This is a genomic window from Methylomonas sp. MK1, assembly GCF_000365425.1.
GTDB lineage: Bacteria > Pseudomonadota > Gammaproteobacteria > Methylococcales > Methylomonadaceae > Methylomonas.
Genome location: NZ_AQOV01000001.1, coordinates 2,072,768 through 2,130,438, shown reverse-complemented (window position 1 = coordinate 2,130,438; position 57,671 = coordinate 2,072,768). Strand labels below are relative to the sequence as shown.

Annotated in this window: 47 protein-coding genes (2 of these 47 running past the window's edge); 31 read left to right on the top strand and 16 right to left on the bottom strand. The window is 53.6% G+C overall.

Features of this window, described 5'->3' with window-relative positions:
• The 4 genes in view from G006_RS0110015 to G006_RS27715 are tightly spaced (at most 55 nt apart) and all read left to right on the top strand, a layout consistent with a single transcriptional unit that may run on beyond the window.
• On the top strand, positions 1–833 hold the 3' portion of the coding sequence (locus tag G006_RS0110015; protein ID WP_020483053.1) for a hypothetical protein. It extends 652 nt beyond the left edge of the window; the window shows 833 of its 1,485 coding nt (coding positions 653–1,485); its start codon lies beyond the left edge, outside the window; the stop codon is at positions 831–833.
• A gap of 15 nt (positions 834–848) precedes the next feature.
• Entirely contained in the window at positions 849–1,226 is a 378-nt protein-coding gene (locus tag G006_RS0110010; RefSeq protein WP_020483052.1) for a hypothetical protein, read from the top strand.
• A gap of 55 nt (positions 1,227–1,281) precedes the next feature.
• The gene (locus G006_RS0110005; RefSeq protein WP_020483051.1) at positions 1,282–2,856 is read left to right on the top strand and encodes a LodA/GoxA family CTQ-dependent oxidase; all 1,575 of its coding nucleotides are present in this window, start codon (positions 1,282–1,284) and stop codon (positions 2,854–2,856) included.
• Positions 2,853–3,947, top strand: coding sequence for an FAD-dependent monooxygenase (locus G006_RS27715; RefSeq protein WP_081607917.1), 1,095 nt, complete (start codon positions 2,853–2,855; stop codon positions 3,945–3,947). The genes G006_RS0110005 and G006_RS27715 overlap by 4 nt, the downstream gene beginning before the upstream one ends.
• A gap of 253 nt (positions 3,948–4,200) precedes the next feature.
• On the opposite strand, the gene G006_RS0109990 is transcribed toward G006_RS27715, so the two are convergent.
• Complete coding sequence (locus G006_RS0109990) at positions 4,201–4,587, bottom strand: type II toxin-antitoxin system VapC family toxin (protein WP_020483048.1); 387 nt, start codon at positions 4,585–4,587, stop codon at positions 4,201–4,203.
• Positions 4,577–4,837 (bottom strand): hypothetical protein, encoded by a 261-nt coding sequence (locus tag G006_RS27710; protein ID WP_081607916.1) that lies wholly within the window; start codon positions 4,835–4,837, stop codon positions 4,577–4,579. The genes G006_RS0109990 and G006_RS27710 overlap by 11 nt, the downstream gene beginning before the upstream one ends.
• A gap of 404 nt (positions 4,838–5,241) precedes the next feature.
• On the opposite strand from G006_RS27710, the gene G006_RS28620 reads away from it, so the two are divergent.
• The 6 genes from G006_RS28620 to G006_RS0109970 all read left to right on the top strand — a co-directional run bounded on the left by G006_RS28620 (position 5,242) and on the right by G006_RS0109970 (position 10,610).
• Positions 5,242–5,475, top strand: a complete 234-nt coding sequence (locus G006_RS28620) for a hypothetical protein (protein WP_160167672.1) — start codon at positions 5,242–5,244, stop codon at positions 5,473–5,475.
• Positions 5,435–6,790, top strand: coding sequence for an IS21 family transposase (istA, locus tag G006_RS26630; protein WP_235048848.1), 1,356 nt, complete (start codon positions 5,435–5,437; stop codon positions 6,788–6,790). Before G006_RS28620 ends, istA (G006_RS26630) begins: the two co-directional genes overlap by 41 nt.
• Positions 6,733–6,969: a hypothetical protein gene (locus G006_RS29095; protein ID WP_235048847.1), complete on the top strand. Its 237-nt coding sequence runs from the start codon at positions 6,733–6,735 to the stop codon at positions 6,967–6,969. The genes istA (G006_RS26630) and G006_RS29095 overlap by 58 nt, the downstream gene beginning before the upstream one ends.
• On the top strand, positions 6,959–7,708 hold the full coding sequence (gene istB / locus G006_RS0109980; RefSeq protein WP_020483047.1) for an IS21-like element helper ATPase IstB: 750 nt from the start codon (positions 6,959–6,961) through the stop codon (positions 7,706–7,708). The genes G006_RS29095 and istB (G006_RS0109980) overlap by 11 nt, the downstream gene beginning before the upstream one ends.
• Positions 7,709–8,150: 442 nt before the next feature.
• The gene (locus G006_RS25360) at positions 8,151–9,005 is read left to right on the top strand and encodes a cytochrome P450 (protein WP_020483046.1); all 855 of its coding nucleotides are present in this window, start codon (positions 8,151–8,153) and stop codon (positions 9,003–9,005) included.
• Between the two features lie 312 nt (positions 9,006–9,317).
• On the top strand, positions 9,318–10,610 hold the full coding sequence (locus G006_RS0109970; RefSeq protein ID WP_020483045.1) for an MFS transporter: 1,293 nt from the start codon (positions 9,318–9,320) through the stop codon (positions 10,608–10,610).
• 45 nt (positions 10,611–10,655) lie between these two features.
• Here the strand turns inward: G006_RS0109970 and G006_RS0109965 are convergent, their stop codons facing one another.
• Together G006_RS0109965 and G006_RS0109960 are read right to left on the bottom strand one after the other, a co-directional pair.
• Positions 10,656–11,657: a response regulator gene (locus G006_RS0109965; RefSeq protein ID WP_020483044.1), complete on the bottom strand. Its 1,002-nt coding sequence runs from the start codon at positions 11,655–11,657 to the stop codon at positions 10,656–10,658.
• An 8-nt stretch (positions 11,658–11,665) separates the two neighbouring features.
• Positions 11,666–12,664 (bottom strand): response regulator, encoded by a 999-nt coding sequence (locus G006_RS0109960; protein WP_020483043.1) that lies wholly within the window; start codon positions 12,662–12,664, stop codon positions 11,666–11,668.
• Between the two features lie 88 nt (positions 12,665–12,752).
• Between G006_RS0109960 and istA (G006_RS0109955) the strand changes: the two genes are divergently transcribed.
• The 3 genes from istA (G006_RS0109955) to G006_RS28310 are packed head-to-tail and all read left to right on the top strand — an operon-like array spanning position 12,753 to position 15,592.
• Entirely contained in the window at positions 12,753–14,288 is a 1,536-nt protein-coding gene (gene istA / locus G006_RS0109955) for an IS21 family transposase (protein ID WP_020483042.1), read from the top strand.
• The gene (istB, locus tag G006_RS0109950; protein ID WP_020483041.1) at positions 14,281–15,123 is read left to right on the top strand and encodes an IS21-like element helper ATPase IstB; all 843 of its coding nucleotides are present in this window, start codon (positions 14,281–14,283) and stop codon (positions 15,121–15,123) included. The genes istA (G006_RS0109955) and istB (G006_RS0109950) overlap by 8 nt, the downstream gene beginning before the upstream one ends.
• Positions 15,110–15,592 (top strand): hypothetical protein, encoded by a 483-nt coding sequence (locus tag G006_RS28310; protein WP_152428842.1) that lies wholly within the window; start codon positions 15,110–15,112, stop codon positions 15,590–15,592. The genes istB (G006_RS0109950) and G006_RS28310 overlap by 14 nt, the downstream gene beginning before the upstream one ends.
• 30 nt (positions 15,593–15,622) lie before the next feature.
• On the opposite strand, the gene G006_RS0109940 is transcribed toward G006_RS28310, so the two are convergent.
• Together G006_RS0109940 and G006_RS0109935 are read right to left on the bottom strand one after the other, a co-directional pair.
• Entirely contained in the window at positions 15,623–16,840 is a 1,218-nt protein-coding gene (locus G006_RS0109940) for an MFS transporter (protein WP_020483039.1), read from the bottom strand.
• A 93-nt stretch (positions 16,841–16,933) separates the two neighbouring features.
• Positions 16,934–18,046, bottom strand: a complete 1,113-nt coding sequence (locus tag G006_RS0109935) for an NADH:flavin oxidoreductase/NADH oxidase (RefSeq protein WP_020483038.1) — start codon at positions 18,044–18,046, stop codon at positions 16,934–16,936.
• Positions 18,047–18,293: 247 nt separating this feature from the next.
• Between G006_RS0109935 and G006_RS0109930 the strand changes: the two genes are divergently transcribed.
• The 5 genes from G006_RS0109930 (at position 18,294) to G006_RS0109910 (ending at position 22,487) form a co-directional block, all read left to right on the top strand.
• The gene (locus tag G006_RS0109930) at positions 18,294–19,532 is read left to right on the top strand and encodes a glutamate-5-semialdehyde dehydrogenase (protein WP_020483037.1); all 1,239 of its coding nucleotides are present in this window, start codon (positions 18,294–18,296) and stop codon (positions 19,530–19,532) included.
• On the top strand, positions 19,532–20,173 hold the full coding sequence (gene nadD, locus G006_RS0109925; protein ID WP_020483036.1) for a nicotinate-nucleotide adenylyltransferase: 642 nt from the start codon (positions 19,532–19,534) through the stop codon (positions 20,171–20,173). Before G006_RS0109930 ends, nadD begins: the two co-directional genes overlap by 1 nt.
• Complete coding sequence (gene rsfS, locus G006_RS0109920; protein WP_020483035.1) at positions 20,174–20,515, top strand: ribosome silencing factor; 342 nt, start codon at positions 20,174–20,176, stop codon at positions 20,513–20,515.
• Between the two features lie 114 nt (positions 20,516–20,629).
• Complete coding sequence (locus tag G006_RS0109915) at positions 20,630–21,316, top strand: hypothetical protein (protein WP_020483034.1); 687 nt, start codon at positions 20,630–20,632, stop codon at positions 21,314–21,316.
• Complete coding sequence (locus tag G006_RS0109910; protein WP_020483033.1) at positions 21,306–22,487, top strand: flagella assembly protein FlgT middle domain-containing protein; 1,182 nt, start codon at positions 21,306–21,308, stop codon at positions 22,485–22,487. Before G006_RS0109915 ends, G006_RS0109910 begins: the two co-directional genes overlap by 11 nt.
• On the opposite strand, the gene G006_RS0109905 is transcribed toward G006_RS0109910, so the two are convergent.
• The 4 genes from G006_RS0109905 to G006_RS0109875 form a co-directional block, all read right to left on the bottom strand.
• Positions 22,477–22,983: a glutathione peroxidase gene (locus tag G006_RS0109905; protein ID WP_020483032.1), complete on the bottom strand. Its 507-nt coding sequence runs from the start codon at positions 22,981–22,983 to the stop codon at positions 22,477–22,479. The genes G006_RS0109910 and G006_RS0109905 overlap by 11 nt on opposite strands.
• A gap of 320 nt (positions 22,984–23,303) precedes the next feature.
• Positions 23,304–23,978: a hypothetical protein gene (locus G006_RS0109900; RefSeq protein WP_020483031.1), complete on the bottom strand. Its 675-nt coding sequence runs from the start codon at positions 23,976–23,978 to the stop codon at positions 23,304–23,306.
• 313 nt (positions 23,979–24,291) lie between these two features.
• Positions 24,292–26,184: a hypothetical protein gene (locus tag G006_RS28305; protein WP_152428840.1), complete on the bottom strand. Its 1,893-nt coding sequence runs from the start codon at positions 26,182–26,184 to the stop codon at positions 24,292–24,294.
• Positions 26,185–26,304: 120 nt separating this feature from the next.
• Positions 26,305–26,949, bottom strand: coding sequence for a hypothetical protein (locus G006_RS0109875; protein WP_020483026.1), 645 nt, complete (start codon positions 26,947–26,949; stop codon positions 26,305–26,307).
• Positions 26,950–27,296: 347 nt separating this feature from the next.
• On the opposite strand from G006_RS0109875, the gene G006_RS0109870 reads away from it, so the two are divergent.
• The 3 genes from G006_RS0109870 to G006_RS0109860 all read left to right on the top strand — a co-directional run bounded on the left by G006_RS0109870 (position 27,297) and on the right by G006_RS0109860 (position 30,297).
• Entirely contained in the window at positions 27,297–28,616 is a 1,320-nt protein-coding gene (locus G006_RS0109870; RefSeq protein WP_081607913.1) for a LytS/YhcK type 5TM receptor domain-containing protein, read from the top strand.
• Positions 28,610–29,407, top strand: coding sequence for a LytR/AlgR family response regulator transcription factor (locus G006_RS27055; RefSeq protein ID WP_020483024.1), 798 nt, complete (start codon positions 28,610–28,612; stop codon positions 29,405–29,407). Before G006_RS0109870 ends, G006_RS27055 begins: the two co-directional genes overlap by 7 nt.
• A gap of 134 nt (positions 29,408–29,541) precedes the next feature.
• The gene (locus tag G006_RS0109860; RefSeq protein ID WP_020483023.1) at positions 29,542–30,297 is read left to right on the top strand and encodes an HAD family hydrolase; all 756 of its coding nucleotides are present in this window, start codon (positions 29,542–29,544) and stop codon (positions 30,295–30,297) included.
• A 25-nt stretch (positions 30,298–30,322) separates the two neighbouring features.
• On the opposite strand, the gene G006_RS0109855 is transcribed toward G006_RS0109860, so the two are convergent.
• The 6 genes from G006_RS0109855 to G006_RS0109830 all read right to left on the bottom strand — a co-directional run bounded on the left by G006_RS0109855 (position 30,323) and on the right by G006_RS0109830 (position 45,741).
• The gene (locus G006_RS0109855; protein WP_020483022.1) at positions 30,323–31,504 is read right to left on the bottom strand and encodes a molybdenum ABC transporter ATP-binding protein; all 1,182 of its coding nucleotides are present in this window, start codon (positions 31,502–31,504) and stop codon (positions 30,323–30,325) included.
• Between the two features lie 56 nt (positions 31,505–31,560).
• A complete protein-coding gene (locus tag G006_RS0109850; protein WP_020483021.1) occupies positions 31,561–31,989 on the bottom strand; it encodes a TOBE domain-containing protein in 429 nt (142 codons plus the stop codon).
• A 56-nt stretch (positions 31,990–32,045) separates the two neighbouring features.
• Entirely contained in the window at positions 32,046–32,813 is a 768-nt protein-coding gene (gene modA, locus G006_RS0109845) for a molybdate ABC transporter substrate-binding protein (protein ID WP_020483020.1), read from the bottom strand.
• 36 nt (positions 32,814–32,849) lie between these two features.
• Positions 32,850–34,349, bottom strand: a complete 1,500-nt coding sequence (locus G006_RS0109840; RefSeq protein ID WP_020483019.1) for an alginate export family protein — start codon at positions 34,347–34,349, stop codon at positions 32,850–32,852.
• A gap of 191 nt (positions 34,350–34,540) precedes the next feature.
• Entirely contained in the window at positions 34,541–35,356 is an 816-nt protein-coding gene (locus tag G006_RS0109835; protein WP_020483018.1) for a sulfite exporter TauE/SafE family protein, read from the bottom strand.
• Positions 35,357–35,370: 14 nt separating this feature from the next.
• The gene (locus G006_RS0109830) at positions 35,371–45,741 is read right to left on the bottom strand and encodes a filamentous haemagglutinin family protein (protein ID WP_020483017.1); all 10,371 of its coding nucleotides are present in this window, start codon (positions 45,739–45,741) and stop codon (positions 35,371–35,373) included.
• Positions 45,742–46,101: 360 nt separating this feature from the next.
• On the opposite strand from G006_RS0109830, the gene G006_RS0109825 reads away from it, so the two are divergent.
• The 10 genes from G006_RS0109825 to G006_RS0109780 all read left to right on the top strand — a co-directional run.
• Positions 46,102–46,959 carry a hypothetical protein gene (locus G006_RS0109825; protein WP_020483016.1) on the top strand — a complete coding sequence of 286 codons (858 nt, stop codon included), beginning with the start codon at positions 46,102–46,104 and terminating at the stop codon, positions 46,957–46,959.
• A gap of 33 nt (positions 46,960–46,992) precedes the next feature.
• Positions 46,993–48,618, top strand: coding sequence for a hypothetical protein (locus G006_RS0109820; protein WP_020483015.1), 1,626 nt, complete (start codon positions 46,993–46,995; stop codon positions 48,616–48,618).
• Between the two features lie 243 nt (positions 48,619–48,861).
• Positions 48,862–49,914 carry a hypothetical protein gene (locus tag G006_RS27050; RefSeq protein ID WP_020483014.1) on the top strand — a complete coding sequence of 351 codons (1,053 nt, stop codon included), beginning with the start codon at positions 48,862–48,864 and terminating at the stop codon, positions 49,912–49,914.
• A gap of 19 nt (positions 49,915–49,933) precedes the next feature.
• The gene (locus G006_RS0109810) at positions 49,934–50,458 is read left to right on the top strand and encodes a hypothetical protein (protein WP_020483013.1); all 525 of its coding nucleotides are present in this window, start codon (positions 49,934–49,936) and stop codon (positions 50,456–50,458) included.
• A 39-nt stretch (positions 50,459–50,497) separates the two neighbouring features.
• On the top strand, positions 50,498–52,282 hold the full coding sequence (locus G006_RS0109805; protein WP_020483012.1) for a DUF2341 domain-containing protein: 1,785 nt from the start codon (positions 50,498–50,500) through the stop codon (positions 52,280–52,282).
• Positions 52,283–52,285: 3 nt separating this feature from the next.
• Positions 52,286–52,690, top strand: a complete 405-nt coding sequence (locus G006_RS0109800; RefSeq protein ID WP_020483011.1) for an ExbD/TolR family protein — start codon at positions 52,286–52,288, stop codon at positions 52,688–52,690.
• 59 nt (positions 52,691–52,749) lie between these two features.
• Positions 52,750–53,427 carry a TonB C-terminal domain-containing protein gene (locus tag G006_RS0109795; RefSeq protein ID WP_020483010.1) on the top strand — a complete coding sequence of 226 codons (678 nt, stop codon included), beginning with the start codon at positions 52,750–52,752 and terminating at the stop codon, positions 53,425–53,427.
• A gap of 81 nt (positions 53,428–53,508) precedes the next feature.
• Positions 53,509–55,368, top strand: coding sequence for a putative porin (locus G006_RS0109790; RefSeq protein ID WP_020483009.1), 1,860 nt, complete (start codon positions 53,509–53,511; stop codon positions 55,366–55,368).
• Positions 55,369–55,379: 11 nt separating this feature from the next.
• Positions 55,380–56,174 carry a hypothetical protein gene (locus G006_RS25345; RefSeq protein ID WP_020483008.1) on the top strand — a complete coding sequence of 265 codons (795 nt, stop codon included), beginning with the start codon at positions 55,380–55,382 and terminating at the stop codon, positions 56,172–56,174.
• Positions 56,171–57,671, top strand: partial view of a ShlB/FhaC/HecB family hemolysin secretion/activation protein gene (locus G006_RS0109780; protein ID WP_020483007.1) — the 5' portion only. Its footprint extends 155 nt past the window's final position; the window shows 1,501 of its 1,656 coding nt (coding positions 1–1,501); it begins with the start codon at positions 56,171–56,173; its stop codon lies beyond the right edge, outside the window. Before G006_RS25345 ends, G006_RS0109780 begins: the two co-directional genes overlap by 4 nt.

Genomic DNA, 57,671 nt, shown 5'->3' with positions numbered 1-57,671 from the left:
TGCCACGCCTGAAAAAGGCTAGCGGTGCTGACCCTGATGTGGTTATCGATACGGGTTCACCTCCACTCGACGTAAGAGTAGCATTGGTAGCAATTCACGTCGTGTTTGTGCTTGGCAATCATAGCGAATTTATATGGTCAACCTTCGAACATACCGATGAAGACGGAAATCCCGATAGTGCACCAAATGGGCCGATTCCAAACAGTAATCCACCGCCGTTGCAGACCTCTGAAATAAATGCGGATGACCACTTTCTCTTCTTCCATCAGCACACAACAGTCGGTGGAGGAAATAAGGCTTCATCCCCCGCAGAGCGAATCGCCTCGTTCGACGAAGCAACCCAAAGATTCATAGGAAAGACGGACAAGATACCCTCATCGATTTACAGGCTTTATCCTTTCTCGAAGGTCAATGGCAAAGATGATGCGACTAAAAAGGTGATACCAGCAAACAAACTTGATGGTCAAATCGTCGCAGTAAATAAGGGGATGGGAGATCTTTTCAAGACGGAAGTTGCAAACGGTACTGCCGACAAGCGTCGCTATTACCGTTTGGTAGGAGCCGTGTGGCTTGACAAACCGAGCGAAACATTTAAGCCTAATAAACCATTTAAGAATGGTCTAACCGAGACGTCGGATGACGGGATAGTCGCTGGCGAAGACGCCCTCTCTAGTACGGCCATGGAATCCTTTACCCAGAAGAGCGATAAGAACTGCTTTGCCTGTCATGACACTCAGGACATCCCAATTGATAAAGACTTCACAATTGGGGGAAAGCTGATCAATGTCAGCCACATTATCTCCAAATACTTAATAGACGCTCCTAAACCGTAGCCAAAGATTAACAATATGCCTATCACCTACAGCAGAGTAATCGCTTATCTCGATGCAATCGCCGATAAAGGAATCAACAAAACCGAAGACGCACCGCATGACCGCTTCTGGAAGGATCTGTCTCGAGAACAATTCGTTAACGGCACTGTTCCAAACGTGCATTGCCATGGAGCAGACATCCCGATAATTGATCACGAAAATCCAGCTAATTCCTCATTCTTCTTAGTGCTGAAAGCCAACGCGGCCTTTTGCAACAAGGCACAGATGCCGAGAGGTGGACCGTGGATTACTGATGAGGGCTACGCAATTACTCTGGTGGATGGGTCGCAAGTTTCTGGACAGCAGATTCAGGACGATATTATTGACTGGTTGCTAAACGGATTCCCTGAGTAAACAGGAATGCTGATGGCTGCAACCTAGTGTTAACAATTGAAAGAGGTTTTGATCAATGATCGAATCAATTAAGATTTTCCCGCCAATCGGTATAGCCCGGTTAGGTAAGAGTCCAGATAGCTATTTCATCGGTCCAGAGCAGCCGATACCACCGACTATCCCAAACGGAGGCTACCGAGATGCCTTCGGACTCATCAAGCGTCAGGCTGCTCGATTTCGCCTTTTCGCATTTGACGAAAATAACAAACTTGTTGAAGAAGTCACGCTCGATAATGCACAGAGCATTGAATGGACTGTCAAACTCGCAAATACCAAAGCTGCTGCGAATCGATTCTTCGGTAAATTCGATAAAGACGATACAGCTCACGGGCTACGCAATGCCGATTTTCAAAATCGCGACCAACTCAAGCTGACACCTTCACCAGTTTCTGTCAGTGGTAGGAATGAGAACTTCAGCGATCTTGCGGCTTCCAGGCTTGCAGGTTTGGCGAAGGAATTTACAGTTGATCAGCAATTCATCGGCCACCACATCCAACTCAGCCTTGGCACTGCGACAACTGACGATATCGGACGATTGCTTATACTCGGCGGTTATGGCGAATCAAAATCACCGACGGGATCCTCGCTTCACGAGCCTGGATCCAATTTTGCCAACCATGATGGCTGGTATGATGACGTCTCTGATGGGTTGGTAACCGCCAGAGTAACTCTTCCGGACGGATCTCAGCCGGTTGTTGTAAGCGCTTGGGTAGTCGTCGCACCACCGAAATACGCACCAGGCATTCAGCCGATAGTGACACTTTACGATACTTTGCTTCAGGCGGCCGTGGATCGTAACTTGATGCCAAGTCCGTTTGCTAATCCAGAATTCAAACCCTCGATTGAGAGAGACATCATACCAATCCTTACGCGTGCGGCCCAAGTGCGTTGGGTTTATTCAGCAGGCCATCAACAATTTCGCCCCCTAGGATTTCACCACACTTTCAATAATATCCCACCTGCTGCAGCGGAAAATGTGTTCAATAGGCTATCCACGCCTTCAGCCAACCCGGGCGAACCAGGTTCTGGCAACGGCGACATGCCCAAAATGTGGTCGGATGACTATCCAGACGGTTCGAACGGCACACTTACTCGAATTCAATATACTATGGTGAAGATGTGGACGGAAGGAGAGACTGAGGCGGGGTCTCCGCCATCTCCCGACGACCCCATTACTCCAGCAGGCCTCACGCGCGCCGCCCTTGAACCCTGTGTCGGAGCCGCATTCTTCCCTGGGATCGAGGTAAGTTGGAAAACCCGCGACTTATTCGCATTTATAGAGCCATTTCGTCTCGACCCTACCCAAGTGCATCCGGGTGATTTAACCAGTCAGATGTCCCTCCCATGGCAGTCTGACTTCCTCGACTGCGCTGTTGAATCTGGTAATGGGCCAGACGATCTTGTTTGGTGGCCAGCACAGCGCCCGGTTGACGTTTTGAAGCCAGGTTCAAATACATATATACCGTGGGCTCGGGTGAGCGATGTTAACTCGGTAGCGATGTCGGTCGAAGAAATGATTGATGGTTGGAACCATCTAGCCTTTGTAGTTGAAGGGGGTGACGGTCGCTTCGAAGAACTGCCACGTCCGTGAATCGATCGCTGATTCGATATGATGCAGCTATCATCGGGGGAGGTCCCGCAGGATGTTTTGCCGCATTACTTCTAGCTCGTGCAGGATGCTCGGTTGCGGTGTTCGATCATACACGCCCTAACCAAATGCTGATCGGTGAAACCTTACCTCCGGCAGCAACACGTATTTTCGCAGAAGCAGATCTGCTAGAGTGGTTTCAGAAACAAAGTCACCGTCCTTCACCAGGGATAGTATCAGTTTGGGGCAGCGAAGAACCTTTGGCCACAGATTACCTTTTTTCACCGCACGGAGATGGTTGGCATATTGATAGATCGCGTTTTAATACGCAATTTCGCGATGTAGCCTCTGAAGCAGGGGCACAGTTCTTTCATGCTACAACGCTAAATAGCTGGAAACGATCCAAAAATGCAACTGGCTGGGTACTTAGTACGAACACGGGCGGCGAGTTAGTGTGTACTGTGCTGGTCGATGCTTCCGGACGTCATCCTTCAAAACGATTACCATATCCTTTCCGGATCACGCATGATAGGTTGATAGCAATCGCAGGATTTCTGGAGGTAGGTCCCAATAGTCAAGCCTCATCGGACTATACAATGATCGAGGCAGTGCGGGACGGATGGTTTTACTCTGCTCGTCTCCCTGCTTCAAAACTCGTGATAGCGTTCATGACTGATCCTGATATATATGCGCAGGGAATACAGTGTTCTGCAACCTACTTAGAAGAACTGATAGTAGAGACAAACTTAACAAAAAATCGTGTAAGTTTGTTTCCTGCACGAAGAAGAGCGTTCTCTGCCCTGTCAATGCAAAGAATGGTATCGGCGCAGCCAAACTGGATCGCCATTGGCGACGCTGTCCAAAGCTATGACCCGCTTACCGGACTCGGATTGGTGAATGCTATGAATTCGGCGAAAAACGCCGCCCCAGTTATTTTAGAAATGCTAGCAGGTCATCAGAGTGCTGGAGAGCTATATCAAAACTTACAGCGCCAGACTTTCTCAAAGTATCTCGAAAATCGGACATACTATTACTCTCTTGAACGTCGCTGGCCAGAATCTAAGTTTTGGCAGCGTCGCAGCCAGTCCTTATGATGTCCGCTGATAAAACTTAGTGATATACATCATTTGTGAGTACTTCTCATGCAATTGCGCCAAAACATCAAGCACATCGAAGTCTTAATCGACCATCCTGAGATTAGTAATATTGTCGCTAAATTTGCTCAAGCGAATATACGTGAATTGATCCATCCACCGGCCTTCTCCAGTTTCAAGTTGACGAATTAACCTCGACAAGTTGTTTTTTTCCTTCAGCAATCGTGCTTCTTTCTATACTAGACATTTCTAATCAGTTTTCATCGGGTTGATAATGGTCAAGTACCAGGCCATTGATTTGCGAGAAGTGCTTAATGTTGCCAGTACATAACAATTCATTGTGTGCCATAGCCGTTGCGGCAATTAAAGCATCGCCCATTTCCATGCTATGGCTTAGTGCAAATTGTCGAACCAATTGCCGAGCATGGTAAGAAATTCCATGATCAATCTCATGGATGGTGAACTGTAGAACCTGAAGCATTTTTTCAAACGTTGCCAATTCCTTTTTATTTCGACAAAACGGCACGTACTCCATGTAGGTCACTGCGGAGACTGATCGTTGTTGCGTGTTCATGATCAATTCTTTAGCCGAAGCTACACCACGATCAGCATAGATCAATATATTGGTATCAAAGATCACTCAACTGGCTCCGACGACCTTTACGGATACTCCGCAATTCAGCTTCAACATTGGAAGCTCCCAAATCACGGTGCATGCCGAAGAACTCATTCATTGCGGATTCTTGCTCTTGTGAATTGACAGTTGGCGTAGCAGGGTGAACGACTCCAAGCGTTTGACCGTGATAGGTGATTTCAACAGTCTCACCGCGCTTAAGGGCATCTATTAGAGTCTTATGTTTTGACTGAAGTTGTGATGCTGTAAGTTGCATACCGAACACAAATAAATAATTATAAATATATAATTTATCATATTTTTTGTGATTGGTACGAACACAACAATGGGTTGCAGTGTTCGGAAGCCCAAAATCTTACGCGAGATTTACGCGACTTAGTTATGCTCAGTTGTGATTCGTCGTGTCGCGTAGACAGACTAGACAGGGTTAAATATGTAATTAAAACAATAAGTTACAGATAGTAAATTGCGCTTTTAATGCGATGGTCGTGCGTTCGAATCGCACACGACCCACCATCTTAACTCTTTGATAGGCAAAGAGAAATTCAACTAAATGCCATCGGTTGAAGACGCTTTAAACTCCAGCAGTGCACAACAAAATGCACAAATCGTGCATCGAAAATTTGCGCACTGTCAGTTTAACGTTTTTGGACCGACAACATGGCAACAATTCGCAAGCTACCAAACGGCAGATTTCGTGCCGACATCCGTAAGAACTACACTTTTATCCAAGCTAAGACTGCAAAACGGCGTGCAAAACTTTCCAGGTTCCTGGGGAAAAGAGCGTTGAAAAGTTTCCACCCCAGGTTGTTCAATGACCGGCTTTTTGCCGGAGAAACCTGGAGTGATAAAAATGGAAGTCATAACCGAAATCAGGCGATTGCATTTTGTTGAGAATGTCACCGTCAGCGCCTTGGCGAAATTGTTCAAGCTGTCCCGTCCCACTATTCGTAAGCACCTCAATACACTCGAAGAGCCGGTTTATCCAATCCGAAAGGAGCAACCTCACCCGAAGCTAGGCGACTATCTCAAGCTGCTAGATGACTGGCTAGCAAAAGACGCTTGCTTACCTCGCAAGCAGAGACGTACCGCTCAAAGGCTATTCGAGTGTTTGCAGGTTGAAGGTTATATCGGTGGGTACACGGCGGTGCAGCGTCGTGTCAAAGACTGGAAGCTAAATCACTCTGGCAAACCCATCGCCAAACAGGCCTTCGTGCCTTTATGCTTCCCACCTGGTGAAACGTGCCAGTTCGACTGGAGTCATGAAACGGCCGTGCTTGGCGGCGTGGAACAAATCGTCAAGGTGGCGCATTTCCGTTTGACCTACAGTCGGCAAATGTTTGTCATTGCTTATCCGCGTGAAACCCAAGAAATGGTATTGGACGCCCATAATCAGGCATTCGCGTTCTTCGGCGGCGTACCCAAACGCATGGTGTACGACAATCTGAAAACCGTGGTGGATGCGATCTTTGTTGGCAAGGAGCGGCGCTTTAATCGCCGTTTCCTCACCTTAGCCAATCACTATTTGTTTGAGCCTATAGCCTGTACGCCGGAAGCGGGCTGGGAGAAGGGGCAGGTCGAAAATCAGGTCGGCAATATTCGCGAATGGTTATTCACGCCACTGCCGCATTGTGCCAACTTTGCCGAGTTGAATGCTTGGCTGGCAAGACGTTGCCAGGAGCTGTCGGCACGACCGCATCCCGAACAGACTAGCCGCTCAACAGCGGAATGCTTCGCGGAAGAGCGGCCAGTGCTACTGCCCATCAAGGCGCCCTTCGAGGGTTATGTGGAATCGATGCGCCGAGTATCCAGCCAGTGCCTGATCTGTATTGATCGCAATCGGTATAGTGTCCCGGCAGCCTGGGCCAATCGCGTGGTATCGGTAAGACTCACGGCTCATCGCGTCTGTATGGTGGCGAATGGTAAAGTGCTTGCCGACCATGAACGTCGCTTTGGGCGAGATCAGTTAATCTGTGATCCTTGGCACTATTTGCCGGTATTGGAGAAAAAGCCCGGTGCATTACGCCATGGCGCACCGTTTGTGACCTGGGATTTGCCGGTATCGATCAAGGTGGTGCGTGATCGTATCCTTAAACAAGATAGGGGCGATAGAGCCTTTGTCGATCTGCTGTTAATACCCACAGGGCACAAGTGGCGAGAGACCTGGGGGAAACCGGTCTGGATACGCTGGATGTGGCCTGTGATCTGACCTTGCAAACCGGCGTGATTAGCGCGGCCATCGTACTCAATGAAATGCGACGCCTAACGGAAGCTGCTCAGCCAAAACCGTTGACGAATACACCGGCATCGACACCCACACTCACGCTCGAACCCGTCGCCGATTGCAGTCGCTACGACACCTTACGGAGCGCACGCCATGTCCATTGATCGCGCTGCGCAACTGAAAACCCTGCATCTGTTCGGTATGGCCGCTGCCTGGAACGAATGGCAAGCCGAATATGGACTTCAACAAAAACCCATTATGCCGGAAGTCTGGTTGGATCGCTTGATTGCCACGGAGCAAGCGGATCGCCAGGCGCGCAGTTTAAATTATCAACTCAAAGCGGCGCGCTTTCCCATCCATCGTGACTTGATGAATTTTGACTGGGTAGAAACACCGCTGCCCAAAGCCAGAATCGAACAGCTCGCGACCGCTGGCTTCATGGATCAAGCCTACAACCTCATTTTAGTCGGCGGTACTGGCACCGGTAAAACCCATCTCGCAACGGCCTTGGGCGTGGCGGCCATTCACCAAGGCAAACGGTTACGCTTCTACAACGCCGTCGATCTCGTCAACCAATTGGATAAAGAAAAACAGCAGGGCAAAGCCGGTAATCTCGCGAAGCAACTGACCACCATGGATGCTGTCATCCTAGATGAATTGGGTTATCTACCTTTTCCCGCATCCGGTGGCGCCTTGCTATTCCACCTGATCAGCCAACTCTATGAAAAAACATCCTTGATCATCACCACCAATCTCAATTTCGGCGAATGGGTTCAGGTATTCGGCGATGCCAAGATGACCACGGCGCTTTTAGATCGTATTACCCACCACTGCGATATTTTGGAAACCGGCAATGATTCCTATCGATTCAAGCAACGAAAAAAGGCGGTGGAAAACCAATAACCCGTCGCTGTAACTGCAAACTTTTCGACGATCTTTCCTGGATACTTTTGGAAAGTTTTCTAAGCCGTTTGACACATATGATGGACAATTCATCAAGAAACCCCAAAAAGGAACTGGTCGTGGACAATCATCAAACACAATGGAATCGGCTTTTGAGGAAACAAAGCCATACGTATTAACTGAACTTGGCTCGCAGTTTGTTCACTACACTATGAATGCAGTTGTTACTCGAATTACAAATAGCTAACAGTTTTATGCCTAACGAATCGATAAACAAATTTACCAAACCACCGGAAACGTTAGATGTCCTCGATAGCCAAGTTTTCTCAGCTCTAACTCAAATCGCCTTAAACATCAAAAGCGGTCATCGATAGCCTACGCTGATGAATAAAATTTGGCCTAGTTTTCCAGTTGTCGTTAATAAGTATAATTTCCAGAATACATGTCGCATAAAAAACGCGTTCCTCAAGCTAAAGGTGATTTTCTACTGGGCAACTTTCGCCAACTTAAAGCGGATTCATTTCGCACCCTTTGTGCATGGCAACGGGATTATGGAGATTTAGTAGGTTTTAAGATCGGGGCCCAACAATTCTATCTGTTTAGCCACCCGAAACTGATCGAAGAAGCCCTGATCAAACAGTCGGATGTCTTCGTCAAGATGTACGACCCTAAAAAACCAAAAGGCTTGGAGTTAGTGCTAGGGCAAGGCTTGGTGACAAGCAAAGGCGAGTTGTGGCAAAAGCAACGCGGCTTGATGCAACCGGTATTTCAGCGTAAAAATTTGAGTGCTTTGCTGCCGCAATTTGCTACGGCAGGTGAACAAATGCTGGAGCGTTGGCGGCAACTTGGTGCTCGTGCCGAAAGCAACCTGGCTGACGAAATGATGCGATTGACCTTAGAGGTGATTACGCAGACCATGTTCGGAACCAGCGTGTTGGAAAAGATCGAACGAATTGCGCCTGCGTTGGACACAGTGCTTCGCTTCGCCGCCAAGTCGTTAATGAGTCCTGTGGCGCTTCCCTTATCGATACCGACGCCATCGAATGTTGCGTTCAAAAAAGCCATGGCATTCTTAGACGACATCATTTATGGGATTATTGATGAGCGCCGTGGTGAATCGTCCGGCAATGGCGATTTATTAGATATGTTGCTGGCTGCGCGTGATGAGTTAACCGGCGAACCCATGAGCCGACAACAAATGCGCGATGAAGTGATCACCATTTTTAGCGCCGGTCATGAAACGACTTCGAATCTGTTGACCTGGACATCGTACTTACTCGCTAAGCACCCTACTTGATGCTCCCGCACCATGCGAATCGCTCGTTCTCGAATTTCCGATGAATAATGCTTGGTAGTTTTCTCTTTCATTGCTCCATTCTCTCAAAGGTTGGAGCCTCCGAGAAAACCGGGGCGATTCACAAATCATTTTCTTACAGTTGTTCGCGTTCAAGCGCGTTGTTGAGCCGGGGTGTGCGTCGTTTCGAAACCGAATTCCTGCGACGTCCGTTGCCGCTGTCGTATGGCTCGGCCCTGTTACGCACCATCGAAATTGGTGTGGTTCACGGGGGGCGTAAGTTAAGATGGTCAAAAATTCATCGGCTTAAGCGATATGTCTCATTCCAATGACCCGCACTCTGAAACAAGGCGGCTGTTCAATATCTTTAGTGGCTCGGTTGGCAACCTGGTGGAATATTTTGATTGGGCCATTTACGCCGCGTTTGCCTTGTACTTTGCCCCGGCTTTTTTTCCGGAAACCGATCAAACCGCCCAGTTGCTGAACAATGCCGCGATATTTGCGGTGGGCTTTATTTTTCGGCCTTTGGGCGGATGGTTGCTCGGCAGTCTGGCGGACCGCAAAGGCCGCAAAAGTGCTTTGTTGTTTTCGGTCAGTTTGATGTGTTTAGGGTCGTTAATCATCGCTTGCACACCGGGCTATGCGGTAATCGGTATGTGGGCGCCGGCCTTGTTGCTGTTCGCCCGCATGCTGCAGGGCTTTAGTATAGGCGGCGAATACGGCAGTTCCGCTACCTATCTTAGTGAGATGGCGGCACCGCACCGGCGTGGCTATTACTCCAGTTTTCAATACGTCACAATCGTCTTGGGGCAAATTTTGGCCTTGGGGTTATTGATGATCTTACAAAAATGCCTATTGAGCAGCGAGCAACTGCACGCTTGGGGTTGGCGTATCGGCTTTATCGTCGGCGGTTTGCTGGCTGTGGTGGCGATGGGCCTGCGCGGCAACATGGCCGAAACCAAGGCCTTCATCGAGCAGCATACATATCCGGCCCGGCACCCCAAACTACGTGAGCTGCTGAACTATCCCAAACCGGTAATGACCGTGGTGGCTTTGACCGCCGGCGGGACCTTGTCGTACTACACCTTCACCGTCTACATGCAAAAGTATCTGGTCAACACCACGGGCTTCAGCAAGGACGACGCGACTACGATTTGCACGCTGGCTTTGATCGTCTTCATGTTGATTCAGCCACTGTTCGGTTTGATTTCGGACTACGTCGGTCGGCGCACGATGCTGATTGCCTTCGGCGTCGGCGCGACCCTGTTTACTGCGCCATTGCTTGATTTATTAGGCCACGCGCAAACGATGCAATCCGCGTTGGGATGGTATGTCTGCGCATTGCTGATTGTCTCCGGTTACTCATCGGTGAATGCCATCGTTAAAGCCGAACTGTTTCCGGTGCATATTCGGGCGTTGGGGGTGGGCTTTCCCTATGCACTGACCGTGGCGATATTCGGCGGCACCGCCGAGTATCTGGCTCTTTGGCTGAAAAGTCTGGGTCACGCGGAATGGTTTGCATACTACGTCAGCGCGTGTGCGGCCGTGTCGATGCTGGTGGCGTTGACAATGAAAGAGCCGATGAAGGTGTCGCGGCTGGATTTGTGATTTATCGTAGCGAGTGAACCAGTTAGCTGTTTATCTAAAGCGCAGTTATGAGGCAGCGGACGTCGCTTCGCGTTCGGCCCATTTTGCTTGAATCGCTAAGATCTCGGGCAGGATGGAGACAAAGACCTCGATCATCGCCGGCTGAAAATGACTACCACTTTCCGCCTGGATGGTGGCCATCGCCTGCTCGACTGGCCAAGCCTCTTTGTAAGGTCGTTTCATCGTCAGAGCGTCGAACACATCGACCAAAGCCGCGATACGCGCCGACTCCGGAATTGATTCGCCAACCAAGCCTTCGGGATAGCCGCTCCCGTCCCAATGCTCGTGATGGTGTAGTGCAATTTCGGCGGCTATCTGAAACACCGGCGCGTCGCTTTTGCTGAGGATGTCATAGCCAATTCTGGGGTGGGTTTTCATGATTACCCAGTCCGCCGCATCCAATGCGCCGGGTTTCTTCAAAATTGCATCCGGAATGCCGATCTTGCCGGTGTCATGCATCGGTGCCGCCAATTCGATGAGGCGACATTGTTCCTCGTGCCAGCCCAGGGCTTGTGCCAAGGCTCCCGCATAATCCGCCATTCGCCAGAAATGTACCCCCGTATCGTTGTCATTGTAATGGCCGGCTTCACCGAGCATATAGATGGCGTCACGATGGCTTTTTTCCAGATGGATCGCGCGTACCAAGGACAGGTGAGTTTGCACGCGCGCCCTGACGGTTGGTGATGAAACCGGTTTAACGATGTAGTCCACCGCGCCGGCCTCAAAACCAGTGACTTCATCATCGGCATCCGCCAAGCTCGTGATAAAGATTACCGGAATGCTTTCGGTAAGCGGATTGGCTTTTAGCTGCCGACATACTGCATAACCGTCCATGTCCGGCAATTGAATATCCAATAAAATTAGAGACGGTCGAAATTTATGCGTGGCCGCCAGCGCCTCTTCGCCATTGCGAGCAAATATCAACTTATATTTGCCTGATAAGATTTGCTCCAAAACCCGTAGATTTTGGGGTTCGTCGTCAACGATTAGGATAGGACCGTTAGGCATGACAATGCTCACAGTGTAATAAAATGTTCGGCTGCAAGTGTTTTGACTTCAGCTTCCGCAGTACGAAAATCGTAGTTCTCGATGGCCCGATTCAACGGTTCAAGGCTAGCAGATCCGACAGTCTTTTCGAGTTCGACCAACAACGGCCTGAATTCCACCATGTCATCGTTTGCCAGCATAGTCAGCATCTGCGCGAGTAGCATCGCTAGTTGTTGGCGGTCTATCGTTTCAGCTTGGGTGTTTTCTGCAGCATGGCTGTCGGGCGCATATTGAGTGATCGAATTGAGTGCTGTTTCCAAAGCAGACTTTAGATTTCGCAACGGTCCAGTCATATCCGCGCCCCTTGTTAGTTGCTGTTCGGCTTCTGCCGCTTGTTTGCCAAGCTCTACTAGGGCCAGCGTGGTCGCAACGCCCTTTAATTTATGCAGAAACGCCAGTGCTTCAGCGGTATCAGCCGACTTGATAGTCTGCACGCTGTCGGCGTAATCGCGGGCGAACTTGCGTAAATATTGCCGATAGGCTGCTACATCCGGCAAAATTTTTAGCCCGCGAGCTACGTCTAAACCCGGTAGCTCTGGGTCTGCACTGCTTGGGTGGATGGGCGACTGTGGTGTATCCACTGGCGCAATCCGACGCGCTCCGTCGGTCAACTTGATGATCAATGCGATAGCCGCGTCCACATCAAAAGGTTTGGCAATAAAACTGGTCATGCCGGCTTCTTGTGCTAATTCCTGCTGTTCCATGAAGGCGCCGGCGGTCAGCGCCACGACAGGTAGCTCAGCCAATGCTGGTAAGCGGCGAATATGCCGCGTGGCCTCATAACCGTTCATGATCGGCATTTGCACATCCATCAGAACAATATCTACCTGATTCAAATGGGTTTCCAGCCATTCCACTGCTTGTCCGCCATGATTAGCGAGCACGACATGCGCGCCTTCACCCTCTAAAATGCGTTGCGCCACTTCGCGGTTAATGTCGCTTGTTGACGCCGGTTGAAAATTGACCAAGTAAACCGGTAAATTCCGGCTGAAGATTGACCAGGGTTATTAACCTGTCCTGTCCAGAAATTAGACAGGAACCTAAAGGGTGATAACCATGATCCTATACGCCAAAATCCGGCGGATGTATTTCCGCGATAAGTTGTCCATTAATGAGATTGCCAGACGCACCAGTCTGTCTCGCAATACCGTCAAAAAATGGCTGAGAATGCCTAATGGCAGCGAACCTGCTTATCAACGTCGCTCGGTACCCACCAAGCTGACGCCTTACGAAGAGCAGCTCAAGCAAGCCCTGATAGCCGATAGCTATCGTCCCAAGCGCGACAGACGTACCGCATTGAGGTTGTTGGAAGAGTTGCGGAAAGCCGGCTATGACGGTGGCTATACGCAGTTGACCGATTACATTCGGGCGTGGCGCAAGGCCGGTACCAGCGACGCCGGCAAACACGCGTTCGTGCCGTTGAAATTCCGTTGGGGTGAGGCCTTTCAATTCGATTGGAGTGAAGAGTCCTTGGTGGTCGGCGGTATTTACCGGCGCTTACAAGTCGCTCATACCAAACTCTGCGCCAGTCGGGCTTTTTTGCTGGTGGCCTATCCCAGCCAAAGCCACGAAATGCTGTTCGATGCCCATAGCCGTGCCTTTCGGGTACTGGGTGGCGTACCGTTGCGCGGCATCTACGACAACATGAAAACGGCGGTCGATAAAGTGCAGAGCGGCAAGGAGCGCATTGTCAACGCGCGCTTTGCGGCGCTGACGGCTTATTACCTGTTTGATCCGGACTTTTGCAATGTGGCGTCCGGCTGGGAGAAAGGTATCGTCGAGAAAAATGTGCAGGATAGTCGGCGCCGTATCTGGCAGGATGCAGGGCAACAATGCTTTGGTAGCTTTGCAGAGTTGAACGTGTGGTTGGAAAGTCGCTGCCGGGCATTATGGGCTGAAATTCCTTGCCCGGATGCCAGCGGCATGACCGTGCAAGAGGCCGTGGAGATCGAGCAACCCCATCTGATGCCAATGCCCGGAATGTTTGACGGCTACATCGAGGTGGTGGCTCGCGTATCCAGTACTTGCCTGGTGACCGTGAAGCGCAATCGTTATTCAGTACCGTGTCGCTGGGCCAATCGTCGGGTCAGTGTCAGGCTATATCCGGAAAGGCTCGATCTGTATGCCGACGATGCCCTGATTGCCAGTCATGCACGGTTGTTCGACCGCGACCAGGTCAGCTATGACTGGCAACACTATATCCTGTTGTTAGAGCGCAAGCCGGGCGCGTTACGCAACGGTGCGCCGTTTGCCGAGATGCCGTCGCCATTGTTGTCTTTGCAGCGTGCATTGCGTAAGCGCCCCGGCGGCGACCGGGTGATGGCCGAGGTGTTGGCGTGCGTACCGGTTCACGGCCTGGACGTTGTCATCGCCGCTGTCAATCGATGCCTGGAATCCGGGCATACCAGCGTTGAACAGGTACGCCATCTGTTAACTCGCCTGCCAGAAAATCATGAGCCAGAGCCAGCCACCATCACCACACCGGATGCCTTAAAGCTAAACGAAGCCCCTATTGCCGATACCGGGCGTTATGATTTGTTGAGCGAAAACCTCAGCCCCATCCGTTTAGCTGAGGAGAGCGAAGATGCTTGATATTGAAGCCGAATTGAAATCGCTCAAACTCTATGGCATGGCCGCAGGCTATGCCGAGGTCGCCAGTCAAGCCGGCACTAGCCTGCACACGTCGGAATGGCTGCTCCGACACTTGTTACAAGCCGAGACAGAGGATCGGCATATCCGCTCCATTCGTTATCAGCTACAAACCGCGCGGTTCCCCGTGCATCGTGATTTAGCGGGCTTTGACTTTGAATCCGCCAACGTTGACCGCTCGCTGATCGATCAGCTTGCCAGAACCCAATTCACCGATGCTGCCCATAACGTGGTTTTGGTTGGCGGTACTGGCACAGGTAAAACACATCTGGCTACGGCTCTCGGTGTCAAAGCCATTACCGACTACGGCAAGCGAGTACGATTTTACTCGACGATTGATTTGGTCACCCAACTTGAACGAGAAAAAGCGACCGGCAATCAGGGCAAGTTGGCGTACAGACTGATGCAAGTGGACTTAGTCATTCTGGATGAACTGGGCTATCTGCCGTTCTCTCAGGTCGGCGGCGCCTTGTTGTTTCACCTGCTGTCGAAACTGTACGAGCGCACCAGTGTGGTGATTACCACCAATCTAACCTTTGCCGAATGGTCCAGCGTGTTCGGCGATGCCAAGATGACCACGGCGTTGCTGGACAGGTTGACTCACCATTGTCATATCATCGAAACCGGCAATGAGTCCTACCGCTTTCGGCACAGCACCGAGCAAGCCAAGGTAAGAATACAGGCCCGAGAGCAAGCTAAGCGAGGCGGTAGTAAAAATCCATCGAATGAGGCAGTGTCAGAGGTGAATAACGTCTATATAATCCATGGAAGCGGATAATGAAACTTCCTTCCCATTATCCGTTTCCGTTACACTTATCCACGGCCGGCCATTCAAAAAACCGGCTCCATCCCCTAGTCAAATTTCAACCGGTACGGGTGATCAAATTTCTCCCGGCGCCAACAACATAGCCTTTGATTGGGTACGGTATTCGACCGAAGTCGTTCGGAAACGGTACGGGGCTCGGTTCGATCATGATCGGAACCAGTGCAAGCACTTGCAGTGCTTACAAAATTGGACAACCCAGATTTCCAAGGTAGATTTTCAAACCTTACCAGCCGTTTCGGCTGCGAGTGGGCTAACAATTGATAATGTGGGAGGAAATATGGGGCCGTATTACAGAGGTACGTCGCAAAGCACCGGAGCGTTTTTCGACATGTTTTATCAGCATCCGATCTTAATGTTGGTTTTGGTGGCCGCGACTATCGGCGCGGGTTTTTTCTTGATGCGCGGAAAAAAATCCGAATAAAACCGCTGTTTTTGGTTTGTGAAACGAAGATTACTGGAGCTGATCAAGCTCCAGCCTGCGTAATTTAGGCGCCCATTTAGCCGTAATCGCCACTACCAACAGGGTCATGCCGCCGCCAAAAACTACTGACGGCACCAAGCCCAGCAGCCGCGCGGCAACCCCTGATTCGAATGCGCCCAGTTCGTTAGACGAGCCTATGAATATGCCGTTGATCGCCGCTACTCTGCCACGCATGGTATCCGGGGTGGCCAATTGCATGATGGTCGTACGCATCACCACCGATACCCCGTCGCAGACGCCGGATAACAGTAAGGCCAGGCCAGCCACCCAAAAATTCGTCGAAAGCGCAAAGCCGATCATGCACAGGCCAAAGCCCGCGACCGCAACCAATAACCAACGTCCGGCGTGCTTATTAAGCGGATACCTGGCCAAGAATAAGCCGGTCATGACTGCGCCGACGGCGGGTGCGGCGCGTAAAATCCCCAGACCTTCCGGGCCATAATGAAATATGTCGTGAATGAACGCCGGCAACATGGCTACCGCACCGCCGAATAACACTGCAAACATATCCAGCGACTGTGCGCTCAGGATGATCTGGTTATTGAATACAAAGCGCAGGCCTTCGGCGATACTGGTAAAAATCGGCGCGCTTTCCGCCGCTGGCGGTTCCTTGATGCGTAAGGACAGCAAAGCCAGCGCGGCCAGTACGCATAAACCACCGGATGTGCCGTAAGCGACAGTCTTACCGGCCCAGCCGACCAGAACGCCACCCAGTGCCGGGCCGGCTACCAGAGCAAACTGAAACACCGAGCTCCCCAGCCCAGCTGCCCGCGCATAGTGTTCGCGGTGCAAAACCAGGGCGAACAGTGCGCTGTAAGATGGGCCGATAAAGGCGCGCGCCACGCCGGTGACGGCTATGGAGCCATACATCAATGCTAACGGGTTGTCGGGGATCCATTGCGCCGCGATGGCGGTCAAGGTCAGGGCATTCAGACATAACAGCATACACGCCGAAATCGCAAACCAGCGCCGGGAGTAATGATCGACGGCGTAACCGGCGAATAGTGCGCTGCAAAAATACGGGATCACTTCGGCCAGACCGATCAGGCCTAGTGCCAGTGGATCGTGCGTCAGTTCGTAGATATGCCAACCCACCACAATCGCCACGATTTGATAGGCCAGCACGATGAGCACGCGAAACGTTAAAAGTTTTAGAAAAGCAGGGTTTGAAGTGCCTAAAAAACGCATGAATGTCCAGTTTTGAAATACAGCCGGCTCCAACTGTATGGTCGAATTTAGTAAGTGGCTGATTGATACCGGCCTAATAGTCTGTGACAGAGCTTAGCGCTGGCGAAAGCGAATATCGCCAAATAGAGTCTTTTGCTCGCGCGGTTGGCAGCGCCAGTATTGCGGCGGCGCGTCCACTTGCCCGCCAAGTTTGGCGGCGGCGTGCCAGGGCCAACGCGGATCGTAGAGTATACCGCGCGCCAAACCAACCATATCTGCCTTGCCGTCGGCGACGATGGCTTCAGCCTCTTCGGCTTCGGTGATCAGGCCGACGGCGATGGTGGGCAGGCCGGTTTCAGCGCGGATGCTTGTCGCCAGTGGTACTTGATAATTGGGGCCGACCGGGATTTTTTGCAGTGGCGACAGGCCGCCGCTGGAGACATGGATAAATGCGCAGCCGCGCGCTTGCAAGGCTTTAGCAAAGGCCACACTTTGCTCTAGGTCCCAGCCGCCATCCACCCAGTCTGTAGCCGAAATACGGACCCCGATTGGCAACTCCGCCGGCACTGCGGCGCGCATCGCCTCGAATACCGCCAACGGGAAACGCATGCGGTTTTCCAGCGAGCCGCCGTATTCGTCGTCGCGCTGATTCGATAAGGGCGAGAGAAATTCATGCAGCAAATAGCCGTGGGCGGCGTGAATTTCGATAGCGTCGAGACCCAGCTTATACGCGCGCTGTGCCGCAGACACAAAAGCCTGCAAGATGCGTTGCAAACCGTCCGCATCAAGCTCGGTCGGAGCGGGGTCGTCCGGCATAAACGCCAAAGTCGATGGGGCAACAGTAGGCCAGCCACCGTGATCGGCATCGACCAGACCACCGCCATCCCAGGGGGCTGCGGTGGAAGCCTTGCGGCCGGCGTGAGCCAGTTGAATCGCGATGGGCATTGCCGAATATTGACGTATCGCGTTCAAAACTCGGGCTAGCGCTGCTTCAGTGGCATCGGACCAGAGGCCGAGATCGGCCGGTGAGATGCGGCCTTCCGGTTCTACGGCGGTGGCTTCGATAATCAACAAGCCGGCGCCGGACATCGCCAAATTGCCTAGATGCATCAAGTGCCAATCGCTGGCTTCGCCGTTGACCGCCGAGTACTGGCACATCGGCGCAATGATGATACGGTTGGGCAGCGTAACTGAGCCGATGGAATATGGCGAAAAAAGCTGACTCATGGCGGTGTACCTTTGAATAAAGATTGGCGTAAAACTGTCGAGTAGTCTATTAGCTCGGTTCTGGCGTGGCAATGGGAATATCTATCGCTGCAACGGTATTTAAGCCGGTCCAGAAGGTCGAATTTATTCCGCCTTCTGGACCGGGAAGGCTGCTGAATTTGCCGTATTCGTTGTAAGGTGGCCCGGCTTGCTATAATGCCGGCTTTTCCAATTCATCGGGTCGATAATTGTGGACGTTAAACAATACATGCAGCAATTGGGGCAACAGGCCAGAGCGGCCGGCCGTGAGATCAGCAAGGCCGAGAGCGGGCGGAAAAATAATGCTTTGTTGAAAATCGCCGAGGCTATTGCCGCCGGCAGTGCCGAGATCACCAGCGAAAATCGCAAAGATTTGGAAGCCGGTAAACAAAACGGCATGGATCCAGCGTCGTTGGACCGACTGGAACTGACGCCTGCTCGTATTCAGGCGATGATAGAAGGTCTGAAACAAGTGGCTGCGCTACCCGATCCGGTCGGAGAAATTACTAACCTTAACTATCAGCCCAGCGGCATCCAGGTTGGACAGATGCGGGTGCCCTTGGGCGTGATCGGCATCATCTATGAGTCGCGGCCTAACGTCACTATCGATGCGGCGGCTTTGTGCTTGAAATCCGGGAATGCCTGTATTTTGCGTGGCGGTTCCGAGTCGATTCATTCCAATCGGGCGATTGCGGTGTGCATCGCCAGCGGTTTGGCCGCTGCCGGTTTGCCGCAACAAGCGGTGCAAGTGGTGGAAACCACAGACAGAGCCGCAGTCGGTGAATTGATCACGATGAAGGATTATGTTGATGTGATCGTGCCGCGCGGCGGCAAAAGTCTAATCGAACGTATCAGTGGCGAAGCGACCATCCCGGTCATCAAGCATCTGGACGGCATTTGCCATGTCTACATCGATGGCAAAGCCGACTTGGATAAAGCGGTGGCGATTGCGATGAACGCGAAAACCCATCGCTACGGTGTCTGTAATGCGATGGAAACCTTGCTGGTGGCCGAGAGCATTGCCGCGACGGTGTTGCCGATTTTGGCAGAACAATACGCGGCAAAAAACGTGGAACTGCGCGGTTGTTTGAAAACCTGTTCCTTGGTCAAAACTGCCGTGCGCGCTACCGAGGAAGACTGGCATACCGAATATTTGGCGCCGATTTTGTCTATCAAAATCGTTGCCGACATCGACGAAGCGATAGCGCATATCAACACCTACAGCTCCGCGCATACCGAGGCCATCGTCACCGAGGATTACACCTTGGCGCGGCGCTTTTTGCGCGAGGTGGATTCCAGCTCGGTGATGGTTAATGCTTCTACGCGCTTTGCCGACGGCTTTGAGTATGGTTTGGGCGCGGAGATTGGCATCAGCACCGATAAGCTGCACGCGCGCGGTCCGGTCGGGTTACATGGTTTAACCTCATTGAAATTCATCGTGTTGGGCGACGGGCATATCCGCCAGTAATGATCGGAGTTTATGGCGGCACGTTTAATCCGGTCCATTACGGCCATCTGCGCACCGCCCTGGAAGTGAAAGAGCTGTTCGAGTTGGAGCAGCTACGTTTGATTCCTTGTCGGGTGCCGGCACATCGCGACGAGCCCGACGTACCGGCCGACCTACGTTTGCAAATGCTGGAAGCCGCCGTCGCCGATACTCACGGCTTTAGCGTGGATAGACGCGAGCTGGATAGGGCGGGGCCATCGTATATGGTGGATACGCTGCATTCCTTGCGTAATGAAATAGGTAATACGCCTTTGTTGCTGTTTATCGGTGCCGATGCATTTGCCGGTTTGGAGCGCTGGCACCAATGGCAGCGCTTATTCGATTATGCGCACATCGTGGTCATGACCCGGCCCGGCTATGCAGGACTGGCGTTGTCGGCGTTTTTACAGCAGCGAATCGCCGAGGACCGGACGCAATTAAATCGGCAGGCAGCCGGGCTTTTAACTTTCCAAGAAGTCACCGCGCTGGCGATTTCCGCCACCGCCATCCGCGAGCTGGTGGTTACCGGACGCGATCCACAATTTTTACTGCCGGACCGGGTCATCGAATTGATTCGGCGGCATCGTTTATATCAACCCCCCATTCATCACACAGGAAATTGAATGCAAACAGAAGTATTACTCAAGCTGGTCGAAACCGAGCTCGACGACCGCAAAGGCCTTAACATCAAGACTATCGATGTGCGCGGCAAAACCAGTATTACCGATTACATGGTCATTGCCACCGGTACCTCGTCCCGCCACGCCAAGTCGCTGTGCGATTATGTGATGGAAAAGGTCAAGGAGCAGGGGCAGCAACCTCTGGGGTTGGAAGGAGACCAAAGTTCAGACTGGATCTTGTTGGACTTGGGCGATGTAATCGTGCATGTGATGACCGGTCAAGCCCGCGAACTGTATCAGCTGGAAAAACTGTGGTCAGTGGCAGGCGACAAGACGCATAGTTAGTTTTCTCCGCGAATTGCCGAAAGAAATTTCCAGCGGCCCAAGGGCAGAATTTGTCATCCGCCCTCAAGAAAAAGTCCAAGTAGTCGATGACTTAGGCGAGTAGGAGGAGGGGTCATGAAAGCGTTCAAAACAATTTGCTGGGTGTTGATGGCGTTAGCCTTAAACGGTTGTGCTGCGGTGGGCGATAAACATGCTGAGGTGCCGTCCGCCGGTAAAACCCTGCGTGCTACCGGTTATAGCCGTTTTGACGATAGCGGGAAGCTGGCGGTTAATCAGCGCTGGTTACAGGCGCAACAAGCCGCCAAACTGGACGCCTATCGCGGCTTGGCGGATTTGTTGTATCAAGAAAGATTGGGCAATCAAACTACCGTCGGTGCTCAGGTGATGCGCGACGAGGTCTACCGGGTTTATCTGGATAGTTACTTACGCGAAGCGCGTGCTGCGGACTATCGGACTGTCAGAGACAGTTTAAAAACGACTCTTGAATTACGTCTTAGCCCGCGTTTTTATCAATGTATGTCTGGCGATACTGCTTTTGCCGGTCAGTGTTTGCAGGAAGATAATAAGCTGGCGTTTACGCGGCTGGGTTATAAAGCCGCGACGGTGACCTCTGCTAACCTGGCCTGTGGTGCTCGGGATTGTAGCGATCAATATTATGTGGCAGGCTTTTCCAAAAAGGCCAATGTCGTGGATGATACCTTGCTGGAAGCCGGCCTTTACGATGTGGAATGGATTGCCAATACCGGTTTGCGAACGATATTTCAGTATTTGTTGATCAACGGATTTTATAGTGCCTTATAGAAACTTGCTAACAGTGGTACTGATCGCCTTGCTGGCTGCATGCAGCAGCGGCAATAGTAAGCGGCGCGGTGATGAGAATGGCGTTGCTGCGTCCGGTCAACAGGTTAGCGTGCAAGGTAGTGCAGCTATCGTCGGCGGAGGTATCGAAGCAGCTCGCCGAGCGGCTATCGACGACGCAGTGAGTAACGCGTCCTTACAATTAAAACGTAACAATAATTCGGCGCTGCTGGTCAGTGACATTAAGGTGGTGGATGAATGGCAGGATGCCGATCTCTACCATGTGCAAGTGCTGGCCGTGTTATCCGATAAACAGCGTTGCGGTTCGCCGTATCGGAAGAAAATCGTCGCCACCGGCTTTCCGGTCATGAATGCCGATCAAATCAGCGGCACCGAAAGCCAGGATTTATACAGCGGCATCCCCAGGGAAATTAATAATCAGTTGATGGAAACCGGCGATTTTATCGGCCGTAATCTGACCAACACCTCTTTATACAGCCGGCCCGATATGGCGCCGGAGATTCGCTTTGCCGAGGGTACAGCCGAATCGGTAATTCTGAATATCGCCAAGCAGCAGAATGCGCAGTTTGTATTGTCCGGCGTGATTCGCGACTTTCGCGTGGAGTCCACCGAATATGTGCGCGGTAGCGGCCCACTGGCGGATCTAAAATCCATGGTCAGGGATTTCGTGGCTCGCCGCAGTGTCGGGATTGACGTATATGTTTACGATGGTTTTAGCGGTGCCTTGCTGTTTCAACATCGTTATACCGATTCCATACTTGGCGACGTCTCGCTGCCGAGCGGCTACACGGTAGGTAGTGACCGCTTCAACTCGACATCCGCCGGTCACGCCATCAGCGAGATTATTCAGGAAGCCAGCGAAGACATTCATAAATTATTTGGCTGTTATCCTTTTACCACCCGGGTAATACAGGCCGGTAATAATCGGATTGTGATTGCGGCCGGCGCTCAGGATAAAATCAAAATCGGCGACAGGCTGATGATATATTCCGCGTCCGCCGGCGGTGTGGCGGGAGCCGGTTTGGGGGAATCGCAGGGTATTTTGACGATAACCGACGTTAGTGCGACGACTGCGGCGGGTACTCTTGATTCAACGGCAGTTGCCGGTGCAGTCAGGCCAGGCGACTGGGTGAAAAGTTTCGCTACGCCTTGACGGGCGCGTCGCTCAAGCCTAGTAAGCGCTCGATGTCCTTGCTCATGCCTGCCGGTGTGTCTATCGGCGCATAGCGTTTAAAAACCTTGCCATCTCGGCCCACCAGAAATTTGCTGAAATTCCATTTAATGGCATTGAAACCCAAAATGCCCGGGGCGGCGTTTTTCAAATACGCGAACAGCGGATGCGCGTTGTTACCGTTGACATCGATTTTTTCGAACATCGGGAAACTCACGCCATAGTTGAGTTCGCAAAAGCTGGCGATTTCTTGGCTGTCACCTGGTTCTTGCTGACCGAATTGATTGCACGGAAATCCCAGTATCACCAAGCCCCGGCTTTTATAGGTCTGATATAACGCCTCCAATCCCCGGAATTGCGGCGTAAAGCCGCATTGACTGGCGGTGTTGACGATTAGTAGCACTTTGCCGCGGAAATCTTCTAAAGAAACAGTTTCGCCGTTAATGTTAGTGGCCGAGAATTGGTATATGTCATTCATGCTGATACTGGTCCGTTATGGAATTACTTGCGCTTGTCTTGCATCCCGCTGTCCATCGAGTTGCAATGGCTAAAGCCCCTCTTAGGTCCATGCATCCCGATCAAGATCCATAGACAAATATTCACGGAGCTTACCGTTGTTCATCGGATTGTCAAAAATCTATAGCGTGACAATACCCTTTTTTGCGTGGGGGTTGTCGGAAGGAACTTCAGTATAGTATTGGAAATACGGGGCCTCGGTCATTCTCTCGCGGGAGGACAGGGCCCATAGTTGCCTGGCTGTATGGGCGGCTGTTGAAACCTTCGGCGATTGCCCAGTGCTTATTGTCCTGATAGTCGTTGTTGCAGCTTGGTTTGCAGCAAACTGTCATAGTGGCGTTTCAAAACCGAATCGGTGGGCGGTGCCGGCAATTCCGCTGCAATCTCGCGGCGTAATTGGTCAAGGTCATGCGTCGGTACTGAAGATTTTTCAGTAAGATCTGTTTCTGTAACGGTGACTGGTTGCTGAGTTGGTTCCGATACGTCTGCCGTTTCTGAGGGCTGAGGCGATGCGATTTTGTGCAGAGTTTCGTAGTGACGGCGCAGCACGGAATCGGTGGGATAGGGATTGCTAAGGGCCTCTTTCTCCGCTTGCAATGCAGCCAGATAATGGCGTTTTAATATCGAATCTTCGGGAAATTTGATTGCCGGCGCTTCTGCCGCCGGCGTTATCGGTTCTTCGGCAACTGCTGCTACGATTGACGCTTGCGGTGCTGGTTCGGCAATCGGCTCAGGGGCTTGGATGGGGGCCGCTACCGGTGTCTCGGGTTGTTGCGCTATTGGAGCAGTTGGCGATGGCGCATGGGTTGGCGAAGGGGGATTCGCGGCGCTGGAAGTTGCTTGTTGCTGAGGCGCCGGCTGTTTGTTTTCTGGCGTCTTGCCGATTGGTTTGAGTTTGCCTTTCCAGACTAGCCAGCCTACTACTGCCAAGCCTACGATTATTAGAAGTTCTATCATGACTTTGTCCCCCTCAATATTGTTATTCGTCCAAATGCTTTATGCCCGCGGCACTAGCGATTGGCTTTTTGGTGTAGTTTTCCTTTACCGGCATTCTTTCGAATGCGGATAGCGATGCAAATAAATCGCAGCGCTTTATACCATAGATAATTGAAATAGCTGATGCTTTGCTGGTTACGTTGACGTAGTCATGTCGTACCGATCAGGCATGGAATACGAATTGAAAGGGGGATGAGTTCAGTCAAACAAGGCCCCCGCATGGGTAGGGACTGGCACTGGGGGCCTTGATTAAATACTTATCGATTGTCGGCGTTTAGGGGCTTGTAGCTGGCGCGACTATAGTTGGAGCGACGGGTGGTTCTGGAATTGGAGTCGGACTTGGGGCAGTGACGGGTGCAGGGGCAGGAGCCACGGTTGGGCTGGGACTGCTGCTAGTAGAAACGTCGTTGGAGGATGACGATGCCGATGAACTGGAAGCCGCTGAAAAGCTGGAGTTGGATATGGAAATTGGAGCAGGTCCCGAAGCACTACTGGAGCTCGTATTGCCCAACGACGGACTGTCGTTGGCTGATGGAGAAGAAACAGGCACTGATGAATAGCTCGGGTTTGGCGTAGAGGCGGGCGCTGGCTCTGAAATCGGGCCGGAAGAAGTATTGCTGTGGGCTGAAGAACCGCTAAACGACGTAGATGTTGAGCTCGAGCTGGAATCGGTGCTGGGTAAACTGTCAATCGTTGGCGTGGATGACGTAGAGGGAGAACGGTCAGGCGAACTGACGGGCCGCGGAGCACTGATCGGCGGTTCTACCGCTGTCGTTACCGATGGCGAAATAGAATTGGATGAGTCCGAATTACCATGGCTTGGCGCGGGTGCCGCGGCCTTGTTTTCATTTGAAGGGTCAGATTGAACAGACGCCGAAGGGACAAATTGGCGGTTCTTGTCTACCGGAGTCGTATCGGTCGAAGGGCTTGTATTGTCCTTGTTTGATGCGCCACCCCTGCTTATTTTTGCATCGCTAGCTTCCGGAGAGTAAGGGGCTGGCTCGGGGATAGATTCGCTCGATGGGCTTGATGCCGAATTCGCATTAGGATCGATGCCGGATCCAGGCAATTTTTCCGTGCCGGTTTCAGTTTTTGGTGTTTTCGATGAGGATTCGCTTGCCGGCGGGATCGATTCGGGTTTGTCTGTCGCGCCGTCACGAGTACCACCATTCTGATCCTGCTTGGATACAGCTTCGCTATTCAAGGTTTGCGACTGCGTGTTACTGTCCGACATTTTCGAGCGATCTTTGTTTGGTCGGCGACCGTTTTCGCTGTCTGGAACAGTGTCTTGATGAATATTCACCTCGAAACTATTGGGCGATGCGCCCTCCTGTTTGTCTATATCTGTTTCCCCTGGATGTTTGTGCTTGCCGGGTTTGCGGGGATGATTCCCCAAACCATCGCTTTTGTCGGTGGCTGTATCGCGTTGGTCGTGCGGGCGGAATGGTCTATCTTCGTGCTTATGCGGAATACTGGGCAATTCTAAAAGCGAATGCGGATGCTCAATATGCGGACGAGGATGAGGGTGGCTATCCGGTCCACGGTCCCGGCCTTCATGGACATGGCGTTTATCGTCCCGCTCGACATGCGTACCGGGGACTGATGGCTTTGGGCCTCCGGTTTTTATAGAACAATCGCTGGTGACCGTATCCGTGCGGTATTCGTCGTGTGAGCGATCCGGTGTCCAATGGCAGGAGTTCCACTGATCGGACTGGAGTGCGTTGCTGTCGCGTAAACTTAATCTGATTTCGCCTTCGGCGGGATTGGTCACGGCCAGCTCATAGCGGTTACCGGCTAACGCGCTAAAGGCCAAGGAGCATTTGTGTTCCCGCTCGGTAAATTTGAATAAGCCTTTACATGTTGTCGTTCTCGTACAGCTTTCACTGCGATCTTCGTTAACGAATTTACTATCCGAGGATGTACAGGTTTTGCTGCCGATCAATTCCGCATAGCTTACAGCATATTGCGCGGATGCATGGTGCAGTCCCGGCAACAAGTAAATGGAATTGAAGCGGTTTAACGTCTGCTGGTCGACGTCGATTTTGTAATCCACCGTGTTTTTCCAATTCTCGTCAAGCCTGGGTAACAAATTGAGCGGGAAAACCCAGAATGGCGGTAGCCAAGCTATGGAAGGCGCGGCTAGGGAAACTTTCGCGATTTGTTCCACTGGCAGTTGTGGGCCGGAATAGCCTTGTGTGGCGCAAGCCGTCAAGCCGGTGCTACAGGAGACAAGTATGGCGCGGTATAAAATTGCAGACATGGTAAATCTCCGCTGAGATAGTGATGGTTAGGAATGTCGAGCTATTGGCGTTGAGTCCACCGTTTGCATAAGTGAAATGTGTCGACGCGGTTTGACGGTCCGATAAGGTGCGGAGACTTTTAGCTTGTGCGGTTTGCGTGCGGGTTCTCGTTGCGTTGGTAGCAACATACAAACCCTCGGATTTCTCGGTAATAACCGGACGACAATGTCGTCGCCTATTTGCAAGTTGCCATAGGGTTGCTGTTTGACCGGATGCTGGCCTATCCAGATGCAGTCCTGATACTCGAAGCGATAGGCGACGAATAAACCTTGCTCGATGTCCGCATCGGGTTGCCAAATATCAACGATCAGACCGTTCTCCAGTACGCCATCGTTTGCCAGTTCGGCGGCGTTTACGACCAATTGTTGTGCGTAAGCGATCAACTTTCTCGATAGCAAACCCCAAAACAAGCCAATACCCAATACAACGGCCAATCCGGCGTCTATTAGCGTCCGGGGGCTTTCCAATTCCTCGGTTTGATTGAATTGGTTAAAAAGTAGGCAGAGATAAAGTCCCCAGAGCCCCCCAAGGATAAGGACTATGCCAAGGTGCTCCTCTCTGGCATAGGTCAAGGACATCGCCGCCGGCTGGCAGAGTCTGAACTGGGTGTGTGTATCGCCGATGTTTTGCATGACAACCTCGCGTGCTTAAGTTCGATTTTCTTATCCGGACTCCCAATGACTGGGGAGTGACGCGCGGTTTCTCGCGTTTAGATAAAGTATTTTCGGAAGCGTTAAGTGCTGTCAGCTGATTGGCGGCAGTCGCGGGTTTTCGGTGACGAATTACCGGAATTTTAAGATGAAACGCTCGGCGGCGGCGTGCCGCTCAAGAAGGCTAAGTTGTAAAAACAATCGGCCCCGAGAATTAATCCCGGCTTAAGAAATCTTTGATTAATTTCGTATGGGCCGAGCCGTTTTGGGCGAGAAGCCACACGGATCGAATCACACTGCCGCGTCTAAAACATTTCGAGGTTGTCAGCATGCATTACTCCACAGACATGATGTTCCATTGGTTGGATAACACCGCCCAATTGTCGCAGCGGGTTTGCGTGGTGTTGATCGCGGCTCACGTTTTCATTCGGATGAAATGGCTCAGACAAGCTTTGCGCGGCGATCCGCAGCAGTGGCGTAATCGATTGGTCTGTGCCACATTTTTTGGCGTGTTTGCGATTATCGGCACGCACAGCGGGTTTTTATTGGATGTGCATCAACTGGGTAAGCGTATTGCCTGGCCCGCCGATTTGTCCGATGCATTAAAGCATTCGCAAGCAGTGATCGGCTTCCGGGATTTGATGGTGTTGGCGGCCGGGTTGAGCGGTGGTCCATGGATAGGCCTGGGTGCTGGGTTGCTGGCGGGTTGGGAACGCGCTCTGCTCGGTGGGTTTGCCGGATTCGCCAGCGCTTTCGCTACAGTGATGCAAGGCTTGTGGGCCGGTTGGGCGTTTCAGTGGCGGCCGCATTGGGCCACCAGTATGCGTGGCGCCTGCTTTATCGCCTTGACCGGTACCTTGCTGCAGAAACTGATTCTACTGGTTGGGGTGCAACCTTATGCCGATGCGCAAACGCTGGTGTTGGAAACCGCGATGCCGGTAGCGGTGGTGAATACCTTGGGCGTACTGCTGTTTTTATTTGTGATGCAGGATCTGGAGCGGGACAGATTAAGGAATCAAGCTCAGCAGGCCGAGCTTAGAGCTTTGAACGCGCAGATAGAACCGCATTTTATGAATAACACCTTGAATGCCATCAAAGCCTTAATCCGTCGTGACCCGGACGCTGCCTCGCAATATGTGGTGAAGCTGGCGCGTTTTCTGGACGATACTCGCCGCTGCGTCAGCGCCAATTCCATTTCCTTGCAGCAGGAATTGGCTCAAGTGGAACGTTATCTGGATTTCCAGACCCTGCGCTTTCCGGAAGCGTTGCAGTTTCAACGCAATATTTCTCCGCAACTTTTAAATTGCCAATTGCCTCCACGCTGTTTGCAAACCTTGGTGGAGAATGCTCTGTTGCACGGCATGCCCGGCCGGTCTAAGCCACTAAAGATCGATATTGTTGGCATCGATCATGGGCAAAGCTTTATTTTGCGGGTTAGCGATAACGGTAATGGCATACCAGCGCCGCGTTTGGCGGAACTGGGCAAGCGCCCGGTCGATTCGAGCAATGGTAACGGCAGCGCACTTTTTCATTTACGCCAAAGTTTCAAACTGGCCTTTCCGCGTCAATCGACGCTGGCGATCAATAGCTGGGAAGGTCACGGCACCGAAGTTATTTTGACCATACCGAAAAGGAGCACACCATGGTAGGTAAACGTTCTGTGATGATAGTCGACGACGAATATTTGGCCCGCGACGAATTAAAAAGCCTGCTCAAACGCCGGCATCCGGATTTTGAGGTGGTGGCGGAAGCAGCTAGTGCGGCAGATGCCTGGGTTTTGCTGAAACAGCATCCGCGTATAGACGGCGTGTTTTTGGATATTCATATTCAAACCGAGAACGAACGCGCGGGCCTTGATCTGGCTTATGTAATCAATCGCTTGACCAACGCGCCTTGGATCGTCTTTATCACCGGCCGACCGCAAACTGCCGTGGAAGCGCATCGCCTGCATCCCGCGCATTTTCTACTCAAACCGTTGGAAGACAGTAGAATTGACGAAGCCCTCGAATGGATACGCCAAAAGCAAGCGTTACCGGTTGTACCGGTATTCTCACCGCCCAAACGCATCATGATCAAGCATCGCATCGACTCCCGTTTCGACGAGTACGAGTGGCATACCGAATGCGTCGATCCGGGCGAAATCGTGTTTATAGCCAAGAATAAGTCGGTGAATAACCTGAAAATCCAGTTATCTAACGGCAATATGTTGGATCGGGTCAACGGCACGATTAAGGACTGGGAAAACAGATATGCCGTATTGGGTTTTGTGCAAATTCACAGAAGTCATTTGATCAATTTAAGCCACTTAAGGAGCCTGAAGCCTCGCGGCAGCGAGGGAGAGGATTACAAGGTGGCCCTAAAAAACTGTCCGAGCGAATTGGCTGTTGGGCCGGAGTATTTGGAGGTGTTTCGGGAAAAACTGCATAAAGGCCAGTTTTAATCAGTGATGTCCATCATTGAAGTTAGTTGTTTTAAGACACGGTAACGGCAAGGTTTTGCGACCTAATCAAGATTATCCGCCGTTTCATCCGGTACAATCATTCCATTTACCGTGAACCTTTATTACTACTACCAATGAACGATTCGATTATATATGCGCTGGATTTTGATGGCGTTGTCTGCGACAGTGCGATTGAAACCGCGATCACCGGCTGGAAAGCCGGTACTACTATATGGAAAGACATGCCTGACGCGGTACCTCAGGCTATCGTTGAGCAGTTTCGCGAAGTGCGGCCGATTATCGAGACGGGGTACGAAGCGATTCTGATTATCCGCCTCATGTATTTGGGCAAGAGTACTGCCGCTATTTACGCCAACTACGCCGCTAAAGTACAAAGGATGCTCGACGAAATCCATTTAAGCATCGACGATTTGAAAAAGCTGTTCGGCGAAACCCGCGATAATTGGATTGCCAGTGATCGTGCCGATTGGATAGCCAAGAATCCCTTGTATCCCGGTGTTGCAGAGAAACTGCGTGACTTGGGACAACGGCATTTTTGGTGCGTGATTACCACCAAACAAGAACGCTTCGTGAAGGAAATCCTTAGTGCCAACCACATTGAATTGGCCGATGAACGAATTTTCGGGATGGACCGCAAACTCGGCAAACCGGAAATCCTGAAAGGTTTAAAAGCCCAGCATCCGGGCCAGCCGATTTATTTTACCGAGGATCGCCTGCCTGCTCTGGAAGGTGTAAAAAAACACCCGGAGTTGGCCCATGTGAAATTATTCTTTGCACTATGGGGTTATAATCTTGCCGCCGACCACGCCGTTGCAGCCGCGCAAGCAATCGTACTACAGCAGTTAGACACTTTTCTCAGCGGCAGTTAGATCGCCTTATAAGCGGATACCGAGTTCAATAGCGGTATTCCAAAACACTGTTGGTGTCGGCGCCGGCATTATTCAAATAGTAGTAGCCGTCGCCGTGGCTGACGATGCGTTGGTAGGGTAGGGTGTCCAGTTCGGCCAGATAGACGATGGCGTGAGTTTTAATCAGGCAATACACCACGTCGCCTTCCCGCAACGCCATGCTCTGGCAGGCCCCCGGCGTAATTTCCACCAACAAGGTACCACCGCAATCAACCTGCACGATCAGACTTTCGCCGCTAGGGATGATCGCGCAGATCCGGCCTTTTAGCTGATTCTGAATGGAAATGCCGTCGATGTAGGCCCGCGACAGCGCAATATCGTTGGCGCGGATCGATACCTGGCTCTGGCTGCCGATTGCAAACTGCGGGCGTAGCGGCAATGCCAGCGGCAGACCGAAACTATCCGCCATACTGCAACCCGCCTGGACATCGTGATTGCGAATACTGATCGGCAGGAAGTTGTCGATTTGGCGGATACCCAGATAGCGCAAGATACCTTGTTGTTTAGCCACTTCGCGCAAAGAGCCGCTGCGCAGCACCTGGCCGTGTTCCAGCACAATCAACTGGTCGGTCAATTCCAGAATTTCGCCCAGCGACTGGCTGGCATAAAGTGCCGGCAAACCGAATTCGTCTTGCAGGCGTTTCAAAATCGGTAGTAGTTGCGAACGGTAACCGTGGCCGATGGCGGCGAAGGTTTCGTCCAACAGTAATAGTTTTGGCGATTTCAGCAGAGAACGGGCTAGCGCCACCCGTTGGCGTTCGCCAACCGAGAGCCTTTCGATAGGCTGATCCAGATTGGTGCCCAGCTCCAGTAAATTGATTAGATAATCCGGTTTGAACAGTCGGCGCTGTTTGAGGGTGCGGTAATAGGCGGCGGTTAAATTGTCGCGCACGGTTTCCGTGGCGTCGGCGCAATCGCTCTGCAATACCGCGCCTATCGGCCGTTGTTCGCGCGGCATCACGATACCTTTACGGCTATCGAACAAGATTTTGCCGTCCAGCGCAATATGTCCGCTTTGCGGCTGAATGGTACCGGCGATCAAGCCTAGTAAGGTACTTTTACCGGCACCGGATTGTCCGAACAGACCGACGCTGATGTCGCCGACCGATAACTGCGTGCTGAGGTCGAAATGACCGCGACGCAGTTTGACATTCATTTCCAGCAGCATGACCACCTCCGGTGGTTAAAGTCGACCCGGCCTGGTTGGCCGGGCCGATCACGATATTAACCCTGCACGCCGAGAATCACCGCGCCGGCTTTGAATACCGCGGTGGCAGTTTGGCCTTTGCGTAGCCCCAAGGTTTCCACGCTATCGTTGGTGACAGTAGCGGCGATTTTGTCGCCGCCGGGCAGGGCAATATCCACTTCGGTGTTCACAACGCCCGCCTTAACGTCAGTGACCGTACCTTCCAATTGGTTACGCGCCGAAATCCGATAACCGCCGAAATCGGTGACGACGATGACTTGCGGCGCTTTTACCAACACGATGACTTTCTTGCCGGTTTCTATCGCCAAGGTTTCGACGGAGTCTTTGGTAATCGAGGCGACGATGGTTTCGCCACCTTTCAAACCGACATGCACTTCGGCGTTGACTGCGCCGATGGTGACTTCCGTGACGGTGCCGGAAAATTGGTTACGTGCGCTTGCTTTCATGATAATTCCTCTTGATTGGATGGGCGCGCCCTTAACATAAAGGGTTTGAATAAACGTTAATTTGCTGCGGGTAAGGCATAGCCGTATTTTTCGATGATGGCCAAAGCTGGCGGCGTTTTCAGAAAAGCCAGCAAAGCTTGCGCGGCCGGATTTTCGGCACCGGTTTTCAGCAATACCGCGTCTTGCAGGATCGGGCTATGCAGGTTTTCCGGCACGATCCAGCCCGAGCCTGAGCCAATTTTGCCATTCTCGATCACTTGTGATAAAGCAACAAAGCCTAGCTCAGCGTTGCCGGTACTGATGAATTGATGCGTTTGAGCAATGTTTTCGCCTTGCACGAATAAGGCTTGCAGTTTTTCCAATAAACCTTGGTTTTTCAAGACCTCCACTGCCGCAGCCCCGTAAGGTGCCAATTTCGGATCAGCCAGAGCCAGATGTTTGAAGTCACCTTTGCTGAGGATTTGGCCTTGCTCGTCTACATAGCCGGGATTGCTAGACCACAATACCAACTTACCGATGGCATAAGTAAAGCGGGTGCCGGCTACGGCCAAACCTGATTGCTCCAGTTTCAGCGGGCTTTTGTCATCGGCCGACAGAAACACCTCAAACGGCGCGCCGTTCTCAAATTGGGCGACGAATTTGCCTGACGAACCGAACGAAAGCTTGGCACTATGGCCGCTAGCTTTCTCGAACGCCTCGGCGATCTCTGTCATGGGTTTGGTAAAGTTGGCGGCGACCGCAACCAGCGTAGTATCGGCCTGCGCAAACGCGCTCGATAAAAGCGATAGAGCTAAAACAATCCGATTTAAAGCGATAAACGACATGCTATTTCTCCTCAATGATAAGCTGATCGGCAGCGGCTAAAACCTCAATTGGCTCTGCACGTAAACATAATCGATGTCTTCCTTAATAATGGGTGCGGACGGCGCTTTTTTGGCAAATTCGCCCTTGAACAAATGCGCCCAGCCGGTTTCGAAATTCAAACTGCTGTTGAAATCCCAACGCGCGGTCAATTCCAATTGTTGGCCAACGAAATCACCGCTCCGACCGCTGGTATCTTGAATACCGGCAGCGGTCCAACTGTCTCTGTCCGATGCCAGCCAATAAAAACGGTGACTCAGTCCAAGCTGCACATCGTGGCGTGGTGCCGCAGTGATACGGTAGCCGGGGGTGTTGATGTTGGCTCGGGCGAACGCGCCATACATACCGGTCGGTCCGAACTCGAAGCGCCGTGCCCCGTATAAAGTGTCGAAGCGTTGGTCTTGATTGTCGTTCGGGTTTTCATCACCGCTGGCATAGTCGTATTCCAACGCGAAACGGGGAGACCATGGGGCGTCGAAGGTATAGCCGACATCGGCGTGCTGGTACCAGGCGGCGTGCTCCAGGTCTCGGCCATTATTGGCTGCGGTACTAGAGCGAACGGTGCCGAGCTGGCCGATGGTTTCGGCTTGAAAGTCGAAATTAGCCTTCTTGGGCTTCAGATAAAAGCGCACCCCGGGGGTGAAATAGCGGCGATTGCGGGTCGGGTTCCGAATGCTGTCGCCCTCGTCGAGATGGTATAGATAAACTTCGCTATTGATATTCCAGGCCAAGTTGTAAAGCTCCAAGAACCCGCCGGAAAACCAAGTGTGGGTATCTTCCTCGTCGAACTCGTGGACCTCGTTCAGAATGTCCGCAGCGGCGGTCGGATAGCGGTTGACCGGCATGGTCACAAAGCCGGTAAATTGCCAAGAATCGTAGTCCAACAGCCTCAGCTTTATTCCGGTAAAGCTGTTGATATCGTTGCGCATCGCATTGCGGGCAATTAAGCGGCGACTGCCCAGATTTAGCGTTTGCCGGCCGGCCACAATTTCAGCGCCGATACCGCTGTAAAACAGATTTTGATCTGCCCACGCTGCATAACCTTGAATGAAGTCCGCAGTGTCGGCGTGGGTGTTATTTACGCCGGAACCGCTATCGGCGCCCAGCGCGCGGGCATCCAGAAACTCGGCACCGAGCCTTAACTTACCCAGATTGGCTTGCAGCCACAAATCGGTTTGCAAGGCAATCTGCTGATCGCCGCCTCTGCCGTTGGCTTTAAAGCTGCCGTCCATAGTCTCATAGCGGGTTCGCTGTTCCAGTGAGGCGAATAGCCACTTTGGCAAATTCAGCGTGTCATGTAGATTCCAGACCGGCTTTTCGAATTTATCGTTGCCCAGCAGGGCATCCGGCATCTGACTGGAAAAGGCGGCCATGGGGGGCTTGCTGTAGGCCTTAACTTCAGCGGCTTGCGTGGGGGAGGCGTCCAAGTAAAAGCCGGTGGCGGCAATAGCGCCGAATGCGCATTTAACGCTGGCCGATCTAAAGCTGTCTTTTCGCATCGTTATGACCAAATCGTCTCGGGTTATTTTTGGATTTACAGCGCAGCAATTGTCGCAAATGGAGTTCGCGAGTTGTGTAGCCCTGGCCGTAGTTTAATTCGTTGTGTATAAAAGTAAATAACGAATTCATCAAAGAGCTTATTACACTTGGGGAAACAATGGCTGGCGTACCCAAGGGTTTATCGCCCGGCTCATGCACTGTGCTTCCAGATCTTGCAGGCCGATACCAGTAAAATGGCCGCCAACAGGGGCAATAGCGTGGTGACGGCAACATAGGGTAATAGTTGGCCGCCGACAAAGGCACCCGCTATCGAGCCCGCCGCCATCAGCGCGATAAAAACTTTTTGCCGGCCCAATACTGTAAAGCTTTGATGGCGACTGTAACGGCCGAAGCCGGCCAGCATGGTCGGCAGGCTAATTGCCAGCGACAAGCTGCCGGCGATTTTGATGTCCACGCCAAACAGCAAGACGATAGTGGGGATCAGCAATTCGCCGCCGGCCACGCCCAGTAGCGCCGCGACTATGCCGATGCCATAACCGGCGATGCAGCCGACTGCGGTTTGTTGCCAGCCGGTCAACCAAGCCGTGGCCACCGAAGAGTCGTGCGCAGCGAGCAAAGCCGCCGCTATGCCCACCAAGCTCAGTGCGATGACCCGGTGCAAAGATTTCGATTCCAGTCGGCTGGCCCAGCTTGCGCCATGCCAGGCACCGATCAGGCTACCGGACAACAGCGTTCCGATCACGCCGGCGTGTACAGTCAATTCGCGTAACGGCACACCGGCAGTACGGAAGGGTAAAGCACTGGCGACCACGATCAAACTCATGGCTTTGTTTAATATCACCGCTTCCAGCGCACCGAACCCAAACAAACCGATTAGCAAGGGCAAGCGAAATTCCGCACCGCCCAGGCCGATCAATCCTCCCAATGTGCCGATTACCGCGCCGCCGGCGACAGCACAATAAGGCTTGGGCTGTTTGGCATCCGCGTTCAAAATAGTGTTTTCCATTCTTAAAAATCGGTTTAGCCACCGCATCCAGATACTCCGTTACGCACGTCGGTGATGCTGCATTTGCCAAAGCCGACAACCTGGGTGTCAATAACCGCTACTTTCCTGGCTTTTTTAGCGCGTTTGTCGATAGTTTCCTCCTCCTCGTCGCCAAATGATTTCCCGGGTGCGGATTTCGCCGCTGCGGCAGCGGCGGCATCGCCGGCAATCATGGGATTGCTAACCTGAGCCGCAGGGGCAGGCGCTGGATTGGCGATTTGAATGTTGTCAACGCCTCTAACCGGACCAGGCAGAATGACTTTGCCACCGCCGATGCCTGCCTCGCCTGCGTCAACGTAACCGCGTGGGGTTACCAAATAAACATTACCAATGCGTTTGCGGTTAAAACCGGATTGAGCGCGAATGCCGCTGCCGGATACAGTGGCCGGAAACACCACGACCAGATTGCCGTTAGCGTCCAGGCTGACTTTGGGTTTGGGTGTCGAGATAGCTGACTTTGCGCCACGGCCGGCGTCGATATTCCCCTCCGAAGACCAAGCGGTAATGTCGCCGCCGTCCAGCGTAAATATCCTGGAACGATTGACTTGTAAGTCGCCATTGACCAGGATGTTGACGTCGCCTTCGCGTTGCGCCACTACGCCGAGCTGGTCCTGGCTTTTCTGCCCGGTAAATGCCGACGCCAGGCCGACGTTGATCATGCCTCCGGGTGCCAACAGATCAATATCGCCGCCGTATAGGGTCTGGATGCGACTGAAAAATAGCCGGATATCCCCGGGCGGACTGTTTGGAAATAAGCGGGCGATGGCAGTGTACCCGCGTTGGTAAACGGCGGCTTTTTCCTTGTCTGGTACGCTGGCGGCGACGACAGCTGTGGCCCGGATTTCCGTGAACAACACATCCAATGCAAGCGCCAAACGACCGGCAGTGCTGGATTGCCGGTTTAGCTCGCTCAGCCTGTCGTTATAAGCGCCGCTACCGACATAAAAATTCAGGAAGTCCTCCAGTGGCCGGCTATCGCGCTGCAAGCTGTTACCGGCAATGACAATAATATCGGCGCCGGTTTGCGGCAAGGCCGAGTTCAACAGCGTCCCGACCGTGGTAATGCCCTCGGAGCTACCCAGATCGACATTGCGTCCGGCCCAGATATTCAGCAAACCCGGCCCCGCCAGCTGAATACCGCCGGGCGAGCCTTGCACCGTGCCGGTGGTGGGGTCGCGCAAGATCGGAAATACCAGGTCGCGGCCTACACTGATACTCGTGACATCGCCGGCATTAATATTCTGGATCGCCAGGCTCACATTGTACAAATCCTGGCCGGCCCAAATTTCGCTAGCCTTGGCTGCCGCCACTAACGCATCGCCGACACCGGTAATGCTGCCGTTGGCCGATACAATGCGGTTGCGACTGGTATCGTTACGGTGGATCGGTTGCGGGGCGTGTAAGGTAGAAGCGTCACCGCCGAAAGGCGTGGTAAATAGATATTTGGTTGCGCCGGCGACTGTTGTGGCTGGTTGGGCAGCAGACAGCAATCGAGCCGGATCGACATCCAGCTGGTTTACACGGGTACCGCTGCTGTCGTTACCGATACTAATGTCGCTGTTCGCCAGTAAATTCAGGCTGCTTTCCGCTGCAGGGTATAGCGTCATCGAGTTGACGATTTCTAAACCGCCGCTGAGTGCCTGAGCGTTGAGATTGCCCGGATACAAGGTCAGCAGCGGATAGTCGGTGCTTTTCAAGATTGCCCGGCCCATGGGCGATGCTTGGTCGAATACTTTGTAGGCTTGGGCGATAGCTTGTACATCGTTATTCAGCACCAAGTTGCCGGCCAGGGTTTGCAATTCAATCGCGCTGTCAGCGCTATAGCTGCTGAAGTATGAGGTTTTGTCCAGGAATTTGGCCGGCGTCAACGAAAACGGGTTCAACACTGTGCCGACGTCGATACCGTTGCCGGCATGGACCTGAAATTGAGTGTCGCCCAGCGCAAATACCGGGCCGGTCGTGTATTGGTTGCCGCCGGTGATCGCCCCGTCCGCGCGAATATCGGCAGTACCCTTATCAACGTAAAACACCCCGCCGGCTATGTCGCCGCCGGCATGTACTTCCAAATTACCGCCGCCTTGTAGTTGCCAACGGTTTTCGACGACTAGGCCGTTGTCCGTCACGCCGACCGGTTTTGCCGAAGTCGGCAACATCACCGACAAATCGTGAATATCCGCGCCGGCCTTGATGTTCACATCACCACCGCCCAACGCGCCTATGTTCTCTCTAAAGCCGAACTTCAGGTTTTGAATTCTGGCATTGGCGCTGTTTTGTACAACTAGGCCATCGAACATGATGCCCCACGCGGTGGCTCTATCGGCGGCGCTAATGCCGTCGCTGGCGTCCCAGTTACCGGTGCGTTGCAGCCAGTCGGACATCAATTGCGGGCTGGCGGCACCGATGATATTGCCGCCGGCGTTTAGGCTGATGTCGCCGCCGTCGAACGGATATTCGACGAAAAAAGCCGCGGCGACCAGAGCATTGCTGAAGTTTCCCCAGCGCTCGGTGTCGGCGGCGCGGCCGGCGCTGTAAATGGTGGATGTGGCATCGCTCAGGGTAATATCGCCGGCGGCGGCGACGTTGATGTTGCCGGTGCCGGTGCGGACGCTGGTATTGGCTGCAACGGTTAGTGAGCCAGCGCTCAGTGAGGACTGCACCGCAAGCGGATCGGCGCTGGTTAAATCGGCGCCGGCCACCAAGTTATAATTCCAGGATTGACCGGTCTGCAAAACCAGGGTTCGCAGCCAATTGCCGTTTACACCCAGCATGCCGGCCAGTTGGCTGGAATCGTACAAGGCAAAGCCATCGCTCAGCGTTTGGTTTATGTGCAAATTGCCGGCGGCCCGCAGGCTGAGTGCGCCGACACTATTGCCGTTATCGAAATGCCAGCTCCGGCCTTGCGAGTCCGGAAAGGCCAGATCCCAGCCATTGTGCGAAATCAGGCTGCCGTTGATGTTGCTGGGCTTGTACTTGATGTTGGCGGCGCCGGCATTCGGAAATATCCTGACAAATAGGGTGCGGAAGGTGGCCGATTGCGGGTTGGCATCAAAATAATAAGTGCCGTCCGCAGTTAGGGAACTGCTGGCGGCTTCGGTCAGGTTGCGGACCACGCCGTTGCTGCCGATTTGCTGTAAGGCATTCACCACTCCGGCGGCATCGGTGAGCGAGGTTTTCCATATCGAGCTGGACTGTTGCGTCCAGTTCATGCCGGTCAGCGGTTCGGTCAAATCCAACGTCAAATCGCCGCTGCTGACTATATCCACACCCGGTTGTAAATTAAAACCGCCCAGGCGCTGTTGCAGATCGGCATTTGCGGCGGCTGCGTTCAGGTATTGCTGGGTTTCGCCCCGCCACATTCCAATTTGACTGTTACTTAGCGGGATGTCTCGGTAATGTGCGGTCGCGGAGACATTCAGTGTATGGGCGCCCAGCACGCTGCCGCTGGCTATCGATACCGCCGCGTCGTCGTTGCCGACCCGGTTGACGACGGCCTCGACGCTACCGCCGTCGCCATCCGTACCCGCGGAGACATCGATGGTGGCGCCGGCGGCGACATTTACACCTTGATGGCTTTCGTTATCAGCATCCATAGAGATTAAAACCACAGAGCCGCCCGGCTTGCCGGCAGCGGTAGATGCCGCATTCAGCTTGGCGCCGGCTAGAATGTTAATGCTGTCGCCGGCCGATAAACGGATGCTGCCGGCCTGCTGGCCGCCCACATCCAAGGTGCCGAACACATCCAGCTTACCGGTATCGACGCTTAGATTAAGATTGTCGGCTTTGACGTAATCGCTTGCAGCGACTGTTAGATCGCCGCTACGTTGGCGGATGCTCCAGTCGCCGTTAAAGCCGGCGTTGGTCAGATAGTTATTCAAGACGGAAAAGTTAGCTCCGGAGCCAGTTGTGGCGTCCATGTTGATATTGCCGCCGCGCGCACCTTGATAACCCAGGCCGCGTATCTCGCCGGCCAGGCTTAAATGTCCCAATCCTGACGACAGCGATAAGGTGCCGGCGTCGCCGCCCAGCTGGCTGCCGGACACATCGAGCAGCGAACCGGCATCCAGGGTCAGATTGCCTCCGGCGGATTTCAAGAAAATACTGCCGCCGCCGGTATTGACATGATGGCCGGCCAGATCGATGTCGCGGCCACTGGTGTCTATGCTGCCGGAGATCGACAAAGTCTGAGCGGCTTGCAGTTTGACGATGCCGGAAGCCAGTTCAATGTGGCCCTGATGGTTTATTTGTTCGGCCGCGACGCTTAATCGGGCGCCGAGGGCGTCACTGTGCGGGGCGGTTCCGGCGGCCAAGGTAGTCAGATCATGGCTGCCTAGATTCAACGAGGTATCGGCGCCGGCGGTAGCGGTCCAAATGGGTGTGGCGATGGAGACATCGCTGTCGGCGCTTATATTTGCGGTGCCGCTGTTGACGACTGCGTTGAGCCCTTGCAATGAGATTTGCTGGAAGCCCGACCAGGCGTATTCGCCGGCGCCCAGCGTGATAGTGTTTGCGGTCAAGTTTAGGTGGCCGGTGCCGGCGGCGGTAAATGCCGTCGGTGCGCTGCCGCTGTTTTTAAGGGTGATAGTTTCGGCATTGATGGCGGCAATCTGATTACTGCTGCCATAGCCGTAAAGACTCGCGGCATTTAATACCAAATCCTTCAATTGCAGATTCATCGCGCCGGCGATGTCTATCGCGCCAAAGCTGTTTAGCGTTAACTTGTCTACGCGCAGGCCGTTTAAGGTGGCTGCGGATAATTGCAGTCCATCGCTGCCGCCGGTATCACCTAGTGAAATACGGCTGGAACTGAGGGTCAATTCGCCCTGGTTCATCGCGATATTGCCTGAGAAGCGGGTGTCTTTGCTGGCATCCAGCAGAATTGAGCCGGCACTGGACAGCGTCGCCCCGTCGGCGATGTCCAGCGTGCCGCGCAGTCCGGTTAACGCATCGGCGGCGCGCACCAGGTTAGCCTGGCTACCTGCCGACACCCTTAATAGGGCGCCGTCGCTGCTGCCATCGGTATTGACGACCTTAAGGTTGGTGTCGGTGCGGCTGAGATTGCCGGCGCTGCTCAACGTTGCGTTGCCCGCTACCGAAACGGTATCGCTCGCTGCCAGCAGAATTTCCGGGGCCTGCAAACGACTGCCAGCCGCTATGCTCACTGTCTGCGCGCCGACTGTTAGCTGAGTTTGGGCGTTGCCGCGATTGCGCCGACCGCCCAGCAACAGGCTGTCCACGCCGAGGCGGTTCAATTCATCGGCAAGTAACACCACCGTGCCGGGATCGACGCCGATGCTACCGCTGCTAACCACGGCCAGTCTATCCGCGCTGATGTCCAACATGCCGCCCAGCCCGCCTGGAGCTGCGGTAGCGCTGATTTGCGCCGCCATTTGCAAGCTGTTGCCGGCTAGCAGGCTGAGATTGCCGGCGTCTTGCGGTAGCGAGTCCCCAGCGAAGAAACTGTTGGCCGTAGTTTCCTGGTATTCGGAACGGCTGCGGGCAATGGCGCCGGATTCAACGGCAAAACCCGACCAGCGGTTGTCGGCGATATTGGTACCGGCTGAGTAACGGTAGCCAGCGACGATTGTCGAGCCGTCGGTACGTAAAGCCTTGGTGCCGGCTGCCATATCTTTGGTATTGGCTTGCGGGGTAATCAGATAGGCACCCGGCAGCAAGGCATAGTGCGCCGGCAGCAACAGGTAATAGCCGGCAGGCAGACCGGAGTCTGCACTGAGATAAATGCTGTCGCCCGGATTTAGACCGGAGTTGGCGAATTCCAACGGGTCGAAGGCGGCAAAATCGGCTTGATAATTGGGCAATACGGCGTAATTTTGTTGATAGCCGGGTGATGTGGGATCCAAAGTATCGATACTGCCGCCTGGTCCGGCGATGAACTCGAAAGCCGACAAATCGCCGCCGCCGTTTAAATTGACCACAGCGTCGCCGGCCAGATTGATGTCTGGTGCGGATAAGGTAATGGCTTTTTGCGGTGTGCCGTTTTGGATATTGTTGTAAGTGCCCAGCGGATAAATCCAGTCCAGACCGCCCTGGGTGCGGCCGAACGGAATCACGATGCCGTCGTCGTCGCTAACCGACGTGAAGCTGCCGGCAGCCAGGGTCAACGAATTACCGGCGTTTAAGGCGATGTTGCCGAATGGTGCCAATAAAACGCCATGACTGACAATGTTTGGCGCGTTGATATTTAATTGTCCGGCTGCCGACAACGGCGTATACCAATTTCCGATGCCAGGCAGAATATCGATCAGACCGTTCGGGTTTAGTGCGGCATCCAGCTTCAAGCTGTATTTGCTGAGCGTGGTGGGATAGATTTGTCGGGCACTCAAACTAAGATTGCCGCTGAGGCTCAGGCCGCCGATCAGGTCGGCTTCGCTGTTGGGATTGATACCGGTTAAGCGGATGTCGCCGCTACTGTTCAGGCTGGTTTGCGCAAAGCCGGCAATTTCGCTGGAACCGAACAAATCTATCAGCTGGGCGTTGATGCTCAATCCGACGCTGCCGATTGCGGCGCCTAGATTGCCGTGAGCGGCGCGGTTCCAGCTGGAACCCAGGCTGAAGGTATTGCTGGTTAAAGCCACCTGGCCGTAGCCGGCGTGGCTGATCAATGGCGCATCCAGTTTCAGGTTTTGCGCCAGAGTCAGACTAAGGTCGCCTTCGAAACGGATCTCGCCGCGCTCGGGGCGTACGGGCGTTGCGGAATATTGATCGGGTTGTATCACCGATGCGGCCAAGCCCAGTGAACCAAAGCCGCCTTCCTGAATTTGCCGGGCAGAGATATAAGCCTGGCCGTTAAATGTATCGGGGATGCCGTTGGCGGCCAGTTGCGCGGCGTCCGGTAAGTTGGACAGTTCAGCGGAAAAATGGATCACCCGGTCGCCAGTCGTGAAGATTTGCTCTTCCGGTTCGCCGCGATGTTGGGCGTTCAATGCCAGATTCAGTGTGCCGCCGGCAGCTGCCGAACCATTGCCGGCCGCTGTAGTGCCCTGGCCGGCCCGGCCCTGCAATTGGCCTTGTAACAGCATGCCTTCGGCGGCGGTCAGGTTTATCGAGCCGCCTGCGGAAGCAAGGGTTTGCCGACTTTTACCTTTGGAATTAACGATGTCTATCGCCGACTGGGTTCCCGATACATCCATTCGGCTGCCGGCGGCTGTCAGGATGTAGCCGCGCTCGGCATTTAAGTCTATCCTGCCGCCGGCCAGCACATTGCCCAAGGCCAATCGCTGGGCGTTGGTCGTCCAAACCGTGGCACCGGCGGTATTCAGGATGGCATTATGGCCCAAGGCGATTGCCTGATTAGGATTGTAGCCCTTATCCAGCGCGCTCGGCGGACTGCTGAGTTGTAAGCTTATTTTTCCTGCCGGTGCAAGCAGAGAGCCGTCGATGTAGATATTGGCGTCCGATTTTAGCGAAAAATCGGCGCCTGGATCGCCGATGATCGCGGTATGGCTGCCGATGCGAATGGCCCGCTCGGCGACGTAACCGCCGGCTATGCTGGCGTTATGGCTTAGATTTAAACTCAGATCGACGGCGTCGCGGATGTCGTCGGGCAAGACCGCCAATTGCACCAGGGTACTTAAGTCGCTGCCGCTGGCGGCCTTGATGGCCGTGGCTTTTAATTGCCAGCTGCTTTGTTGTAAATGGATTTGGGTGCCGTCGGCAATATTTAAATCACCGGCGTTGGCGGTCAGTCGGTAGCCGCTGAAGCCTCCGGATTGCAACAGCGTTGGCGACAAGTTCAGCACATGCGGATCGCCACTGGCGCCACCCAGCTGGATGCCGTTGGCGGTAATGCTCAGCACGCCACCTTGTTGCAAGGCATAGGCGGACAGTGTTGCGCCCAGGCTTAACACGCTGGGTTCCAGGCCGGCGCTGATCAAGTCGATATTGCCGCCGTGACCATTTTTGGTTTTAGTGTTGTTATTCAATGCGGCGCCGGCGTTGGCAGTAATTTTAGAGCCGCCATCCAGCAGCAGATCGCCCTGGGCTTGGAGCAGAATATTCCCGCCGTCTATCGTCAATGGCTTAAGTATTTGTGCGTTTTTACTATCGACTAGGTCGTTGATCCAACTGCCGCTGCTGTCGATGACGCTGCCGCCAGCTAGATGCAGTCGACCGCTCAAATCGCGGGTGGGATCCAGGCCGCGCCGGGTTTTCAGTTCTACGCTGCCGGCCGGAGTCTGGATATTTCCCAGTACCTCTATTTCGCCGGCCTGCAGCGACAGGCTGCCTGCTTTTGCCAAGCTTAAACTGGTGTTTTGCGGTATGGTCAGTTTGCCGCCGCTGCTGATGGTCAAGCGGTTCACACCTTGGGCGAACAAGCCGCTGCTTAGGTAAATAGGCACAGCGGCATCCAATTCGGCGCCGTAGGAGTAGCCGGCACCGTTGATAAACACCAGATCTTGCTGATATTGATTCGACCAAGCGGTGTCTATGCGCAATGCGCCGCCGCTTGCCCACTTATCGGCGGTACGCTGGTAAACGCTGTTGACGGTGCCGGCCAGGATATTGCCGGATAAACCCAGGTCGCGGGTTTTGATAATAAGGCTACCGGCATCGCCGCCTTGGTAATAGTCGCTTTGGTAATAGGTGCTGTTGAGGATTTGCTGATAGGTGAGGTTAGGATCGGCGGAGGCAATGTCGACGATACTGCTATTGGAACGCAGTTTGCTGGTGGTTATCTTACCAGCTAGATAATGTATCGAGCCGCCGGAAATATCGATGCCCGCGCCCGGCTGGACGATGACGTCGCCTTCCGATTGCAAATGAACGCTACCGGCGTCTAGGTTGCGTTCTTCAATGCTATGTTGCACCTTCTCCAGCGCGCCGGAAATGTCCGCCAAACTGGTGCCGGTACGGCTATCCACCTGCACAGTTTTGCCGTGCAGGAAGCCGGTTTTTTGCAGCGGCGCGTCGCGCAACTCGTTATTGCGCAGTTCCACATCCACTATGTTTGCCGACATCGGCAATTCGATATTCTTCACGCCGGATACGTCGATCTTGCTGCCGGCATTCAATATAATTCGGCTGGTATTGTCGGCAGAGCTGGCATTGAGTGGATTGGACGGCGTGGTGCTGGCTGTTAGACTGAGGTCGCCGCCGTGAGCAACGATTTGTGCTCCGGATTTCAGCCGGATTTGCCCCGCTTCCAAGTCTATTTTGGATTTTGGCTGGGCTTGGCCATTAACGGCAGGACCGGCGCTGGCATCCAGCGTCACGGTAGTTAGGCTGTCCGATTCCAGCGTCACGCTGGCTTCAGTGCCCAAGCCGTCGTCCGCTGCCGTAGCTCTGGCGGTGCTGAGAGGCTTGAGCAGATAACGTTTGTCGCCGGCTTCCAGGTGCGCGCCTTCCCGGGCCAACAGCCGGACGCTACCGTTCAACGCCACGGAGGTACTGGCCGAAACCACGCCTTGTTGGGTCACCGCAAAACCCATTAGCGTGGTATTGCCGCGCTCGGTAAGAATCTTGCCGACGTTTTTCACGTCACCGCCGGTTTTTACTTCCACCAGCAGGCCGCGCAGATTGTCGTCGTCGGTTTCCTGCAAATACACCTTGTCGGTGGCTGCCGCCAAAATCACCTGACCGTCCGGCGCTGAGATCGTGCCGCGATTTTCCACTTGCGGCGCCGCCATGATCACCCTACCACCGGAGTCGGCGCTAATCTGCGCGCCGGGTTCCACCAATATGCGGATTTTCTCGCGATTGCCGTTGCCGGTATTTCGATACACAGTGCCGTCGCCGGCAAGTGCCGCCAGCGCGTCCGTATTATTGGCACTGGCGTTGGCATCTACTACTTTGCTGATGCCTTGGGCAAACACCTCGTCAGCGATTTTCAGATTGGTGGCAACCAAACTGTTGGTGTTGACCGACGCGCCGTTGCCGAACACGAAGCCGTTGGCATTGACCAAATACACTTGGCCTTTGGCGCTTAGGGTGCCGGAAATCTTACTGGCATCCAGCTGGTGAATGTTGTTCAGAGCGACCGACGAACTGGTTGGTTGCGCGAATTGCACGCTCTTGCCGGCATCGATATTAAAGCTCTGCCAGTCCAAAACGGTTTTATCGGTGGTTTGGTGGATGGTCAGTTTTTGACCGTCGGCGCTGTAATTGGCTGAGGCGTGGCCGACATCGATGCCAGGGTGCCGCGCGGCACTGGTGAGATCGGCAAGCGCGGATGGATTGGCGCCGCCGGCATTGATCGAGACGGGCAAGCCGCCGTCGGCCCAGCTATCGGCGACACTGGAGATTGCTAACACGCCGCCGGTCAAAATTCGCCGAATGCTTAGTCTAAGCAGTGGCTCCTTGCCGGTAAATGGGGTGATCGGCGTATTCATACGGTTATATCGAAAATATGGAAAGGTATTTCTATGTTTACTCGTTTATATCGCCAGTGCAAGACCTAAACGTTGTCAACGCGGCAAATTGTGGGGATTTTAATAGGCGCTCTCACCATAAACTCACTAGTACGCTATGTTTTTGCCTTTTATTTCCTTATAAGAAATAATAAATTCCCGAATAATATTTGACCTGCTTCACATATTTGCCTTACGTTATGTCCGTCGGGGTATAACGAAAAACCTTCGTTCCCGATCAACACGGGTTGTAATCGCTGCGGATAGATTGATGCCGGCAAGCCTTTGCGCCATGGACACATAACGGGACAAGGGTCTCATTAAATTTATTAGAGGTAATTTATGAAAATGGTGAAGCGGCAAGGTTATCAATGGGCGGCGGCTATATGTCTCGTGGCCGGCATGAATTCGGCGCAAGCGGCTATCAGTAACGGTGCGCCGACGATTCAGCCAGGCGGTAGCGGCGTGGCCGGCGAGTTGTTCTTGAACGTGTGGGATCAGGCAGCGGCAACGTCTTACAGTATCGACTTGGGCGTCACGGTAGGCGACTTTCTGGCCGGCAGCCAGGTGTCCTCCTATTGGAATCTGGATCAGCGTTTTGTGAATTGGGCGGCGGCGACCAGCGACCCGCTGACATTTAATGTGGCAGGCAATAATTCATATGTCGGTCTCAACAGCGCGGACTATGGTGTGCTGTTAAGCCGGAGAACGGGTGCGTCAGCGCCGGGCAGTTTCAGTATGAGCGCGCTTGCAACCGTGACAACCAGAATCAGTGCTAGAGCCACTGCTTTGAATATTGCCGAAGTCGCGCAGAACAGTGGCGCTACGGCAACGGATTACGCCGCCGATCTCAGCGAGGTGACCACGACCAATGCATCTTCTTATTTCGATAAAGCTTGGGGTACCAGCATGAATATTTCAGGCTGGGTAGGTAGTGCGACGGTCAGAAACGGCGGTAATCCCGACCAAACCCTGAACCTCTTCTTCATTCATTCCCCAGGCGGCACGGTTGCGAGTGGTACCCCAGTGGTATTCAACGAACTGGACGGTTTTCTGAGCCTGGATATCGCCAGCGCCAAACTGACCTGGACCTCTAATGTCGCCCCTGTTCCGGTTCCCGGCGCTGTGTGGCTGTTTTTGAGCGGCATACTGGCCGTGTTGCGGGTGCAAAAACGCTCCGGCGTCGCATCGATTGCTTGAACCCTTTACTTCCTTTTTCTATTGGAGCAGATTATGTTTTCTTCCTTATCCCGCAAGCTTGTTGCGGCCGGCTTGATGATAGCTGCTATAGGCGATGTCTGGGCGCTGACCCCGGCGGACGGCGCCCCGCAACTGAGTTTGTACATTCCCGGTTCCCAATCAAACGATCCGGCTTTCGGCTTTATGATCAACAGTACCACGCCGACCAATGCCTTGTGTTTGGACAATCCAACCACCACCGGCGCGGGTACCACCACGCATGTCTATTTCCATACCGCCGGCGCCGCGTCGGCCGCCGTCAACGACAACTACTCTGCGATCTATTGTAATACCGACGATACCAAGATACCCGGTTTGACCGGCGGGACCGGTGCGCACCATACCACCAGGTTGTGGATCTCCCGGCGGCGGCTGGGTGCGTCATTTGTTGGTTTGGATGCGGTGGCTAACGGCACCTTGCTGACCTATCTGAAAGATCCGACCACGGCGGTGTGCAGCGCTTTCAACGGTTCCTATTCGTCCGGGGGAGCGACTTTTCAATGGAATTATTCCTGCACCACTGCCACCCCTGGCATAGCGGCGACTGCTGCGACGTCGGACGTGACGCCGGATGTGTTTCACGGTGTCGATAACGTAACGCCTGGCAAAGCGGATATAGATGCCGCAACACTCGACAACAAATACGCGTTGGGCGGGCATATCATCGGTACTCCGGTAACGCTGAAGCTGCGTAATGCATTGCAGTACGCGCAAATCCAGAACGGCTCCTTGCCAGGCAGTTGTGCGGTAGGTAATGAAACGCCCGCTTGCGTACCGAATTTGTCCAAGGAATCGCTGGTCAGCTTGTTTAGCGGGCAGATTGCTGACTGGAGCACATTTAAAGTGAAAGTCGGCGGTGTAGATAAAACTCTGCCAGAAATCGTTCACGACGGCGTAGTAGCTGCGGTGCCAGGTTTGTCTGACCCGGTGGATACCACCGTGCATATTTGCCGCCGTGAAAACGGCGCCGGTCAGCAGGTGGCCTTGTTGGCCAGCGTGATGCAAAGCCCTTGCCTGGGCACATCTTCGCCCAGTTTGGCCCAACCGGGCGGGTTTGCCGATGTGCAATACGCCACTAGTTTAGGCGCGGTAGAAAAATGTCTGGGTGACTATAACGACGGTACCAACGGCTGGTTCGGCACCACCAATCCTGCGCCGTTTCCCAATCCGCCGGCTACCAGTGTTCCGCACGGCAACCAATGGGCGATTAGTATACAAACTACCGAGCGTAATGCCAGCCGCAGTGCCAACTATCGCTTTATCAAAATTAACGGTGCGCTGCCTACTGGTGAGCAGGTCTTCCTAGGCCATTACCCGCTGGTTGGCGAATACGCGATTTCCTGGAAAAACAGTGTCAGTGGCAACCAGGATAGCGCACTAAATGCCTTGGTTGCTTACAGCAGCCTGCCCAGCACGATTGCGTCTCGCAACGGCACCTTGAGCAATCATAGTTGGGGCCAAGCAGGTTACATAGCATTGAGCGCCAACGGGCATACACCGCCCGATACTTGGAATCCCGCTAATCCGGTTACGCCATTCACACGTTCTCTATTTGGTACTCCCGATGCTTGCGCGATACCTGTAGTCAACCCAAATTACGGCACCGTCGAACTGCGGTAAAGATAATTCCACGCCGCAGCCAAATCGGAAGTTGGCTGCGGTATCTCCGCCTATCAGTGCGATGGATGGTTAAGATTTTCCCCAACCCAAACACGATAGCGTTAACAAATCAGGATATTCAAGTTGATTTTCAAAAGGACTGAATAGGCTTGGACGGCACAGGGATGTGCACCTTCATTCGCCGATGCCCAGGTTTTCTTATGCCTAATCGGCACGTTGTCATTCCTACACAAGGCAATACGCATGTATCAACGCAAAATTTCCGCTCGTCATTGGCTGATTTTTGGTCTGACTTTCTGTTTGTCGGCATTGACACAGCCGACTTGGGCCGCTGTTACTTCCAGTCAGTTTGGTCTGGGCGGCTTTCTCAATCCGGGAAGTCCCGCCAGCTTCGATCTGGCGGCTTTGGAAAATTACGCAGCCACTCACTCCGGCGCGCAAAAAACCGTGACATTGAGCAACGGCGATGTCTACACCGGCGTGTCCCTGAGTGCCTTTCTCGGTAGCTTTCTGAAAACTGATACCACGGTGCCGAAAAACGACATCCTGCGCGACTATGTGGTCGCTAGCGGCACGGATGGTTACAAGGCGGTATTTTCGCTGGCGGAAATGAATGCCGCGTTCGGCAATCATAACGACATCATCGCTTACAAACTCAATGGGGCCAATCTAATCGGCACTGGCTTTGCTCGCATTGTGGCGCCGGATGATGTCAAAGCGGGCCGATGGGTATCGAATCTGTCCAGTCTGCAAGTTGGTCATATCGATTACGCACCTGCAGTAGGCGGCGTGTCTGGACAATTCACCGTCAACGGTGAGGTTGCCAACGCCGTTAGCTACGATGTCACCAGCCTAGCTGCTGCGCTACCTGCCAAGATCGTTACCGTGAATACGCCACCATTAACCGGATCGTCGTTTACCGGCGTTTCTTTGTGGGATCTGCTGAATCTATCCGGCATCGTGACCAATCCTGGCGTAAAAAACGACATTCTTGGCAAGTACGTTGTCGCTACCGGTAGCGACGGTTATCAGGCTGTATTTGCGCTGGGCGAGCTTAACCCCAATTTTGGGAATATCTCGGTCTTGGTCGCTTACGCCGATGGTCCGGGCAATTCCTTGGGCAATAAAGGCTTTGCGGAATTGGTAGTACCCGGCGATGTAGCCAAGGGCGGACGCTATGTTTCCAATCTCACAAGCTTGACTGTGGTCAGCACCGTACCGTTACCGGGCAGTGTTCTGTTTATGTTCAGCGGCTTGCTGGCATTTGGGCTTCGTAGACACCGTAAGCCGTCTTAACTATAGAGGCGGTCGACATATGAAATTATCCAACGAGGATGTCAAGCTGTTGTGCTGCGCGGTGTTGATTATTCTAGTGATGGGCTTGTTAAGCCCGCCAGCGCCTGCAGACGACAATGTCCGGCAAACTGAAGTGGCCGCGCGTGGCGCTAAGGTCATGCCGTTCTCGTTGGCACAAACTCACCATCAATTCAGCAAAACTGCAACGGGTGGCATTCAGCGGGTAATTGCCAGGGACGATTTAAATCTGGAACAAGTGTGGTTGATCAGACAGCATCTTGAGCAACTGGCGGAAAGCTTTAAACACGGCGACTTTTCAGGTCCGGAGTTTATTCACGGCACCGATATGCCTGGAATGGCTATGTTGCGCAGCGCCAAGCCCGGCCAGCTGCAAATCGATTACGTTGCCGAGGCGGCCGGCGCCAGTCTGAGCTTTCGTAGCAGCGACCCGCAATTGATCCAAGCCGTCCACGACTGGTTCGATGCGCAATTGCACGACCATGGTCACGACGCGATGGATATGCACTGTCCTCATCATCGATAAAGGTTTGAAAACGCTGTCGAATTTTCCAGGAAAATCAAGATGCCTCATGTGTTAAAACTGGGCTTATGCCTGCTTCTGTTGCCCGCACTCTGCCAAGCCTGGTGGAATGATGACTGGGATTCCCGTCGTCAAGTCGCGCTGGATGCGGCCGCTACAGGTGCCGATATTCAAGAGACCCTGGCTGATGTGCCGGTACTGGTGCGGCTGCATGCCGGCAACTTCGGCTATTTTGTTGAACTGGCCGAGAGCGGCCGGGATTTGCGCTTCCTGAAAGACGACAAAACCCCGCTAGTGTTCGACGTCGAGCAAATCGACGTGTTGAGCGAAATTGGCCTGGTCTGGGTAAAGTTGCCGCAAGTGCGCGGCGGCGTGTCCAGCGACGACTTTTGGCTGTACTACGGCAATGCCAACGCCCCAGACGCTTCGGATCCTAAAAATCTCTACGATGTCGCTCAAGGCCTGGTGTATCACTTTAAAGATGGCGAAGTGCTGCCGCGGGACGCCACAGCCTATTCCTCGCATGCGATCGACTCCAAGGCCACGATTCAACCCGCCGGCTGGATTGGCGCCTCCGCCCGGTTCACAGGTGCCGGGCCGCTACAGGTTAATCCCGCGCCGCAATTGGCGATTGCCCCGGACCACGGCTGGACGTTCTCCACCTGGCTGAAGCTCGACCAGCCGCAGAACGGCGCGAATCTATTGGAAGCCCGCGAAGGCGGCAATGGCATCGACTTGGTAATACAAGGCAGCGCATTATCGGCGCGCTGGACCGGCCCGGCCGGCGCTGTGACTACCGCCCCGGTCAACCTAACCCAGGGCAAATGGCAACACATCGCCGTCACCGCCACTGCTGACAAACTGGCACTGTACGTCGATGGTATGCCGGTCGGCAATGCCGCGATCACGCTGACTACCGTCAACCCGGCTATCGCCATTGGCCGCAATCTGGTCGGTTTGCTCGACGAAGTGCAAATCGCCGCCACAGCCCGCAGCGCCGACTGGCTGAAACTGAGTTTTCGCAGCCAAAGCCCGGATTTCTCGGTATTAAGTTACGGCCAAGACGAAACCAACAGCAGCGGCGACGGGCATTTCATGGTCATCGTGCAAAACGTCACCGTCGACGGCTGGGTGGTGATCGGATTGACCTTGATCATGCTGGTGGTAGCGGTGATCGTCATGGTCAGCAAAACCTTAGTGATCAACCGCATTGCCAAGGATAACCGCGCCTTCCTAGTCCAGTATCGCCAGCTCGATCCCAACAAACTCAGTACGCTGGACCAGGAGGAAACCGCCGAAGACCAAGAACTGGCAGACTCCGACTTGCTCACGGCTTTGGTCGGCAAACATGACCACTTCCAAAGTTCGACTTTGTATCACCTGTATCACACGGCAATCCATGAATTGAACAAGCTGCAAGGCGGCGACGGCCAAGTGGTGACCCGCGAAGCGTGGGACTATCTGCGAGTAAAGCTGGATTCGCAAATCGTTACCGAAAGCCAGCGCCTGAATAGCAATATGGTGCTGCTGACCATTGCCATCGCTGGCGGCCCGTTCCTGGGTTTGCTGGGTACAGTGGTGGGGGTGATGATTACCTTCGCGGCGATTGCCGCCAGCGGCGATGTCAACATCAACGCCATCGCCCCCGGTATCGCCGCCGCGCTGCTGGCCACCGTGGCCGGTCTGGCCGTGGCGATTCCCGCCTTGTTTGCCTACAACTACCTGTTAACCAAAATTAAGGACATCACGGCCAGCATGCGGGTGTTCAGTGACGAATTTCTGGCCGTGTTGTCTATGCGCGCCGCCCAACAACCGCTGGGAGCGTAAGTCATGAGATTAGAAGAAGAAGGCAAGATATATGACGACATTAACATCACGCCGATGTTGGACGTGGCCTATGTGCTATTGCTGATTTTCATCATCATGACCACTGCTACCGTGCAGGGCATCACCGTCAACCTACCCAAGGCCAGCAGCACGCCGTCCTTGTCCAAACCTAAAACCAAGGCCATTTCCATCACGCCGGACGGCAGTATCTATCTAGATACTTACACGGTATCGCTTCAGGAGCTGGAAACCCGGCTGGCGCAATACAAGGCCGCAATTCCGGATTTACCGGTCATCGTGAAGGCCGATGCCAGTGTGCAATATCAAAAAGTAATTGAAGTGCTGGATGTGGTGACCCGGTTGCAGATCAGTCAATTGGGCTTGGTGACGCAGAAGTTGGTGAAGTAGGGCGGCGGTACTTGCTCAGGCGGAACATCTCGCAGTGGCAACAGAATTATCAAAGATTTATGAATAATAAATACGCATGGCTACGCCGACTGCCGGTGTTGCTGGGAATGGGGTTGAGCCTGCTGATATTGCTAGCGGTTTGGCTGCTGCAGGATAAATTCCATAAACCACCGCAAACCAAAAGGCTGATGCAGCAAATCACCATGATTCAACCGCCGGCACCTTTGCCGCCAGAGCAACAGCCTGCGCAGACGGAGGAGGTAAAGGAAGAAGTGCTTGATGTCCCTGAGCCCGCACCAGAACCGGAGCCTTCGCCGGAGCCTGAATCGGATCAGGCGCCGCCAGCGGAAGAACTGGGGCTGGACGCCGACGGTACGGCCGGCAGCGACGGCTTTGGCCTGGCCGCGCACAAGGGCGGACGCTCTATCTTGGGAGGCGGGGGTGGTGGCAATGCCATCCTCTGGTATGGCGGGCAGATTCAACGCCAAGTGGAGAATGGCTTACAGGGTTTGTTGGCCGACACGGCCGCCAGCCGAGCCGGTTATAGCGTGATTTTGGAGGTCTGGGTCGGTGCGGATGGCGGGATTAGCCGCAGCGAACTGTCCGGAGGTAGCGGCAAGACAGATGTCGACCTGGCAATTCGCGCCGTCTTGCCGCGCTTGCGCGCGAGCATCGGTAGGCCGCCGCCGGAAAACATGCCGCAGCCGATTCGGATCAGACTCAACTCCAGGGTTTAGAGGCGCAGGGTTTTGCGTCATTGCGAGAACCTTGCTTAATTTCGGCAAATTTCAAGACACTTTATAAACGAATAAACCACGATGAATATCCCAACTAAATCCCTGGTTGTTCTGCTGTTCGGTAGCCTTGCGGCGATGACTGGCGCCACGCAAGCTGCCGATGAGACGATTTCGGTTAAGAAATCGACATTGGTCAATCTGGTTGATTTGTTGGTGCAGCGCGGTGTGATTAACAAACAAGAAGGACAAGGTCTGGTCAGTGCCGCCGAACAGGAAGCGGCTGAAGCGGCCAAAAGCAATGCTGCTCAAGCAAAAAGCGGCGGCGAACCACTTCCGGAGAGCCTTCCAGCAGCAAATACCGAGACCTTGGCTGTTATGGCCAAGGGAAAAGCCGGCAAAATCAAGCACGTCGGCTATGTGCCGGAGTTTGTAAAAAAAGAAATCCGCGACCAGGTCCGCGCCGAACTGAAAGCGGACGTGTTGCAAGACGTCAAACAGGATGCCAAGACCGAAGGTTGGGGTATTCCCGGCGCGTTGCCGGAATGGGTGGCGGCGATTCATCCCAGCTTTGACATGCGCATCCGTTTTGCCGACGATTTTTTTGGCAAGAACAACGAAGGCGGCATCGATAACGTCGGTATCGATGCCGACGGCAACTTCTTCGGCCCCTACAACTGGTTGTCCATCAACCGCGCCGCCAATACCCCGCAAGGCGGCTTGAATCGGCAGGTAGCCTTAAATCCCAATGAAGCGATTCTGAATACCCAAAAAGACCGTCTGCGCTTGCGCGAGCGGTTTAGATTGGGCTTCGAAGCCAATCTGACGGATGGCCTGAAAGCCGGGGTGCGTTTTGCTACCAGTAATATCAACAACCCGGTATCCAATGACCAGACTCTGGGCAACACCGGGCAGTCCTATCAGTTTGCTATTGACCGCGCCTATCTGCAATACGATTTCCTGGACGCGCGCAAAATCAACTGGTTTAGCCTGTACGCCGGGCGCATCATCAATCCTTTTGTCTCCACCGACATAGTTTTGGATCCGGACTTGAGTTTCGAAGGGGTGGCCGGCAGTTTTCGTTTGCCGTTTAATCGCGGCGGCAATAAGCTGGCCGGCTACAAAGCGCCGAACCCGACAGCCCGGTTCGGTATCAACCAGGGTCAGCAAACGCCGGATGCCCTGTTTTTAACGTTGGGAGTATTTCCGTTGCAGGATATTGATGTCTCGGTCAACGACAAATGGCTGTACGCCGGTCAGGTTGGTGCGGACTGGTTGGTATTCAACGATTCGCGCTTAAATCTGGCGGTGTCCTATTACGAATTCCAGAACGTCAACGCCCGTCCCAATCCGCTTGGTAGTCATACTTACGATTGGACTGCACCGCAGTTTGTGCAAAAAGGCAACTCCATGGTGGCTATCACCGATTTCAATACCTTGAACGGCACATGCGACGATACGGTGGGCTGTTTGTTTGGCTTAGCTTCTGAATTCAAAGTGTTCAATGCCACTGCGATGTTCGATTATGCCGGCTTCGACCCTGTGCACGTGTTGTTGACAGCCGATTACGCCAGGAATCTGGGATTCGATAAACAACGGATAGCCGCCGAGTTTCTGAACGGCATCGTCAACTACACGGGCAACAAACCGCGCACCACGGCCTATCAAATCCGCGTCGATGTCGGTCAACCGGAAGTGCGGCGTTGGGGCGATTGGAGCGTCAATCTGGCCTACCGTTATGTGCAGCGCGATGCGGTACTCGATGCCTTTACCGATTCGATTTTCCACCTTGGCGGTACCAACGCCAAGGGCTGGGTAGCAGGTATGCAATACGGCCTGGCCAAAAATACTTGGCTGAATCTACGCTGGTTAAGTTCCGACGCCATTGATGGACCGAAATACAGTATCGACACTTTGAATGTCGATCTGAATGCACGCTTCTAAGGAGATAAGTCGTGGTCAAGCAAAAAACGCCGACTTTGATTTATTTGCCGTGCTTGATACTGTTAGTGATGCTAGCGGGTATTGAAAGTGGTCGAGCCGAGCCTAAACCCGTAGCGCCAGGTGGCGAAGCCATCAAAAAAGCCCAAGGTATGATTCGCCAACTCAGCCAAGAAAAATATGCGCTGGAGGCCGAAAAAACCGCTTGGCTCACCGAGAAAGCCGCGCTGGATACCAAACTGAAAAACCTGGAAGCAGCGGTCAGCAGATTGCAGGCCGTGCAAGCCGAAGTGGAACGCTATAAATCCGGCCTGGAAACGGTGCGCAGCAATCTGGAAGCGCAATTGGGCCAGCAGCGCCAGCGCGAACAGGCTTTGCTGCAAAAGCATAACGAAGTAGTCGGCAAGGCCCGCGACATTCGCGACGACAATAGTTTGTTATTACAGGCCGTGAAAGAGCGTGAACAGTGGATAGAGCAATGCACGGGTGTCAATCAACAGCTGCGCACTATCAATCTGGAGGTATTGAAGCAATATAAAGACAAAAGCCTGCTGCAACAGTTGGCCGAGCTGGACCCCTTGACCGGTATCGGTCAGGTGCAAACCGAGGCGGCGGCGGAAGAGTATCGCTATAAATTGCAGCAGTTGAAGATCACCCCGTTTGAAGCGACTGTGCCTGTCGTTAAGTCCAACACTCCCGCGAATGGCGGGGCTGAGCCTGTCGAGCCGTCGACACCAGTGCCGGACACTGGAGGGATTCAAGACGACCAGAGCCCTGCAAACAGGAACGCCTCCGGGGCCGCACATTGAGACGTGAAGCGTTACTGACCGCGATAAGCCTGATCCTGAACGGAACAGCTGTCGTCCATGCTGCGGATGTGGTGCAAAATCCTGCCGCGCAACCTCAAAATTCGGCAAATTCGGGTGGTTCGGCTGAAACAGCCGCGCAAAGGTCAGGCGAGCAGCAACCGCGTTTCGACGTGTTGGATTACCAGATCGAAGGCAACAGCGTGTTGGATGACGAAGCCTTGGAACGGGCAGTGTATCCGCATCTTGGGCCGGACAAAACTGTCGAGGACGTAGAGAAAGCTCGGGCCTCCTTGGAAGAAGCCTACCGCAACGCCGGCTATCCGAGCGTAGTGGTGGCAATCCCGGAACAAAATGTGGAAGGAGGGGCCGTGCGCTTGAGCGTGGTGGAAGGCACTATCGAGATTTTGCACATCAGCGGTTCGCGCTATTACGCGCTGGGCAAGATCCGCGACAGCCTACCGGCCCTGGCCGAGGGTCAAGTGCCGCACATGCCCAAGGTTCAGGAACAGATGAATACCCTGGCGCAGCAATCGGCTGATCGTAACGTGACACCAGTTTTCCGGGCCGGCTCGACGCCGGGCAAAATGGAAGTGGAGTTAAAGGTCAAGGACGAGCTGCCATTGCACGGCAATCTGGAAATGAACAGCCGTAACTCCGAACATACCAGCTACACCCGATTGTTAGGTTCCCTGCGTTACGACAACCTGTGGCAGAAGTTTCATAGCGTGTCCATGCAATATCAAGTGTCGCCGGAAATCAGCGACGAAGTCCAGGTCTGGTCCGGCACCTACGTGCTGCCGACCGGTTGGGCCGATACTCGTCTGGCTTTATACGGCATCGGCATCAGTTCCAATACCCAGCTCGGCGTCAGCGTCGGCGGCCTGTCCGTGGTCGGCGCCGGCTCGATTTACGGCGCCAGGCTGGTCAAGCCTCTGCCGGGTTCATCCGAGAATATTCTGCATAGCCTGAGTTTTGGCTTTGATTACAAAAGCTTTGATCAGCAGATAGCCAGTCTGACCGAAAGTGCGCCGATCAGCTATGCCTCGTTCATGACCGGCTATGACGGCAGTCTGCGTCACGAAGGCAGCGTCACTGCCTTGAGTCTCGCCGCGCATTTCTCGGTGCGTGGCCTGGGCAACGACGCGCAGCAGTTTGCCAACAAGCGTCTCGATGCCGAACCGAATTTTCTTTATTTAACCGGCGACCTGAAGCACCAGCAGCGTTTGCCGCTGGATTTTCGACTGTTAGCCCGAGCCGGCGGCCAGGCCAGCATGTCGGCCTTGATCAGCAACGAACAGTTCTCGGCGGGCGGCCCACTTAGTGTGCGTGGCTACCATCAAACCGAGTTGCTGGGTGATCACGGCGTAAATCTGTCACTGGAATTGCAAACACCGCACTTATTGCCGACTGTCTGGGAAGACAGCCAAAATCTGCGTCTGCTGACTTTCTTTGATTGGGCCAATATCTGGACCGATAATCCCATCGCGCCGACTCCGG

Coding starts and splice junctions, on each gene's coding strand:
- G006_RS0109860 (WP_020483023.1), top strand. CDS start 29,542: ATGAACGATTCGATTATATATGCGCTGGATTTTGATGGCGTTGTCTGC.
- G006_RS0109830 (WP_020483017.1), bottom strand. CDS start 45,741: ATGAATACGCCGATCACCCCATTTACCGGCAAGGAGCCACTGCTTAGA.
- G006_RS0109805 (WP_020483012.1), top strand. CDS start 50,498: ATGCCTCATGTGTTAAAACTGGGCTTATGCCTGCTTCTGTTGCCCGCA.
- G006_RS0109930 (WP_020483037.1), top strand. CDS start 18,294: ATGCAGCAATTGGGGCAACAGGCCAGAGCGGCCGGCCGTGAGATCAGC.
- G006_RS28310 (WP_152428842.1), top strand. CDS start 15,110: ATGGAAGCGGATAATGAAACTTCCTTCCCATTATCCGTTTCCGTTACA.
- istB (WP_020483041.1), top strand. CDS start 14,281: ATGCTTGATATTGAAGCCGAATTGAAATCGCTCAAACTCTATGGCATG.
- istA (WP_235048848.1), top strand. CDS start 5,435: ATGGAAGTCATAACCGAAATCAGGCGATTGCATTTTGTTGAGAATGTC.
- G006_RS0109825 (WP_020483016.1), top strand. CDS start 46,102: ATGAAAATGGTGAAGCGGCAAGGTTATCAATGGGCGGCGGCTATATGT.
- modA (WP_020483020.1), bottom strand. CDS start 32,813: ATGTCGTTTATCGCTTTAAATCGGATTGTTTTAGCTCTATCGCTTTTA.
- G006_RS0109870 (WP_081607913.1), top strand. CDS start 27,297: ATGCATTACTCCACAGACATGATGTTCCATTGGTTGGATAACACCGCC.
- G006_RS0109935 (WP_020483038.1), bottom strand. CDS start 18,046: ATGAGTCAGCTTTTTTCGCCATATTCCATCGGCTCAGTTACGCTGCCC.
- G006_RS0109915 (WP_020483034.1), top strand. CDS start 20,630: ATGAAAGCGTTCAAAACAATTTGCTGGGTGTTGATGGCGTTAGCCTTA.
- G006_RS0109970 (WP_020483045.1), top strand. CDS start 9,318: ATGTCTCATTCCAATGACCCGCACTCTGAAACAAGGCGGCTGTTCAAT.
- G006_RS0110010 (WP_020483052.1), top strand. CDS start 849: ATGCCTATCACCTACAGCAGAGTAATCGCTTATCTCGATGCAATCGCC.
- G006_RS0109965 (WP_020483044.1), bottom strand. CDS start 11,657: ATGCCTAACGGTCCTATCCTAATCGTTGACGACGAACCCCAAAATCTA.
- istB (WP_020483047.1), top strand. CDS start 6,959: ATGTCCATTGATCGCGCTGCGCAACTGAAAACCCTGCATCTGTTCGGT.
- G006_RS0109795 (WP_020483010.1), top strand. CDS start 52,750: ATGAATAATAAATACGCATGGCTACGCCGACTGCCGGTGTTGCTGGGA.
- G006_RS0109875 (WP_020483026.1), bottom strand. CDS start 26,949: ATGCAAAACATCGGCGATACACACACCCAGTTCAGACTCTGCCAGCCG.
- G006_RS0109810 (WP_020483013.1), top strand. CDS start 49,934: ATGAAATTATCCAACGAGGATGTCAAGCTGTTGTGCTGCGCGGTGTTG.
- G006_RS0109900 (WP_020483031.1), bottom strand. CDS start 23,978: ATGATAGAACTTCTAATAATCGTAGGCTTGGCAGTAGTAGGCTGGCTA.
- istA (WP_020483042.1), top strand. CDS start 12,753: ATGATCCTATACGCCAAAATCCGGCGGATGTATTTCCGCGATAAGTTG.
- G006_RS0109940 (WP_020483039.1), bottom strand. CDS start 16,840: ATGCGTTTTTTAGGCACTTCAAACCCTGCTTTTCTAAAACTTTTAACG.
- G006_RS0109850 (WP_020483021.1), bottom strand. CDS start 31,989: ATGAAAGCAAGCGCACGTAACCAATTTTCCGGCACCGTCACGGAAGTC.
- G006_RS0109800 (WP_020483011.1), top strand. CDS start 52,286: ATGAGATTAGAAGAAGAAGGCAAGATATATGACGACATTAACATCACG.
- G006_RS0109840 (WP_020483019.1), bottom strand. CDS start 34,349: ATGCGAAAAGACAGCTTTAGATCGGCCAGCGTTAAATGCGCATTCGGC.
- G006_RS25360 (WP_020483046.1), top strand. CDS start 8,151: ATGTCGCATAAAAAACGCGTTCCTCAAGCTAAAGGTGATTTTCTACTG.
- G006_RS27055 (WP_020483024.1), top strand. CDS start 28,610: ATGGTAGGTAAACGTTCTGTGATGATAGTCGACGACGAATATTTGGCC.
- G006_RS28620 (WP_160167672.1), top strand. CDS start 5,242: ATGGCAACAATTCGCAAGCTACCAAACGGCAGATTTCGTGCCGACATC.
- G006_RS0109790 (WP_020483009.1), top strand. CDS start 53,509: ATGAATATCCCAACTAAATCCCTGGTTGTTCTGCTGTTCGGTAGCCTT.
- G006_RS0109820 (WP_020483015.1), top strand. CDS start 46,993: ATGTTTTCTTCCTTATCCCGCAAGCTTGTTGCGGCCGGCTTGATGATA.
- G006_RS0109835 (WP_020483018.1), bottom strand. CDS start 35,356: ATGGAAAACACTATTTTGAACGCGGATGCCAAACAGCCCAAGCCTTAT.
- nadD (WP_020483036.1), top strand. CDS start 19,532: ATGATCGGAGTTTATGGCGGCACGTTTAATCCGGTCCATTACGGCCAT.
- G006_RS0109905 (WP_020483032.1), bottom strand. CDS start 22,983: ATGAATGACATATACCAATTCTCGGCCACTAACATTAACGGCGAAACT.
- rsfS (WP_020483035.1), top strand. CDS start 20,174: ATGCAAACAGAAGTATTACTCAAGCTGGTCGAAACCGAGCTCGACGAC.
- G006_RS0109855 (WP_020483022.1), bottom strand. CDS start 31,504: ATGCTGCTGGAAATGAATGTCAAACTGCGTCGCGGTCATTTCGACCTC.
- G006_RS27050 (WP_020483014.1), top strand. CDS start 48,862: ATGTATCAACGCAAAATTTCCGCTCGTCATTGGCTGATTTTTGGTCTG.
- G006_RS0110005 (WP_020483051.1), top strand. CDS start 1,282: ATGATCGAATCAATTAAGATTTTCCCGCCAATCGGTATAGCCCGGTTA.
- G006_RS27710 (WP_081607916.1), bottom strand. CDS start 4,837: ATGCAACTTACAGCATCACAACTTCAGTCAAAACATAAGACTCTAATA.